General features: G+C 64.9%; 64 protein-coding genes and 1 riboswitch (2 of these 65 cut by a window edge). Of the genes, 34 read left to right on the top strand and 30 right to left on the bottom strand.

Features of this window, described 5'->3' with window-relative positions; genetic code table 11:
* Positions 1–378: the 3' portion of a GNAT family N-acetyltransferase gene (locus XH90_RS29480; RefSeq protein WP_194477770.1), read on the top strand. The gene continues 78 nt to the left of window position 1, outside the view; only the last 378 of its 456 coding nucleotides appear in the window; its start codon lies beyond the left edge, outside the window; it ends in the stop codon at positions 376–378.
* Between the two features lie 263 nt (positions 379–641).
* Positions 642–1583 (top strand): aldo/keto reductase, encoded by a 942-nt coding sequence (locus tag XH90_RS29485; RefSeq protein ID WP_194477771.1) that lies wholly within the window; start codon positions 642–644, stop codon positions 1581–1583.
* 16 nt (positions 1584–1599) lie between these two features.
* Here XH90_RS29485 and XH90_RS29490 read toward each other — a convergent pair whose 3' ends face one another.
* The 3 genes from XH90_RS29490 to XH90_RS29500 all read right to left on the bottom strand — a co-directional run bounded on the left by XH90_RS29490 (position 1600) and on the right by XH90_RS29500 (position 4786).
* Positions 1600–1923 (bottom strand): antibiotic biosynthesis monooxygenase, encoded by a 324-nt coding sequence (locus tag XH90_RS29490; RefSeq protein ID WP_194477772.1) that lies wholly within the window; start codon positions 1921–1923, stop codon positions 1600–1602.
* A gap of 86 nt (positions 1924–2009) precedes the next feature.
* Positions 2010–3227: a DUF1501 domain-containing protein gene (locus tag XH90_RS29495; protein WP_194477773.1), complete on the bottom strand. Its 1218-nt coding sequence runs from the start codon at positions 3225–3227 to the stop codon at positions 2010–2012.
* Between the two features lie 2 nt (positions 3228–3229).
* Complete coding sequence (locus XH90_RS29500) at positions 3230–4786, bottom strand: DUF1800 domain-containing protein (RefSeq protein ID WP_194477774.1); 1557 nt, start codon at positions 4784–4786, stop codon at positions 3230–3232.
* Positions 4787–4900: 114 nt separating this feature from the next.
* Between XH90_RS29500 and XH90_RS39150 the strand changes: the two genes are divergently transcribed.
* On the top strand, positions 4901–5107 hold the full coding sequence (locus XH90_RS39150) for a hypothetical protein (RefSeq protein WP_246755616.1): 207 nt from the start codon (positions 4901–4903) through the stop codon (positions 5105–5107).
* Here XH90_RS39150 and XH90_RS29505 read toward each other — a convergent pair.
* The 3 genes from XH90_RS29505 to XH90_RS29515 form a co-directional block, all read right to left on the bottom strand.
* On the bottom strand, positions 5104–5802 hold the full coding sequence (locus XH90_RS29505) for a glutathione S-transferase family protein (protein ID WP_194477775.1): 699 nt from the start codon (positions 5800–5802) through the stop codon (positions 5104–5106). The genes XH90_RS39150 and XH90_RS29505 overlap by 4 nt on opposite strands.
* A 113-nt stretch (positions 5803–5915) precedes the next feature.
* Positions 5916–6146 carry a hypothetical protein gene (locus XH90_RS29510; protein WP_194477776.1) on the bottom strand — a complete coding sequence of 77 codons (231 nt, stop codon included), beginning with the start codon at positions 6144–6146 and terminating at the stop codon, positions 5916–5918.
* Positions 6143–6922 (bottom strand): sulfite exporter TauE/SafE family protein, encoded by a 780-nt coding sequence (locus XH90_RS29515; RefSeq protein ID WP_194477777.1) that lies wholly within the window; start codon positions 6920–6922, stop codon positions 6143–6145. Before XH90_RS29515 ends, XH90_RS29510 begins: the two co-directional genes overlap by 4 nt.
* 195 nt (positions 6923–7117) lie before the next feature.
* On the opposite strand from XH90_RS29515, the gene XH90_RS29520 reads away from it, so the two are divergent.
* The 7 genes from XH90_RS29520 (at position 7118) to XH90_RS39160 (ending at position 13239) form a co-directional block, all read left to right on the top strand.
* Entirely contained in the window at positions 7118–8026 is a 909-nt protein-coding gene (locus XH90_RS29520; RefSeq protein WP_194477778.1) for a LysR substrate-binding domain-containing protein, read from the top strand.
* 107 nt (positions 8027–8133) lie between these two features.
* The gene (locus tag XH90_RS29525; protein ID WP_194477779.1) at positions 8134–8361 is read left to right on the top strand and encodes a hypothetical protein; all 228 of its coding nucleotides are present in this window, start codon (positions 8134–8136) and stop codon (positions 8359–8361) included.
* Between the two features lie 74 nt (positions 8362–8435).
* Entirely contained in the window at positions 8436–8666 is a 231-nt protein-coding gene (locus tag XH90_RS29530) for a hypothetical protein (protein ID WP_194477780.1), read from the top strand.
* Between the two features lie 91 nt (positions 8667–8757).
* Positions 8758–11727, top strand: a complete 2970-nt coding sequence (gene uvrB, locus XH90_RS29535; protein ID WP_194477781.1) for an excinuclease ABC subunit UvrB — start codon at positions 8758–8760, stop codon at positions 11725–11727.
* 42 nt (positions 11728–11769) lie between these two features.
* The gene (locus XH90_RS29540; RefSeq protein WP_194477782.1) at positions 11770–12537 is read left to right on the top strand and encodes a DpnI domain-containing protein; all 768 of its coding nucleotides are present in this window, start codon (positions 11770–11772) and stop codon (positions 12535–12537) included.
* A gap of 116 nt (positions 12538–12653) precedes the next feature.
* Positions 12654–12827 carry a hypothetical protein gene (locus XH90_RS39155; RefSeq protein WP_246755617.1) on the top strand — a complete coding sequence of 58 codons (174 nt, stop codon included), beginning with the start codon at positions 12654–12656 and terminating at the stop codon, positions 12825–12827.
* A gap of 265 nt (positions 12828–13092) precedes the next feature.
* A complete protein-coding gene (locus XH90_RS39160; protein ID WP_246755618.1) occupies positions 13093–13239 on the top strand; it encodes a hypothetical protein in 147 nt (48 codons plus the stop codon).
* A 228-nt stretch (positions 13240–13467) separates the two neighbouring features.
* On the opposite strand, the gene XH90_RS29555 is transcribed toward XH90_RS39160, so the two are convergent.
* A complete protein-coding gene (locus XH90_RS29555; RefSeq protein ID WP_194477783.1) occupies positions 13468–13701 on the bottom strand; it encodes a hypothetical protein in 234 nt (77 codons plus the stop codon).
* Between the two features lie 186 nt (positions 13702–13887).
* Between XH90_RS29555 and XH90_RS29560 the strand changes: the two genes are divergently transcribed.
* The 5 genes from XH90_RS29560 (at position 13888) to XH90_RS29580 (ending at position 17148) form a co-directional block, all read left to right on the top strand.
* Entirely contained in the window at positions 13888–14340 is a 453-nt protein-coding gene (locus XH90_RS29560; RefSeq protein WP_194477784.1) for a nuclear transport factor 2 family protein, read from the top strand.
* Between the two features lie 318 nt (positions 14341–14658).
* Positions 14659–15099, top strand: coding sequence for a nuclear transport factor 2 family protein (locus tag XH90_RS29565; RefSeq protein ID WP_194477785.1), 441 nt, complete (start codon positions 14659–14661; stop codon positions 15097–15099).
* 222 nt (positions 15100–15321) lie between these two features.
* Entirely contained in the window at positions 15322–16245 is a 924-nt protein-coding gene (locus XH90_RS29570) for a hypothetical protein (protein WP_194477786.1), read from the top strand.
* 172 nt (positions 16246–16417) lie between these two features.
* Positions 16418–16846 carry a hypothetical protein gene (locus XH90_RS29575; RefSeq protein WP_194477787.1) on the top strand — a complete coding sequence of 143 codons (429 nt, stop codon included), beginning with the start codon at positions 16418–16420 and terminating at the stop codon, positions 16844–16846.
* A gap of 164 nt (positions 16847–17010) precedes the next feature.
* Positions 17011–17148, top strand: coding sequence for a hypothetical protein (locus XH90_RS29580; protein ID WP_194477788.1), 138 nt, complete (start codon positions 17011–17013; stop codon positions 17146–17148).
* 64 nt (positions 17149–17212) lie between these two features.
* Here XH90_RS29580 and XH90_RS29585 read toward each other — a convergent pair whose 3' ends face one another.
* The 3 genes from XH90_RS29585 to XH90_RS29595 all read right to left on the bottom strand — a co-directional run bounded on the left by XH90_RS29585 (position 17213) and on the right by XH90_RS29595 (position 18494).
* Entirely contained in the window at positions 17213–17359 is a 147-nt protein-coding gene (locus tag XH90_RS29585; protein ID WP_194477789.1) for a hypothetical protein, read from the bottom strand.
* 203 nt (positions 17360–17562) lie between these two features.
* Positions 17563–18042, bottom strand: coding sequence for a MaoC family dehydratase (locus XH90_RS29590; RefSeq protein ID WP_194477790.1), 480 nt, complete (start codon positions 18040–18042; stop codon positions 17563–17565).
* Positions 18042–18494, bottom strand: a complete 453-nt coding sequence (locus XH90_RS29595) for a MaoC family dehydratase (protein ID WP_194477791.1) — start codon at positions 18492–18494, stop codon at positions 18042–18044. The genes XH90_RS29590 and XH90_RS29595 overlap by 1 nt, the downstream gene beginning before the upstream one ends.
* 160 nt (positions 18495–18654) lie before the next feature.
* On the opposite strand from XH90_RS29595, the gene XH90_RS29600 reads away from it, so the two are divergent.
* Positions 18655–18951 (top strand): DUF4282 domain-containing protein, encoded by a 297-nt coding sequence (locus XH90_RS29600; protein WP_194477792.1) that lies wholly within the window; start codon positions 18655–18657, stop codon positions 18949–18951.
* A 229-nt stretch (positions 18952–19180) separates the two neighbouring features.
* Complete coding sequence (locus XH90_RS39710) at positions 19181–19741, top strand: DapH/DapD/GlmU-related protein (protein ID WP_305853154.1); 561 nt, start codon at positions 19181–19183, stop codon at positions 19739–19741.
* A gap of 21 nt (positions 19742–19762) precedes the next feature.
* Here XH90_RS39710 and ychF read toward each other — a convergent pair whose 3' ends face one another.
* The 4 genes from ychF to XH90_RS29625 all read right to left on the bottom strand — a co-directional run bounded on the left by ychF (position 19763) and on the right by XH90_RS29625 (position 22706).
* The gene (gene ychF, locus XH90_RS29610) at positions 19763–20860 is read right to left on the bottom strand and encodes a redox-regulated ATPase YchF (RefSeq protein ID WP_194477794.1); all 1098 of its coding nucleotides are present in this window, start codon (positions 20858–20860) and stop codon (positions 19763–19765) included.
* Positions 20861–20864: 4 nt separating this feature from the next.
* The gene (gene pth / locus XH90_RS29615) at positions 20865–21470 is read right to left on the bottom strand and encodes an aminoacyl-tRNA hydrolase (protein ID WP_194477795.1); all 606 of its coding nucleotides are present in this window, start codon (positions 21468–21470) and stop codon (positions 20865–20867) included.
* Between the two features lie 61 nt (positions 21471–21531).
* Complete coding sequence (locus XH90_RS29620; protein ID WP_194477796.1) at positions 21532–22260, bottom strand: 50S ribosomal protein L25/general stress protein Ctc; 729 nt, start codon at positions 22258–22260, stop codon at positions 21532–21534.
* A gap of 194 nt (positions 22261–22454) precedes the next feature.
* Positions 22455–22706: an accessory factor UbiK family protein gene (locus XH90_RS29625; protein ID WP_027534243.1), complete on the bottom strand. Its 252-nt coding sequence runs from the start codon at positions 22704–22706 to the stop codon at positions 22455–22457.
* 161 nt (positions 22707–22867) lie between these two features.
* On the opposite strand from XH90_RS29625, the gene XH90_RS29630 reads away from it, so the two are divergent.
* The 8 genes from XH90_RS29630 (at position 22868) to XH90_RS29665 (ending at position 30600) form a co-directional block, all read left to right on the top strand.
* Positions 22868–23602: a dienelactone hydrolase family protein gene (locus XH90_RS29630; protein ID WP_194477797.1), complete on the top strand. Its 735-nt coding sequence runs from the start codon at positions 22868–22870 to the stop codon at positions 23600–23602.
* A gap of 8 nt (positions 23603–23610) precedes the next feature.
* The gene (gene lgt / locus XH90_RS29635; RefSeq protein WP_194477798.1) at positions 23611–24456 is read left to right on the top strand and encodes a prolipoprotein diacylglyceryl transferase; all 846 of its coding nucleotides are present in this window, start codon (positions 23611–23613) and stop codon (positions 24454–24456) included.
* Between the two features lie 20 nt (positions 24457–24476).
* Positions 24477–25595 (top strand): class I SAM-dependent methyltransferase, encoded by a 1119-nt coding sequence (locus XH90_RS29640; protein ID WP_194477799.1) that lies wholly within the window; start codon positions 24477–24479, stop codon positions 25593–25595.
* Positions 25595–26362: a peptidoglycan editing factor PgeF gene (gene pgeF, locus XH90_RS29645; RefSeq protein ID WP_194477800.1), complete on the top strand. Its 768-nt coding sequence runs from the start codon at positions 25595–25597 to the stop codon at positions 26360–26362. Before XH90_RS29640 ends, pgeF begins: the two co-directional genes overlap by 1 nt.
* Positions 26363–26525: 163 nt before the next feature.
* The gene (locus XH90_RS29650; protein WP_194477801.1) at positions 26526–27143 is read left to right on the top strand and encodes a hypothetical protein; all 618 of its coding nucleotides are present in this window, start codon (positions 26526–26528) and stop codon (positions 27141–27143) included.
* 194 nt (positions 27144–27337) lie between these two features.
* Positions 27338–28291, top strand: a complete 954-nt coding sequence (locus XH90_RS29655) for a ribose-phosphate pyrophosphokinase (RefSeq protein ID WP_165424827.1) — start codon at positions 27338–27340, stop codon at positions 28289–28291.
* Positions 28292–28540: 249 nt separating this feature from the next.
* Positions 28541–29569 (top strand): putative zinc-binding metallopeptidase, encoded by a 1029-nt coding sequence (locus tag XH90_RS29660; protein ID WP_194477802.1) that lies wholly within the window; start codon positions 28541–28543, stop codon positions 29567–29569.
* Positions 29566–30600 (top strand): ATP-grasp domain-containing protein, encoded by a 1035-nt coding sequence (locus XH90_RS29665; protein ID WP_194477803.1) that lies wholly within the window; start codon positions 29566–29568, stop codon positions 30598–30600. The genes XH90_RS29660 and XH90_RS29665 overlap by 4 nt, the downstream gene beginning before the upstream one ends.
* 13 nt (positions 30601–30613) lie before the next feature.
* Here the strand turns inward: XH90_RS29665 and XH90_RS29670 are convergent, their stop codons facing one another.
* The 9 genes from XH90_RS29670 to XH90_RS29710 all read right to left on the bottom strand — a co-directional run bounded on the left by XH90_RS29670 (position 30614) and on the right by XH90_RS29710 (position 39966).
* Positions 30614–31072 carry a carbon monoxide dehydrogenase subunit G gene (locus XH90_RS29670; protein WP_194477804.1) on the bottom strand — a complete coding sequence of 153 codons (459 nt, stop codon included), beginning with the start codon at positions 31070–31072 and terminating at the stop codon, positions 30614–30616.
* A 10-nt stretch (positions 31073–31082) separates the two neighbouring features.
* Positions 31083–31922, bottom strand: coding sequence for an XdhC family protein (locus tag XH90_RS29675; protein ID WP_194477805.1), 840 nt, complete (start codon positions 31920–31922; stop codon positions 31083–31085).
* An 11-nt stretch (positions 31923–31933) separates the two neighbouring features.
* Positions 31934–33142 carry a VWA domain-containing protein gene (locus XH90_RS29680; protein ID WP_194477806.1) on the bottom strand — a complete coding sequence of 403 codons (1209 nt, stop codon included), beginning with the start codon at positions 33140–33142 and terminating at the stop codon, positions 31934–31936.
* Complete coding sequence (locus tag XH90_RS29685) at positions 33139–34005, bottom strand: MoxR family ATPase (RefSeq protein WP_194477807.1); 867 nt, start codon at positions 34003–34005, stop codon at positions 33139–33141. Before XH90_RS29685 ends, XH90_RS29680 begins: the two co-directional genes overlap by 4 nt.
* Positions 34006–34105: 100 nt before the next feature.
* The gene (locus XH90_RS29690) at positions 34106–36526 is read right to left on the bottom strand and encodes an aerobic carbon-monoxide dehydrogenase large subunit (protein WP_194477808.1); all 2421 of its coding nucleotides are present in this window, start codon (positions 36524–36526) and stop codon (positions 34106–34108) included.
* Positions 36523–37023, bottom strand: a complete 501-nt coding sequence (locus XH90_RS29695) for a (2Fe-2S)-binding protein (RefSeq protein WP_194477809.1) — start codon at positions 37021–37023, stop codon at positions 36523–36525. Before XH90_RS29695 ends, XH90_RS29690 begins: the two co-directional genes overlap by 4 nt.
* A 13-nt stretch (positions 37024–37036) precedes the next feature.
* Complete coding sequence (locus tag XH90_RS29700) at positions 37037–37900, bottom strand: xanthine dehydrogenase family protein subunit M (RefSeq protein WP_194477810.1); 864 nt, start codon at positions 37898–37900, stop codon at positions 37037–37039.
* 220 nt (positions 37901–38120) lie between these two features.
* Positions 38121–39311, bottom strand: a complete 1191-nt coding sequence (locus XH90_RS29705; RefSeq protein ID WP_194482855.1) for an MHYT domain-containing protein — start codon at positions 39309–39311, stop codon at positions 38121–38123.
* 100 nt (positions 39312–39411) lie between these two features.
* Entirely contained in the window at positions 39412–39966 is a 555-nt protein-coding gene (locus tag XH90_RS29710) for a 6,7-dimethyl-8-ribityllumazine synthase (RefSeq protein WP_194477811.1), read from the bottom strand.
* Between the two features lie 74 nt (positions 39967–40040).
* A riboswitch (FMN riboswitch) is annotated at positions 40041–40199 on the bottom strand.
* Between the two features lie 430 nt (positions 40200–40629).
* Here XH90_RS29710 and XH90_RS29715 point away from each other — a divergent pair.
* Together XH90_RS29715 and proC are read left to right on the top strand one after the other, a co-directional pair.
* Positions 40630–41130 carry a YbjN domain-containing protein gene (locus tag XH90_RS29715; RefSeq protein ID WP_194477812.1) on the top strand — a complete coding sequence of 167 codons (501 nt, stop codon included), beginning with the start codon at positions 40630–40632 and terminating at the stop codon, positions 41128–41130.
* Between the two features lie 183 nt (positions 41131–41313).
* Positions 41314–42138 carry a pyrroline-5-carboxylate reductase gene (gene proC, locus XH90_RS29720; protein ID WP_194477813.1) on the top strand — a complete coding sequence of 275 codons (825 nt, stop codon included), beginning with the start codon at positions 41314–41316 and terminating at the stop codon, positions 42136–42138.
* Between the two features lie 3 nt (positions 42139–42141).
* Here the strand turns inward: proC and XH90_RS29725 are convergent, their stop codons facing one another.
* The 4 genes from XH90_RS29725 to XH90_RS29740 all read right to left on the bottom strand — a co-directional run bounded on the left by XH90_RS29725 (position 42142) and on the right by XH90_RS29740 (position 45640).
* Positions 42142–42534 (bottom strand): thioesterase family protein, encoded by a 393-nt coding sequence (locus tag XH90_RS29725; RefSeq protein ID WP_194477814.1) that lies wholly within the window; start codon positions 42532–42534, stop codon positions 42142–42144.
* A 90-nt stretch (positions 42535–42624) separates the two neighbouring features.
* Positions 42625–42828 (bottom strand): tautomerase family protein, encoded by a 204-nt coding sequence (locus XH90_RS29730; RefSeq protein WP_008144861.1) that lies wholly within the window; start codon positions 42826–42828, stop codon positions 42625–42627.
* A 126-nt stretch (positions 42829–42954) separates the two neighbouring features.
* Positions 42955–44475, bottom strand: a complete 1521-nt coding sequence (gene hisS / locus XH90_RS29735; RefSeq protein WP_194477815.1) for a histidine--tRNA ligase — start codon at positions 44473–44475, stop codon at positions 42955–42957.
* A gap of 82 nt (positions 44476–44557) precedes the next feature.
* The gene (locus XH90_RS29740) at positions 44558–45640 is read right to left on the bottom strand and encodes a branched-chain amino acid aminotransferase (protein WP_194477816.1); all 1083 of its coding nucleotides are present in this window, start codon (positions 45638–45640) and stop codon (positions 44558–44560) included.
* A gap of 338 nt (positions 45641–45978) precedes the next feature.
* On the opposite strand from XH90_RS29740, the gene XH90_RS29745 reads away from it, so the two are divergent.
* From XH90_RS29745 to XH90_RS29755, 3 genes are read left to right on the top strand one after another with little or no spacing between them, the layout of a single operon-like run.
* Positions 45979–46518, top strand: coding sequence for a MarR family winged helix-turn-helix transcriptional regulator (locus XH90_RS29745; RefSeq protein ID WP_194477817.1), 540 nt, complete (start codon positions 45979–45981; stop codon positions 46516–46518).
* The gene (locus XH90_RS29750; protein WP_194477818.1) at positions 46515–47246 is read left to right on the top strand and encodes a response regulator; all 732 of its coding nucleotides are present in this window, start codon (positions 46515–46517) and stop codon (positions 47244–47246) included. Before XH90_RS29745 ends, XH90_RS29750 begins: the two co-directional genes overlap by 4 nt.
* Positions 47247–47266: 20 nt before the next feature.
* On the top strand, positions 47267–48655 hold the full coding sequence (locus XH90_RS29755; RefSeq protein WP_194477819.1) for an ATP-binding protein: 1389 nt from the start codon (positions 47267–47269) through the stop codon (positions 48653–48655).
* 41 nt (positions 48656–48696) lie between these two features.
* Here the strand turns inward: XH90_RS29755 and XH90_RS29760 are convergent, their stop codons facing one another.
* Together XH90_RS29760 and XH90_RS29765 are read right to left on the bottom strand one after the other, a co-directional pair.
* On the bottom strand, positions 48697–49227 hold the full coding sequence (locus XH90_RS29760; RefSeq protein WP_194477820.1) for a DUF3617 family protein: 531 nt from the start codon (positions 49225–49227) through the stop codon (positions 48697–48699).
* Positions 49228–49284: 57 nt separating this feature from the next.
* Positions 49285–49578 carry a hypothetical protein gene (locus XH90_RS29765; protein WP_194477821.1) on the bottom strand — a complete coding sequence of 98 codons (294 nt, stop codon included), beginning with the start codon at positions 49576–49578 and terminating at the stop codon, positions 49285–49287.
* A gap of 182 nt (positions 49579–49760) precedes the next feature.
* On the opposite strand from XH90_RS29765, the gene XH90_RS29770 reads away from it, so the two are divergent.
* The 4 genes from XH90_RS29770 to XH90_RS29785 all read left to right on the top strand — a co-directional run bounded on the left by XH90_RS29770 (position 49761) and on the right by XH90_RS29785 (position 52473).
* Positions 49761–50225, top strand: a complete 465-nt coding sequence (locus XH90_RS29770) for a hypothetical protein (protein WP_194477822.1) — start codon at positions 49761–49763, stop codon at positions 50223–50225.
* Between the two features lie 115 nt (positions 50226–50340).
* A complete protein-coding gene (locus tag XH90_RS29775; RefSeq protein WP_194477823.1) occupies positions 50341–51054 on the top strand; it encodes a ribonuclease T2 in 714 nt (237 codons plus the stop codon).
* A gap of 91 nt (positions 51055–51145) precedes the next feature.
* Positions 51146–52006, top strand: a complete 861-nt coding sequence (locus XH90_RS29780) for a 23S rRNA (adenine(2030)-N(6))-methyltransferase RlmJ (protein ID WP_194477824.1) — start codon at positions 51146–51148, stop codon at positions 52004–52006.
* A 251-nt stretch (positions 52007–52257) separates the two neighbouring features.
* Positions 52258–52473, top strand: coding sequence for a cold-shock protein (locus XH90_RS29785; RefSeq protein WP_027534220.1), 216 nt, complete (start codon positions 52258–52260; stop codon positions 52471–52473).
* Between the two features lie 86 nt (positions 52474–52559).
* Here the strand turns inward: XH90_RS29785 and XH90_RS29790 are convergent, their stop codons facing one another.
* Positions 52560–52946 carry the 3' portion of an outer membrane protein gene (locus XH90_RS29790; protein ID WP_194477825.1) on the bottom strand. The gene runs 237 nt beyond the window's last position, so the window shows 387 of its 624 coding nt (coding positions 238–624); the start codon falls outside the window, past its right edge; the stop codon is at positions 52560–52562.

Genomic DNA, 52946 nt, shown 5'->3' on the forward strand with positions numbered 1-52946 from the left:
TACGGCCGCTCCGGTCCGACCGCGCTCGCGCCCGAGATCACCAAGACGACCTGGCAGCGCTTCTTCGATGCCTATGAGCCGGTGCATGCGCTGGTCGCCGAGAGCGAAGGCAAGCTGCTCGGGCTCACGCACTATCTGTTCCATCGCAGCACAACCGCGATCGAGCCGTCCTGCTATCTGCAGGACCTGTTCACGAACGAGGCCGCGCGCGGCAGGGGCGTCGGCTCGGCGCTGATCCATGGCGTGTACGAGCGCGCCAAAATCGCGGGCTCGCCTCGGGTCTACTGGCAGACTCACGAGACCAACACCACGGCTCAGAGCCTGTACGACAAGGTCGCGGAACGCTCAGGCTTCATCGTCTACCGCAAGATCTTCTGACGGCCACCGGGCGGCGAGCCTGTGGATAACTCCTGATGTCACCGGCGCGTTACACACCGCGACTACCTTGCAGTCGCGTCTGATCAGGCCCCCCGTCACCGATCAAGCGCCCCAAGCGGTCCCCGTCAGTCGCCGCGTCTGACAGGGGCCGCATTTTTTTGCCCGGCCTCTCGTGCCGGCATGGCAGCAACGCAGGCGACCGCTTGCCGGTGCAGCGCACCGCGGTCACAATGGGCGCCTGCTTCGTTCTCACAGGATCTCCCATGGAAATTCGTAATCTCGGCGGCTCCGGCCTGCGCGTGTCCGCGGTCGGGCTCGGCTGCAACAATTTCGGCCAGCGTATCGACCTCGAAGCCTCGCGCAAGGTGATCCACCGCGCGCTCGATCTCGGCATCACGCTGTTCGACACCGCCGACATTTATTCGAACAGGGGCGGCTCGGAAAACGTGCTCGGCGCCGTGCTCGGCGACCGCCGCAAGGACATCGTGCTGGCGACGAAATACTCCAAGCCGATGACCGAGGACGGCACAAAGCAGGGCGCCTCGCGCCGCTACATCATGGACGCGGTCGAAGCGAGCCTGAAGCGGCTGAAGACCGACTACATCGATCTCTATCAGCAGCACGACTATGACCCGCTGACGCCGATCGAGGAGAGTCTGCGCGCGCTGGACGATCTCGTCCGGCAGGGCAAGGTGCGCTACATCGGCAATTCGAATTTTCCGGCCTGGCGGATCGCCGAAGCGGAATACGTCGCGCGCGCGATGAATGTCTCCAGGTTCGTCTCCTGCCAGGACGAATACTCGCTCGTCGTGCGCGACATCGAGAAGGATCTGCTGCCGGTCGCGCAGGAATACAAGCTCGGCCTGTTGCCGTTCTTCCCGCTCGCAAGCGGACTTTTGACCGGCAAGTACAAGCGCGGCGTGGCCGCGCCCGACAATACCCGCTTCGGCCAGACACCGCGGCTGCGCGACCGCTACGTCACGCCGCGCAACGAAGACATCGTCGAGAAGCTCCAGGCCTTTGCGACGGCGCGCGGGCACTCGATGCTCGAGCTCGCCTTCTCCTGGCTCGCCGCCCGTCCGCAGGTGTCGAGCGTGATCGCCGGCGCCACCCGGGCCGAACAGGTCGAGCAGAACGTCAAGGCGATCGCCTGGCAGCTCAGCGCCGAGGAGATGGCGGAGATCGACAGGATCACGCTGGGCTAACGTTGAGGATGCGGCGCTACTTGGCGCCGCGTCCCACGGTCTGCTTGACCTCGAAACCTTCGAACTGGGGATGGCCCTGATAGAGCGGCTTGTTGTCCCCGGCGCGGGCATGCGCTGCGCGGAACGCCTCCGACCTGGTCCAGGCCTCGAACGCGGCATGGTTCGCCCACACTGTGTGCGAGGCGTACAGCGTATGGTCCTCGAGCTCCGGCCCCTTCAGCAGATGGAATTCGACGAAGCCCGGCACCTTGTCCAGATGCGTGTCGCGCGACGCCCAGACCTGCTCGAAGGCAGCCTCTGAGCCTTTGGTGACTCGGAAGCGGTTCATGGCGATGTACATGACTTGTCTCTCCTGATGCTCACGCAATCATGTCGTTATTCCGCGACGCGCCGCAAGCCGCGAGCGCGCAATGACGGCGACGGTGGCTAAGCCACCAACCCCTTCATCGGCCTTGCGCTTGCGCTGTCCGGGAACACCGTCTGGGCCAGCACCTGATCCGACAGGCCGAACTGGCCTTGCAGCACGCCCTTGATCACGGAGCGCAGATCGGTGGTCGGCTTGAGGTCGCGGCCTTCATAGAGATTGGCGGGCTTGAGCCCCGGCCAGTCCGAGATGACGCGGCCGCCTTTCACGGCGCCGCCGGCGAGCAGCGCGATGGTGCCGGTGCCGTGGTCGGTGCCGTCGGTGCCGTTGATGCGCGCGGTACGGCCGAACTCGGTGGCGACGACGACGACGGTGTCGCGCCAGCGATCGCCGAGGCCGCTTTCGAATTCGGCGAGCGCGCCGTCGAGACCGCCGAGCAGGAAGGCGAGCCGCCCGACCGGACCGCCCTCATTGGCATGCGTATCCCAGCCGTCGAAGGCGAGTGCGGCGATGCGCGGGCCGTCATCGGCGGCCATCAGCTTGGCCGCGCCGCGTGCGACCTGACGCATCTGGGCGACCTGGTTGCCGGGCTTCGGCTTCATGTCGTCGCCACTCGCGGCCTTCTCCAGTTGGAGGCCCTGCGACAGCGCCGACGCAAGCGCCGGATCACGATGACGGTAGAGATCGACGAGGCGCATCGCGGTGTCGTCGTCGGCCTGCGGCAGCGCGACCGGCGCCCAGCCGACCGTCGGCGCACTGCCGCGCAGCACCAACGGCGTGGTCGGGCCGACCGCGAGTCCGCTCGACACGCGCTCGCCGCGCGGCAGCGCCTCGAGCGCGCGGTTGAGCCAGCCGGACTGCACGCGGCCCGGACCGCCATAGCCGCTTTCGAGCACGTCCTGGCCGTCGAAATGCGAGCGGTCGCGGTAAGGCGTCGAGACGGCGTGGATCACCGCCGCATGCTGCGCGCGATACATCCGCGCGAATTCCGGCATGGACGGATGCAGACCGAAGAAGGAATCGAGCATCAGCGCGGGATGTGCGCCATTGGACGCGAGCGCGATCGAGCCGTGCAGGCCGGCATAATCGGGGTCGCCGATCGGAGCCACGGTCGCGAGCCCGTCGAGCGCGCCGCGCAGGATCACCACGACCAGACGCGGATCGTGCCCGTCGGCCGCGCGCGCGAATTTCGGCAAATAAGCCCAGGCGGCGAAGGAAGCGCCGCCGAGCAGCAGACCACGGCGCGAGGTGAGGAGCCGGTTTTCGACGCAGTCGATCATCTTCATCTCCTCTGCAATTCCGGCGACATCAGCAGCAGCGCCAGTGCCTGCTGGCGCGATTCCGCGCGCTCGATGGTTTTGCGCGTTTCGGCCGACGCCGCATCGGCGGCGGCGAATTCCAAGAGATCGAGCGGATCGATGTTGGGCCCGAGCCGCGCGCCCATCTGCGAGGCGATGTCGAGCCGCAGCTTGATGCCTTCGGGCGCCGCCCAGGCCGCAGCGGTGTCGGGGAAACCGTTGGGGCCGGCCGGGGTCCACAGCGGCTGGCCGAGCAGGTTCAGACTGTTGAGGTAGAAACCGGGATCCTCCGGCACCCGCGCGAGCAGCCGGCCGCTCGCGACCAGGAAATCGTAAGGCGAGCGCATCTTGGTCAGCGGCGCTTTCCACGCCTCATCGGAATCGACCAAAGCTGTCGCAAGCGCCTTGAGATCGCCGTCGGTCCTGACGAAGACATCGCGCAACCGCGCCACCAGCGCCGGTGGCGGATCGTCGGCGACGAAGTGGCGGGCGAACTTGGTGGCGATGAAATTCGCGGTCGACGGATGACGGGCGATGTCGGCGAGCGCGGCTTCGCCCTGTGCCAGCCCGGTCGGCTCATAGGTCTTGCCGAGCAGCATTTGCGGCCCGGGCTGGTGCGCATTGGCGTTGAACGCGAACGAGCCGGGTACGCCGAGTTGTCCCTTGCGGCCGGCAAAGGTCCAGCCGGTGATGATGCGCGCGAGCGAGGTGACGTCCCCCTGCGTATAGCCGCCACCGACGCCGAGCGTATGCAGCTCCATGATCTCGCGCGCGAGGTTTTCGTTCAGTCCACGCTTGCGGTTCTGGCCCGCGCGCGAGTCCGGTCCGAGCGATTGCTGGTTGTCGAGGAAGAACAGCATCGCCGGATGCTGCTCGACCGCCTTCAGCATGTCGGCGAAGCAGCCGAGCACATGCGAGCGGATCGCCTCGCGCTCGAACGCGCCGGCCCACATCCGCGCCAGTTCGCCCTTGCTCGCGGAGATGCAGAAATGGTTGGACCAGAACACGACCAGGCGCTCGGTGAAGCCGCAATCGACCAGCATCGCGCGCTGCAGCCGCGCCAGCGCCTCGGTGCGAAAGGTCTTCTGGATCACGTTGAGCGGCTGTGCCGGCTTTGCAGCGGCCGGCGCGGCGGCGCCGGGCTGCATGGTGCCAGGCTTCATCGCGTTGTCGGCCGGCTTCGCTTCGGCCATCTGGCCTGCGATCTCGGTCACGACCGTGTTGAGCGAGAGATTGCGCCGCAACTGGTTGTCGGGCTTCTGTTCGGCAGGCGGTTGCGGCGCTTCTGTCGGCGCAGCGGCCTTCGCGGCCTCACGCGCCTGCTTGACCTGGTCCTGATAGGCAAACGCCGCCTGCCCGAGTTGCGGCGTCGATTGCAGACCCGGCGCCTCCAGCAGCACGCCAAAGGGGCGCGCCAGCTCCGCCTTCACGAAACCGCGGGGATCGGAGGCCGCATTGATGAGATCGCCCGAGGCGCCGCCGCGGGCACCGAAGCCGAAGCGGTTCAGCGCGACGAGGGCGGCTTGCGAATCGCGGGCCATCGATTTGTCCTCCGCGCGTTGCCAACCGCTTTCCTGGTCCGTGCGCGGCGCCTAATATACCGCAGCGACGGATGAACCCGACATGAAAATGACGCCAAAGCTTTTGCGTAAATCATGACAAATCCGAAAGAAATCGCGTTCACGTCACCGGCCCCGCGGCGCCTCGTTTGTTCCCGATGCGGCACCGAGTTCGGCTGCGACTTGTCGGGCAATTGCTGGTGCGCGGAGGAAAGCGCCAAGCTGCCGATGCCGGTCAAGGGCGAGGATTGTCTGTGCCGGGAATGTTTGCGCAAGGCGGCGGCGGAGGCCGCGCAAGCCTAGACCGCGAACCCCGGCGATGTCCGCGCCATGCCGTCGAACGCATCGAGCAGCCTTTCGCGCCAGGCATAGACGGGATCATCCGCCTCGAGCAGCTTGAACGGGCTCACCACGCGCGCCCATTGAAAGCCGCCGAACACGATGTAGTCGGCATAGTTCGGCGCAGCGCCGCCGAGATAGGCCTGCGTCTTGAACGTCTGCCGCATGATCTCCAGCGATTTGCGAAACGCGACGACCGTGCTGTCGCGACTCGCCATGATCTCCTCCAGCTTCTTGCCGCCGAAGCGCGCCTCGCGCGATGAGCGGAAATAGTCGGCGTCGATTTCGGCGAGGTTTTTCGGGATGTCGGCGATGATGAGCGGAAAGATGCCACCGACGATGGCGATGTCGCCCCATGCGTTGATCATGCGCGCCATGGCGCGACCGCCCTCGCCGCCGAACAGCGACGGACGATCGGGAAAATTGTCTTCGAGATAATTCGCGATCGCCCAGGAATCGACAACCGGCTTGTCGTGATGCAGCAGCACCGGAACCTTCTCCGAGCCGTGCGGCGCGATCGTGCTCTTCTCGGTGAAGCGCCAGGGCAGCGATTCCGCCGTCAGCCCCTTGTGCGCCAGCGCCATCCGCGTGCGCCAGCAGAACGGACTGAACGGGCGCGAGGTGTCGGTGCCGACGAGTTCGTAGAGTTTGAGCGACATCGTGGGGCTCCGTCATTGCGAGCGCAGCGAAGCAATCCAGTCTGCTTCCGCGGAGACATTCTGGATTGCTTCGCTTGCGCTCGCAATGACGTTGTTGAGGCAGATGTGCGCGTCTACCGCCCGTTGGTTCGCAGCAGCCTCTCGCCGTCTTCCGTCACCGCTATGACCAGGCCGAGGCCGGGCAGCGTCTGGCGCGCGACGAAGCCGCGATCGGCGGCGTCCTCCCAGATGGTGAGGCGGGGACACGAGGTTTTCCAGGTCGAGATCACCTCGGCATAGGCGCGCGGCTCGCGCGCGATCCATTCGACGAAGTCCAGCACCAGCGGGTCGGCTTTACAGCTCATTGCAGGACTCCCTTGTCGAAGGCGGCCAGCACCGGCACACGCAGCAGGAGCCAGCCGCCATAGGCGATATAGTAGCAGGCGATGGTGGTGATCAGCTTGTTCGACCAGGTCATGAATTGCTGGTCGGTCATGGCTTCGAGAATGCGCCGCGCCAGCGAGGTGCCGAGCATCGAGGCTGCGATGGCGATACCGGCGAGCACGGGATCGAGCGTGGCGGCCTGGTCGATGATGCCGCCGAAATAGATCAGCTTGGTGAAATGGCTGACCAGCTGGCACATCGCCTTGGTCGCCACCTTGTCGCGCCGGCCGAAATCGCCACCGAGAAAGAAAGTGTCGAGCAGCGGGCCGGAGACGCCGGTCATCAGCATCAAGCCCATGCAGATCGTGCCATAGACGGTGCCCTGCCAGAGGCTGTCAGGGTTGGGCTTGATGTTGGTCGGCAGCAGCCGCGCCATGAACGGCGTGGCGCCCAGCATCAAGAGCGCCATCGGCTTGTCGGGCACGTAGCGCGTGAGCGACCAGGCCGCCAGCGCGATGGCCGCGCCGACCAGGTAGTTCGCGACGGGACGCCAGCGGATGTGCTTGCGCCACAGCAGGGCGCGCCAGCCGTTCGAGGCCATCTGCGTGATCGCATGCAGCACCATCGCCGTCGGCAGCGGCATCAAGGCCAGCAGCACGCCGATCAGGATCAGCCCGCCCGCCATGCCGAACAGCCCCGACAGGAACGCGGTGGCGACCATCAGCAATCCGAGGGCAGCGATCATGATGGGCGTCACGTGGGGATTCTCCTGTAGGCGAGTTAGGGACGCAGGCTGCTTCACTCCCTCTGCCCGCTTGCGGGGCGAAGCGAAGGGGGCCGCCTCAGCTTCGACAAATCAGCATGAATTACGCTGATGTTTGTGCCTCGCTTGCCGTGTCGGCGCAAACTGAGTTATCTTGGCCTGGCATCAGCTTTCCTGAGGGTTATCGATTTGCGGCGGCTGCTCTTTCTCAACGGCATCAAGGCATTCGAGGCGGCGGCGCGAACCGGCAGCTTTGCTGCGGCCGGAATCGAGCTGAGCGTGTCGGCGGCCGCCGTCAGCCGCATGGTGCATCTGCTCGAAGAGCGGCTCGGCGTCGCGCTGTTCGAGCGCAAGGCCAACAAGCTGGTGCTGACGCAGGCGGGCCGCGCCTATCAGGGCGGGCTGACGCCGATCTTCGACGCACTCGCCAGCCTCACCGCGCAGGTGACGGCGCCATCAAGCGTACGCGTGCTCACCATCGGCGTCGGCCACACCTTTGCGATGCGCTGGCTGATCCCGCGGCTGTCGGAGTTTCGCAGCGAGGAGCCCGACATCGAGGTGCGCTTCACCACCGGCGGCGCGTCGGTGCCGTTCGGCGAGGACTGGAGTTGCGGCATCAAGCTCGGCACCGGCGACTGGCCGGGGCTCGTCGCCGAACCCTTGTTCGCCGGCGACCTGACGCCGGTCTGCGTGCCCCGCCTCGCCGCCAGCCTGAAACGGCCGGCCGACCTCAAGGGGCCGAGCCTGATCCGCGTCGAACATTCGCCCGAGGACTGGCCGCTCTGGCTGAAGGCCGCGAATCTGCCCCGCATCACTCCGCGCGGGCCGGAGTTCCAGTTCTACGGCCAGGCGCTGCAGGCCGCCGCCGACGGGCTTGGCATCGCCATGGGCATCCGGCCCTATATCGACGACGACCTCGCCGCTGGACGCCTGGTCGCGCCGTTCGACCTCTCGGTGCCCAAGGGCATGCGCTGGTACCTGCTGTACCGCAGCTTTCAGACCGAACAGCGCGATTTCGCCGCGTTCCGCCGCTGGATCATGCGGGCAGCGGCGGAACCCGCAACGCGGCCGCGACGGCGGACTGCCGGGCGGGCCTGAGCTCGGAACCAGCTGAAAAAGCCGGCCCCTTGTGAACGGCTTCACATATCGAAATCCGCAAACGTGGTCCTCTAACCCTCCGACATCCGAGCATTTGGGGACTACCAATGACGACCCTTTACGACGGCTTTGACATCGAATCCTTCGAAGCTGGCAAGGGACTGTGGCACGCCCGCATCCGGCGTGCCGATTTCAGCCCGGTTGCCATCGACGGCGTGCTGTTTCCGACCATGGAAGTCGGCTTCGCCTGGCCCGATCCCGACGCTGCGATCGCCGACGCCAAGCATCACATCGACCGCTTCCGCCGGCACACCGACGACAGCGACGACGAATAGGCATGACAAATAGGCTTGGCGAGACGACAGCAGGACCGAGCGACAGCGCGGCATAGCAGGGGGAACACCGGTTCATGTCAGTGATCGAATACGACGACGAACCGCGGCCGAGAATCTATTCGCGCAAGGTGATCACAATCTGCCCGGAATGCGACGGCGATCTCGCGGTGCTCCGTGTGATCGGCGGACGCGCCGGGTGCGAGTACTGGACCATGCGCTGCACGGATTGCGGCGGGATCCATCTCGACATCCTCGAACCGCGCCTGACGGTCGTGGACGGCGACGGGCCGCTGCCGGCGGCGTAGTTCGAGCCTGCTGCCAACCTGCTGTCAGCAGCCTGCGGAGGGACGGGCTTTCGCCCTTTTCTAAGGGGCGGACTCGTCCCATATTCGCCCCATGGCGAAGAAACCTGCTCCCCCAAAATCCCCCAAAACCAGGACACCGAATTCGAAGGCACATCGGCCTGACGTGCAGCCGATCGGACCGGCGCTGGCCGAATTGCTGAATCCCGCGATCAATCGCGGCGATGCCGGGCTGGGATCGGGCACCGGGTTGCAGCCGCCGCCGGACAATTCGCGCGACCGCCGCGCCGGCGGCGAGGCCGCCGCGCATCGAGCGCGCGCATCGACGCCCAAAGACCTTCAAAAGCAGTTTCCGCAGGATACGACGCGGCCGATGCCGCTGCGGCCCAATCCACAGCCGGTAGGGGCACGCAGCTCGGCCGAAGGTTTCGACGAGGCCCCGCAGGCCAACTACGGCACCGCCGCCACGATCCCGACGCTCGATCCGGAACTGGCGCGGCAGCTCGGCCTGCCCACCGAGGAGGACGACGCCGAGGCGCTGGCGCGTCCGCCGCGCTCCAAGATGGAGGCGCTCGGCGTCAAGGCCACGGCCGACGCGCTGGAATCGCTGATCCGCGAGGGGCGGCCCGAGTTCCGCAAGGACGACGGCTCCATGAAGGTATGGACGCCGCACCGCCCGCCCCGCCCGGAAAAGTCCGAAGGCGGCGTGCGCTTCGAGATCAAGTCGGAATACCAGCCGCGCGGCGACCAGCCGACCGCGATCAAGGAGCTGGTCGAGGGCATCGACCGCAACGATCGCTCACAGGTGCTGCTCGGCGTCACCGGCTCCGGCAAGACCTACACCATGGCCAAGGTGATCGAGGCGACGCAGCGCCCCGCGCTGATCCTGGCGCCGAACAAGACGCTGGCCGCCCAGCTCTATGGCGAATTCAAGAACTTCTTTCCGGACAATGCCGTCGAGTACTTCGTCTCGTACTACGACTACTACCAGCCGGAAGCCTACGTCCCGCGCACCGACACCTACATCGAAAAGGATTCCTCGATCAACGAGCAGATCGACCGCATGCGCCACTCGGCGACGCGCGCGCTGCTCGAACGCGACGACGTCATCATCGTCGCCTCGGTGTCCTGCATCTACGGTATCGGCTCGGTCGAGACCTACACCGCGATGACCTTTGCCCTGAAGAAGGGCGAGCGCATCGACCAGCGCCAGCTGATCGCCGACCTCGTCGCGCTCCAGTACAAGCGCACCCAGGCCGATTTCACCCGCGGCACCTTCCGTGTCCGTGGCGACGTCATCGACATCTTCCCGGCGCACTATGAGGATCGCGCCTGGCGCGTGAATTTGTTCGGCGACACCATCGAGAACATCGAGGAGTTCGATCCGCTCACCGGCCACAAGCAGGACGAGCTCGAATTCATCAAAATGTACGCCAATTCGCACTATGTGACGCCGCGCCCGACGCTGGTGCAGGCGATCAAGTCGATCAAATCGGAATTGAAGCAGCGGCTCGACCAGCTCAACAACCAGGGCCGCCTGCTCGAAGCGCAGCGGCTGGAGCAGCGCACCACCTTCGACCTCGAGATGATGGAGGCGACGGGAAGCTGCGCCGGCATCGAGAACTATTCGCGCTACCTCACCGGCCGCCGGCCCGGCGAGCCGCCGCCGACGCTGTTCGAATACGTCCCCGACAACGCGCTGATCTTCGCCGACGAAAGCCACGTCACCATCCCGCAGATCGGCGCCATGTTCCGCGGCGATTTTCGACGCAAGGCGACCCTCGCGGAATATGGCTTCCGTCTGCCGTCCTGCATGGACAACCGCCCGCTGCGGTTCGAGGAGTGGGACATGATGCGGCCGCAGACCGTCGCGGTGTCGGCGACGCCGAGCGGCTGGGAGCTGAACGAAAGCGGCGGCGTGTTCGTCGAGCAGGTCATCAGGCCGACAGGGCTGATCGATCCGCCCGTCGATATCAGGCCGGCCCGCACCCAGGTCGACGATCTCGTCGGCGAGGTCCGCGCCACCGCGCAGGCTGGTTATCGCTCGTTGATCACTGTTCTGACCAAGCGCATGGCCGAGGACCTCACCGAATATCTGCATGAGCAGGGTATCCGCGTCCGCTACATGCACTCCGACATCGACACCATCGAGCGCATCGAGATCATCCGCGACTTGCGCCTCGGCGCCTTCGACGCGCTGGTCGGCATCAACCTTTTGCGCGAGGGGCTCGATATTCCCGAATGCGCGCTCGTCGCAATTCTGGACGCCGACAAGGAAGGCTTCCTGCGCAGCGAGACCTCGCTGATCCAGACCATCGGCCGCGCCGCGCGCAACGTCGACGGCAAGGTGATCCTCTATGCCGACCAGATGACCGGCTCGATGGAGCGCGCCATCGCCGAAACTAACCGGCGCCGCGAGAAGCAGGTCGAGTACAACACCGCCAACGGCATCACGCCGGCGAGCGTGAAGAAGAACATCGGCGACATCCTCAACTCCGTCTACGAGCGCGACCACGTGCTGGTCGAGGTCGGCGGTCACGACATGACCGATGACGTCATCTCGATCGGCCACAATTTCGAAGCCGTGCTCGCCGATCTGGAAACGCGGATGCGCGAGGCCGCAGCGGACCTGAACTTCGAGGAAGCCGCGCGCCTGCGCGACGAGGTCAAGCGCCTGCGCGCCACCGAGCTTGCCGTGGTCGACGACCCCACCGCCAAGCAGCGCACCGTCGCGGGCAAGGCCGGCGCCTATGCCGGCACCAGGAAATACGGCGACGCCGCCAACCTGCCGGTCAGCGCCATGAAGAAGAAGACCGTGAGCTCCGCGCTGAAGGCCAGCGGCGGCGGCAACGGCTCGAAGGTTCACAAGCCGCATCTCGACGAGATGCACGGGCCGGAATCCCTGCCCTATCGCGAGAGCCCTAGCCTGCCCTCAAAGCCGTTCGGCAGCACGAGCCGGATCATCCAGCCGACGGATTCAAGGCAGTCAGGCCAGGAGTTCGGGCCCGCGCAGAAGTCGACCGGTGGGATGCCGGGACGGCGGGGCGGGTGGAAGAAGAGGTAGGTTGTCGCTGGCAATTCGAGCGGGTTTCTTTACGCTGGGCTCATGAAACTTGGCTTTGAAGAGTCCCAACTTTCCTACACCAGCGGCTCACAAAGTGCCCGCGCGTGGACCGAGGCTTGGGTCAAGGCGTGGGCGTACTGTCCGCATTGCGGCAACGCTAAAATGTCACAGTTTCCGAACAACAGCCCGGTTGCCGATTTCCTTTGTGCTACCTGCAAAGAGGAGTTCGAGCTCAAAAGCCAAAAGGGGAAATTCGGAGCGAAAGTCTCGGATGGCGCCTACAAGACGAAGTGCGAACGACTTGCTGCGAGCAACAACCCTAATCTCCTCTTGATGAACTACGACCGAACCTCGCTTGCGGTCGTGAATCTTTTTATCGTACCGAAGCACTTTTTCGTTCCTGAGATTATCGAGAAGCGTAAGCCCCTAGCAATGACGGCGCGGCGCGCCGGCTGGATCGGCTCCAACATCCTGCTCAGCAAGGTGCCGGAGTCCGGCAAGATCCATGTAGTGCAGAGCGGCGTGGTTCGACCGAAAGAACAGGTACTTGAAGAATGGCAGAAGACGCTTTTTCTGCGCAGCAAGTCTTTGGAGGCGCGGGGCTGGTTGCTCGATGTACTGAAATGCGTGGAATCATTGGGCAAGCGTGAGTTCACGCTAGAAGAAGCCTATGCTTTCGATCGGCATCTCGGCGATCTCTATCCCGACAACCAGAATATCAGACCAAAGATACGTCAGCAGCTTCAGTATCTGCGAGATCGAGGATTTATCGAGTTCGTTTCTCGCGGCAGTTACCGTTTGAAATCGTGAGGTTCGATCTGGCCTGGTTCCTGAATTTCTACCGATGCGGCCGGTGCAGGAAGATATGGACCGACGAATGGTCATGCACCTGCGACGACGAGTGCCCGCACTGCGGGTTCAGCGACATGACGCCGTTCAACAGCGAAGATTTGACTGAGCTCATTGTGGAGGAAAACAAAAAATTCGTTGTATTGCGCTCGTCCGAAAATGCGGAGGACGACCCGGACTACGAGGAGCTTGGCCGCTTCGCGACGCGTGATGCGGCGAAGGAATTCCTGCGCTCACACCAGCCGAATTGACATTCGACTATCTAATCCTTCTTGCCTTAGTGGTTATGGATTCCGGGCTCGCCGCTTTGCGGCGCCCCGGAATGACGATGGAGAGATTTCCTCCGCCCCTCACCCCATGCTCGCCGTCACCACGGCCATCACCGACAGCATCAGCACGATCGCAACCAGCTGCAGCGAGGCGGCCGGATGAGTGCGCCATTCCATGATCTTGTCTTGGAGCGACCGTGTGCCGTCGAAAAAGGTTGGTTCGTGGAGCGTATTGTAGAGCGCCGGGATGCTCGACCCGATCGTGACCGCAATGGTCGCGTGGATCAGCGAGGCGAAGACGACGAAGATGGCGACGCCAGGGTCGCCGACGAGATCGTGGTTGCCGCAGAGCTTAAGCAGCAGCGCGGCGGCGGCGAAGGTCGGAAAACTCTAGAGGGTCATGGTCAGCGCAAAGCCTTCGAGCGCGTTGCGTGGGCGAGACTTTTTTCGCGGCGGCGGTGACGGCCATGGCACGCCTCCCTGATGACACGCGGATGATGGTATCCGCGGTATCAAAGGGGAGATGTGAGATGGCTCACGCGCCTTAATCGGCCACCGGAACTGCGGTGCAATGGATTCCGGGCTCGCGCCAAGTGGCGCGCCCCGGAATGACGGGAGACGCCTACAGCTTGCCCTGACCGTTCACCTGGCTCTGTTGCTGCTGCTTTTCCTGCTCTTTGGCGTGATGGCGGCCGTAGAGGCAGCCGGCGGCGGCGCCGAGCATGCCGTGGTGGCCGGCGTAACGGCCGGCGACGCCGCCGACGATGGCGCCCTTGATGCAGCCCTTGGCATTGGCGGCGGAGGTCGCGCCCAGCATGAGCAGCGCGGCGGCGACGGCGAGAAGCGGGGATTTCATGGGTTGATGTCTCCTGCGGTGTCGGCGTTTCAACGAGCGAGGAGCGGGCCGGGTTCCCCGCTTGTGTGAACCGCCGTCCGTCGAAGTGCGACCAAGCGCTGAAGTCCCCTGTGTTTTTGCGGATTGATGCACCCGCGCGCCGCGCGATAGCGTTCGCGGTCCACGGCCAACGCGGGCGGGAGCAGCATGACGGTTGAATCGTTGAACAAGCAACGCGTACTGCACCTGCTCGACGCGTTCGCGCGCGGCGACATCGAGGCGGCGCTGTCGTGCTGCACGGACGACGTCGACTTCCTCACCCACGCCCCGATCGACGTGCTGCCGCATATGGGCCCGCGTCACGGCAAGGCCGAGCTGCGCGAGCTCTGGCAGACGGTGTGGTCGCGCTATCAGGACATCCGCTACAAGGCGCCGCAAATCGTCGCCGACGGCGACGACGTCGCGACCTATCTGCACGGCTATTTCACCAAGCGCAGCAGCGGCCGCATCGTGCAGTTCGACATGGCCGTGTTCTACACCTTCCGGAACGGGCAGGTCGCGCAGATCCGCGAGATCATCGATTCCTACGATCTGGTGCAGCAGGTGCTGGAGCGGGAGATCGGGCCGCTGATCGCGGGGGCGGGCGTCGACGAAGGGTAGACCCTGTCGTCCTGACGAAAGCCGGCGAAAGCCGGGACGACATCGAGTACTGGCGCGCCCCGGCTTGTCTCGCCTCTCCCCACACCCATCCGTGGGGCGCCCCACGTGGAACCGGCCCCCGGCCGGGACCGGTAAATTACGGGGTTCTATTGCAAATCTCACACTTTGCGCTCACTTGTGCATTGCAAAAACGTGAATTGCGTTTTGGCCGAAATGCCGTATTTGTTCGTACACAAATGAGTTGACCGGCCCCGGGGCACCCTACGGTGCATGGGGTTGTTTTCCGTTTTTCTGCAAGCCAGCGTCAGGACGGCCCAAATGACAGAGCACAGCCTCTGGCGTTTCTCGCGCGCGTTGCACCGCGCGATCAACGACCGGCATTTCGAGGACATCGAGGCCCTGATCGACGAGGACGTCGAGTGGGCGATCTACGGCCCGATCGACATGTTTCCGTTCCTGGGCGCGCGCCAGGGCAAGGCGGCCGTGCTCCAGGTCATCCGCCAGCTCGCCGACAATTTCCGCGTCCGCCGCTTCGACCGCGAGAGCATCATGCTGGGCGTCGATTCCGCCTCCTCGATGCTGCGCTATTCGCTGACGGCGCTGGATTCCGACAAGCCGATCAGCCTGCGCGTCGCGCAGTTCGCCCAGTTCAGGGCTGACAGGCTGATCAGCATGCGCGTGCTCGTCGACACGTTCGATCTGGTCGAGCAGGCACTCGGCCGCGCCATTCATCTGCCAAAGATGACCAGCGTCGGCTGAGGGGGACACCAACGGGCTCCGCAATGCGGGACCGACGATTGATGCTCCCGCGACGCGTACTGGCCTCCAGCCCCGCCGGACACTGTCGTGGAGATGCTCGTCGTCGGGGCGCGCGCGATCTGCGCGCGGCCCGTTGGTTCGTCATTCCGGGTGTGGGCAGCGCCACAATTTCGCAACGATAGCGCCGCATCCTCCGCGCGATCTGGGCTTGCGGGCAAGGCAATGGAATTCACGACAGGTTTCGGCTGGAGCAGGCTGCCGTTGGCGGCCGCGTTCATTTTCGGCTCGGTGCTGACGGCCCAGGCGCAGATCATTCCGCCCTTCTCCCCGCCTCCCGGCGCGACCGCGCCCGACGACGAGGAAGCCGAGGTCGCCGAGACGACCCCCGATGCCAACGACGCCGACGTGCTCAAAGGCATCGACGTCGACAAGCTCGACTGGAGCCAGCTCGCCATCGACGCCGGCACGCTCAACGACATCATCACCGCCAAGAAGCGGGCGCAGGCCGCCGCCAACAACGGCATGAACTGGTCGTCCAACGCCAACATCAACGGCTCCTCGGCCGTGACGGTGAAGCAGTCGGTGTCCTCGTTCTGGGACACCCGCGTCGGCGCCGACATGACGGTGACGAAGGAGCCGACCACGATGTCGGAGCTGCTGGCGCTGAAGGCCGAGAATGGCGGCAGCCTGCCGCAATCCTCCGGCAGCGCCTGGGCCGCCGCCACCGCGCCGGGCGCGGGCGCGATCTGGGACAAGACCGCGGTGGAAGCCCGCGTCGATCCCGGCAGTGAGCAGAGCAAGCTCGGCGCGTTGCTGACCAAGTCGGTGCCGCTGTCGAGCGATTATTCGCTGACGCTCCAGAACGGCTACAGCGTCAACCAGCAAGGCACCACGGCGCTGCCCGGCGTCGGCGGCCACATCACCCGCAACTACGAGACCGACCAGTCCGCCAAGGTCACGATCACCGATACCGGCACCAGCATCATCGCCGGCCAGACCATGTCGACCAGCGACGACAGGTGGCTGCGCAAGGTCGGCGCCGAGCAGAAGCTGTTCGACAACGTCACCGTCTCCGGCTCGGTCGGCGAAACCTCGCAAGGCGCGGTCAACAAGAGCGTGACGGCCGGCTTCAAGAAGACCTGGTGAGCCGTCTTCAGACTTCCCTAACCATACGCCACGGCAAGGCCCCCGAATGGTCCGCCCTTGCCGCATCTCGGCCCTGTTGCGGTCAAAATCGGACGCCCAGATGCACCGGCCTGACACACATCGTCGTGCGGGGGACACTCGCGCCGCGCTCAACGCGAACAGGGGAATAACGATGAACGCCATCCGTCCGGAAAAGGTTGAAGCAACCGAGACCGAAACCGTCGACAGCAATCTCGCCGCCGTGACGGAAGTCGAAGCCGGCATCCGCGATTTCGTCCGCAACGACATCGCCTATCTGCGCCGGCCGGCCGCCGCCACGACCGCCACCGACGCGCCGCCGCTCGATCCGAGCGCGGAAGCCACCGTCACCAACGTCAACTCGCTGATCCAGCGCGTCGCCGGCACCTCGCTCGCCGAGATCGAGAATCTGATCTCCGAGCTCGAGAGCCTGCGCGACCTGCTCCATGCCGAAGGCCAGCGCGTCCAGCGCGAGATCTCGGGCTACGCCCAGCTCAGCCAGGCCGCGATGAAGTCGACCCGCATGATCGCCGACAACGTCGCCCAGTGGAAGCGCGCCGCCGACGGCCTGCGCAACAGCTGATCGAGCGAACCAGGCATCACCACCAGCCGCCGCGTTCCGAAAGGGGCGCGGCGGTTTTTGATTCCGGGGTGGAGATCGGGCTCAATCTTGAACCCTCCGCCCATCCCCGGCGACCAATGCCTGGCGCCCGTGCCACTGACGGCTGGGCCTGGGGACTCTTTCAAATGGAAAGCATTCGGCCCGACAACACGGACCCGATACCGCTGCGGCCCGCGCCGAACCAGTTCGGGACCATCATGATGCGTTTTGTCGGGCTGCTGGCGGTTGCGATCGCGATCCTGGCGCTCGTCTATAGCCGCTGAGGGTGGGTGCCGCGTCGCGGCCCCGTGCGGAGGCCACTTCGTGGCCCCGCGGAGTTAACGAGCCTTAACGGCTCGCCTCGACCGTCGAGGCTTCCAGGGTGTAGGCGCCGTCGGCGTAGCCCTTCACCACCATGCCGGCAACCAGCATCACGGCCAGCGTCGCGGTAGCGAAGATAAATCCGACCAATTTCAGTGCGCCGCGGTCTGCCATAGTGCTCGTCCCCTGTACTCTGCCCAGTTCGTTCAAATAGACAGCGACAGGTTCATAATTGGTTAGCAACTCGATGGTTCCGGCAGCCTGCTTCGCGAGGCGCCAGCCATCTTGCGGAGGCTTATGGCAGCCACCCCGAATCGCGTCCATAGCGCGCGGGCAACACTTGCGCGCTCATTTCAGCCGTTCATTTTGGAACCGGTCTAACTGCCATTCCGCATCGGCACGAAGGCGCTGGCGGTGATGGAATAAACCTCCTCGCCGCGCTGGTTGGTGCCGGTGGTGCGCGCGGTCAGGATGCCCCAGCCCGGACGCGAGGCGGAGCTGCGCTTGTCGATGACGACGTTGGAATAGCTGATGATGTCGCCGGCGAGCACCGGCTTGATCCAGCGCAGGTCGCGAAAGCCCGGTGACGGCCCCCACACCGCGATCTCCTCGCCGCGCGCGGTGGCTTCACGCGCCAGGCGCTGGCCATCGGCGACAAGCAGGCTCATGCAGGCCGAGCCGACATGCCAGCCGGAGGCAGCCAACCCGCCGAACAGGGAGTTCTTGCCCTCCTCCTCGTCGAGGTGAAAACGCTGCGGATCGAACTTCGCCGCAAAAGTCCTGATGGACTCCGCGGTGAACGCATAGGTGCCGATGTCGCGGCGATGGCCAACCTCGATCTCCTCGAAGAACCGCATCAGACCGCTCCCGCCCGCCGCTCGATCAGGATCGGCGAGGTCATCTCGCAGAGCGCTTCGCCCCTGGCGTTGCGCACGGTGCACTTGAACTTGACGATGCCGAGGTTCGGCCTGCTCTTCGAGGTGCGCGCTTCGATCACATCGACATCGAGCATCAGATCGTCGCCCGGCCGTAGCGGTGACAGCCAGCGCACCTCGTCGACCCCGGGCGATCCCAGCGAGGCGGCGCGGGTAATGAAACCGTCGGCCATCATCCGCATCATCAGCGAGCAGAGGTGCCAGCCTGAGCCGGACAGGCCGCGCAGCATGCTCCTGGAGGCGGCCTCCTCGTCCAGATGCATCGGCTGCGGATCGAACTCGGCGGCGAAGGCCAGGATCTCGTCGCGGGTCACATGGCGCGGGCCGAACGTTCCGTAGCGGCCGGTCGGGAAATCTTCGAAGGTCAGGGTCATCTTTAGGAAAAGCTTTGCGGGAAGGACAGATTGTGGCCGCACTTTGCGGCAATCTCAACCCGCCGGTCCGCATGGCTCGTGCTACATTCGACGAGTCGGGCCGGACCTGCCTCATTGTTCTGATGGCGCGGCCGGGGCGCGATCTGCCCGGGGGAGAGAGATGTTTTCATTCAGCGATCTGTTTCAGTGGGACCGCTTCATCACGCCGACGATCATCAAGACCTTCTACTGGCTGGTGATCGGCGTGATCTGCCTGTTCGGCCTCTCCGGAATTTTCGCCGGCCTCACCGCGATGGCGATCAGCCCGTTCGCCGGCTTCCTCGTCGTGCTGGAATCGATCGCGGGCGTCGTCGTCGGCGTGGTGTTCTCGCGCATCGCCGCGGAATTGATCCTGATCGTGTTCCGCATCAACGAGCATCTCGGCGCCATCAGGGATCAGGGTGGCGGGATGCAGTGACGGCACGCACAGGTGCCGTCGACGCCTCTTCCACATTAAACCGGAATGCATCACGTCGCCCGCCGGCGACGCCATGTTCCTTGCCTTCGAGGCGCAGCTCGCCGGCATGGCGGCCTGCCACCGAGATAGGCGTATCAGGCGCGACGTCGTTCTTCACCGCGTATTTACGCACGAATGCGAGGCTCGGCAGCAGAGGCGCGGGGCGCCGCGAGGGTCAGGAGCGAATGTGGTGCGCAAGATCGAGAATCCGGTGCTGCGGGCCGGTGCGCGCCTGTTCTTCGCCTGTCGGCGCGCCTGGCTGACGCTGCGGTACGGGCGCCGGCTCCAGCTCGGACCCGGGATCGTGTTCAAGGGTCGGCTGGTGCTCGGTCCCGGGGTCCGGGTGTCGATCGGTGAGAGCTGCCGGATCGGCAAGCGCGTGCTGATCACCGGGCGTGGCCAGGTGACGGTCGGCAATGACACCTTGCTCAACGGCTGCTGGATCGGCTGCGAGCAGAAGGTCGACATCGGATCGTTCTGCCTGATCAGCGACTGCGACATCGTCGACACGGACTTTCACAACCTTCCCCCGCGGCTTCGGCACGAGCCTGCGGTTGCTCGGGCCGTCGCGCCGGTGCACATCGGGGACAACGTGTGGGTGGGCGCACGCTCGATCGTGCTCAAGGGAGTGACGATCGGCGACCACTCGGTCGTGGGCGCCGGAGCGGTCGTGCGTGAGGACGTCGCCCCGCGCGTGGTCGTCGCCGGGAATCCGGCGGCTGTCGTCAAGCAGTTCGGCGACGACGAATAGGCAGGCGCCGTCGTTGCGGCCTTACGTATTGAAGCGGAAATGCATGACGTCGCCGTCGGCGACGACGTATTCCTTGCCTTCGAGCCGCAGCTTGCCGGCATCACGCGCGCCGGCTTCGCCGTTGAACGCGACGTAGTCCTGATAGGCAATCGTCTCGGCGCGGATGAAACCCTTCTCGAAATCGGTGTGGATCACGCCGGCCGCGCCCGGCGCCTTGGTGCCGCGATGGATGGTCCAGGCGCGCGCTTCCTTCGGGCCCACCGTGAAATAGGTGATGAGGTCGAGCAGCGTGTAGCCGGCGCGGATCAGGCGATCGAGGCCGGCCTCTTCCAGACCCAGCGTCTCCAGGAAGTCGGCCCGCTCCTCGCGCGAGATCGTCGCAATCTCGGATTCGATCTTGGCGGAGATCACGACGGCGACCGCGCCTTCCTTGGCGGCCTGTTCCTGCACGGCCTTCGAAAACGCATTGCCCGTGGCGGCGGAGCCCTCCTCGACGTTGCAAACGTAGAGCACGGGCTTGGACGACAGCAGGCCGAGCATGCCGAAGGCGCGCTCTTCTTCGGCCTTGCGCTCGACGAGGCGCGCGGGCTTGCCCTCGCGCAGCAGCACCAGCGTGCGGTTGACGAGGTCGAGCTGCTCCTTGGCGTCCTTGTCGTTGCCCTTGGCCTTCTTGGTGAGGTTGTCGACGCGCTTTTCGAGGCTGTCGAGATCGGCGAGCATCAGCTCGGTCTCGATGGTCTCGATGTCGGCGAGCGGAGCGATCTTGCCCTCGACATGGGTGATGTCGGAATCCTCGAAGCAGCGCACGACATGCGCGATGGCGTCGACCTCGCGGATGTTGGCGAGGAACTGGTTGCCGAGACCTTCACCCTTGGAGGCGCCGCGCACGAGGCCGGCGATGTCGACGAAGGTCAGCCGGGTCGGGATGATCTGCGCTGATTTGGCGATCGCCGCGAGCTTGTCGAGCCGCGGATCGGGCACGGCGACTTCGCCGACGTTCGGCTCGATGGTGCAGAACGGATAGTTCGCAGCCTGCGCCGCGGCCGTCTCGGTCAGCGCGTTGAACAAGGTCGACTTGCCGACATTGGGCAATCCGACGATTCCGCATTTGAATCCCACGAGCCTATTCCTTGCCGTTCTCGTCCTTGGTCAAAAATCCCTTCGCCTGCATCGCAAGATGCACCCTGTTGGCGAAGGTCGCGTCAGTGCCCTTGGCGATCAGTGCGGCGTGCTCGGCCACCGCGTCGCAGAGCGTCGTCACCCACTCGTTGTCGGCCTTGGCGAAGTCCGACAGGACATGGCCGTGCACCATCTCCTTGACGCCGGGATGACCGATGCCGAGCCTGACACGGCGATACTCGTTGCCGATATGCGCCGATATCGAGCGCAGACCGTTATGGCCGGCGATGCCGCCGCCGATCTTCACCCGCACCTTGCCCGGCGGCAGCTCGAGCTCGTCGTGAAACACCGTGGTATCGCCCGGCGCGATCTTGAAGAAGGCCGCCGCCTCCTGAACGCTGCGGCCGGAGTCGTTCATGTAGGTCGTGGGCTTGAGCAGGATTATACGCTCGGTGCCTAGCGTGCCTTCCGAGGTCTCGCCCTGAAAGCGACGGCGCCATGGTGCGAAACCATGACGCCGTGCGATCTCGTCCACGGCCATGAAGCCGATATTGTGCCGGTTACGTGCGTATTTCGCGCCGGGATTGCCGAGCCCAACAAAGAGTCGCATGACGCGGCGCGCCCCTCAGCCGGCACGCGATCCGGGGACCGCGCGCCGGCTTCTCGAGAGATTACTTCTTCTTGTCGCCGCCGGCCGGAGCCTTGGCAGCCGCCGCAGGCGCAGCAGCGCCCGCAGCCGGAGCCGCAGCACCCGCAGCCGGAGCAGCGGCACCCGCCGCCGGAGCGGCGCCGCCGGCAGCAGCCGCAGCCGCGGCCTTCTGCTCTTCGGCGTAGCCGGACGGCGGCACGATGGTGACGAGGGTCGCGTCGGCGCGGGTCAGCGCCTTCACGCCGTTCGGCAGCTTGACGTCAGACAGATGCAGCGAATGACCGATTTCCAGCGAGCCGACGTCGGCCTCGATGTACTGCGGAATGTTCTCGACACCGCATTCGAGCTCGATCGCGTGGGCCACGATGTTGACCGTCCCGCCGCGCTTCACGCCGGGCGAGCCTTCCGCCTTCACGACATGCAGCGGAACGCTGATGCGGATGGTGGCGCCTTCGCCGAGACGCATGAAGTCGACGTGGATCGGGAAATCCTTGACCGGATCGAGGTGATAGTCGCGCGGAATCACGCGGTGCTTCTTGCCATCGAGGTCGATGTCGACCAGCGTGGTCAGGAACCGGCCGGCGAGGATGCGCTGGCGCAGTTCACGATCTGCAATCGAGATCGTCAGCGGGGGCTGGTTGTTACCATAGATCACTCCGGGCACTCTGCCGGCGCGACGCTCAGCCCGGGCGGCCCCCTTGCCGCTCTTCGGACGTGCGGTCGCCTTCAATTCCTTGACGGTCGTCGCCATAGTCTAAGTCCTTGTTTTTGCAAAAGTTAATGGGCCGCAAGGCGGCCCATGGCGTACGCCGCAGCAAGCCTCCAGGGGTGCGGGGGCCGCGGACGTGGCGGGCTTGTACCCGGAAGATGCGGAAATGACAAGGAGAATGGGCTGGCCGGCAGATTACCGGGGAGCCCCCTGGTATCCCGGATGGAGCGGACTAACTACCCGCCGAGCTTGGCCTCCAGCGCCGCGATGCGCGCCTTGAGGGCCTCGTTCTCCTCGCGGGCGAGGCGGGCCATGTCCTTGACCGCCTCGAACTCCTCGCGCTTGACCAGGTCCATGTCGCGCAGGAACTTCTCGGCCTGCGTCCGCATCACCGTGTCGAACTCGCGCTTGACGCCCTGGGCCGCGCCGGCGGCGTCGTTCATCATGCGGCCGATCTCGTCGAAAAACCGGTTGGTGGTCTGGGTCATGTCGGCCTCCGATAAACTTTGCGCGAACGCGCAAAAAGACAATGGCAATCCGCGAAGGCGGGTTCAAGGCCCGCGCGGCGGTATCCTTGTCATGCCCCGGTTTCCTTGCAATCGTATTCAACGTCCCTGCATAACAAGAATCACAAGGCGGAACGCAAGACATGATCGAGCAGCAGATCGCTATTCCCACCAAGGACGGCCACACCGCCACCTTCATCGTCCATCCCGAGCGCGGCGGACCGTTCCCGGTCATCCTGTTCTACATGGACGCGCCGGCGATCCGCGAAGAGCTGCGCGACATGGCGCGCCGGCTCGCGACCTCGGGCTATTACGTGATGCTGCCGAACCTTTACTATCGCTCCGGCGTCATGGAGCTCGGCGCGCTGCCGGCCGATCCAAACGCACCGGAGCGCAAGCGCATGTTCGCGCTGATGGGCTCGCTCACCATTCCCATGATCATGGACGACACAAGCGCGCTGCTCACCTATGCCGAGGGCCAGACCGCCGCGAACACCAAAATCGTCGGCACCGTCGGCTATTGCATGAGCGGCCGCTACGCCGTGAATGCCGCCACGCATTTCCCCGACAGCGTCAAGGCTGCCGCCTCGGTCTACGGCACGCAGCTCGCGACCGACCAGGCCGACAGCCCGCATCTCGCAGCCAGCAAGACCAAAGCCGAGCTCTATTTCGCCTGCGCCGAGACCGACATCTATGCGCCGACCGAGATCATCGAGAAGGTCAAGCAGGGCATGAACGGCGCGAAAGCCGAGGTCGAGATCTATCCCGGCACCCATCACGGCTTCGCCTTCCCCAAGCGCCCGGTCTATGATCGCGACGCCGCCGAGCGGCATTGGGAGCGCTTGCTGGCGCTCTATCGCCGCAATCTCCATCAATAGCAGGCGCGATGCCCCTTCTGCTCATCGACTTCCCGTCCTTCAACCCGATCGCGGTCGCGATCGGGCCGTTCGCGGTCCGCTGGTACGCGCTGGCCTATATCGGCGGCATCGTCATCGGCTGGCTCTATGCGCGCTCGCTGCTGAAGAACGAGCGCCTGTGGGGCGGCCCCGCACCGATGTCGCTGGTGCAGGTGGACGACTTCATCCTCTGGGTCACGCTCGGCATCATCCTCGGCGGCCGCACCGGCTACGTGCTGTTCTACAATCTCCCCTTCTTCATCGATCATCCCGCAGCGATTCTCCGGCTGTGGGAAGGCGGCATGTCCTTCCACGGCGGCTTCCTCGGCTGCGTCGTCGCGGTGATGTGGTTTGCCAATCGCAACGGCATCTCGATCCTGTCGCTCGGCGACATCACGACCGCGGTCGCTCCAATCGGGCTGCTGCTGGGGCGTATCGCCAATTTCATCAACGGCGAATTATGGGGCCGCGCCACCGATGCGAGCCTGCCCTGGGCCATGATCTTCCCCAACGATCCGACACACCTGCCGCGTCATCCGAGCCAGCTCTATGAAGCCGGCATGGAGGGCATCCTGCTGTTCACGGTGCTCGCGATCATGATCCGCCTCGGCGCCCTGAAGCGCCCCGGCATGATCCTCGGCGCCTTCATCCTGATGTATGGCCTGACCCGCATCGCCGGCGAGCATTTCCGCGAGCCGGACGTTCAGCTCGGCTTCCTCTGGGGGGGATTGACCATGGGCATGCTGCTGTCGATCCCGATGCTACTCGTCGGCGGTGCGCTTATTGTATGGGCTGTCAGGCGCGGTGCGCGGAAGCCCACCGAGGCCGTCAGTTAATTCGTTTCGAGAAGACAATTGTGACCGACCAACCACTGCTCAACGAGATCAAGGCGCTGATCAAATCCTCGGGCCCCATGCCGGTCTGGCGATACATGGAAACGTGCCTGATGCATCCGCGCTACGGCTACTACGTCTCGCGCGATCCGCTCGGGCGCGAGGGCGACTTCACGACCTCGCCCGAGGTCAGCCAGATGTTCGGCGAGCTGCTCGGCCTGTGGACCGCCTCGGTGTGGAAGCAGATGGGCTCGCCGCAATTCCTGCGGCTGATCGAGATCGGCCCCGGCCGCGGCACCATGATGGCGGACGCGCTGCGCGCACTGCGCGTGCTGCCGCCGCTCTATCAGGGGCTCAGCATTCACCTGGTCGAGGTCAACCCGGTGCTGCGCGAACGGCAGCAGGCGACATTGTCGGGCGTGCGCAACAACATCGCCTGGCACGACAGCATCGACGACGTGCCTGATGGTCCCAGCGTCATCCTCGCCAACGAGTATTTCGACGTGTTGCCGATCCACCAGATGGTGAAGCGCGAGGGCGGCTGGCACGAGCGCGTGATCGAGATCGATCCCAACGGCAAGCTCCAGTTTGGCGCAGCGGCCGAGCCGATGCCGCGCTTCGACGTGCTGCTGCCGCCTTTGGTGCGCGCGGCGCCTGTCGGTGCCGTGTTCGAATGGCGCCCCGATACCGAGATCATGAAGCTCGCCACCCGCGTGCGCGACCAGGACGGTGCGGCTCTGATCATCGACTACGGCCATCTGCGCAGCGATGCCGGCGACACCTTTCAGGCCATCGCACGCCACACCTTCACCGATCCCCTGAAGGCGCCGGGCCAGGCCGACGTGACCGCCCATGTCGATTTCCAGGCGCTCGCGCGCGCGGCCGAGGATGTCGGCGCCCGCGTCCACGGGCCGGTGACGCAAGGCGATTTCCTCAAGCGCGTCGGCATCGACACCCGTGCGGCTGCGCTGATGCAGAAGGCGACGCCGGAGGTGGCCACCGACATTTCCGTGGCCCTGAAGCGGCTGACCGACACCGGGCGCAGCGGCATGGGTTCGATGTTCAAGGTGCTCGGAATCTCCGAGCCACGGCTGACGGGCATTGCCGGCCTCAGCGATCTCGAACAGACCGAGGACGATTGATGACTCTCGCTTCATCGTTGCTGGCGGCGGTACCGGGCCTGCGCCATTCCTTCTTCACTCGCGAAGGCGGTGTCTCCAGCGGCATCTATTCCGCGCTGAATGGCGGGCTCGGGTCCCACGACGATCAGGCCCTTGTTGCGGAGAACCGCCGCCGCATGGCCGAACACGTCGGCGTCGCGGCCGACCGTTTCCTCAGCCTGCATCAGGTCCACTCGCCCGACGTGCTCGTCACCGACGCCCCCTGGCCGAGCGGTCCACGGCCGAAGGGCGATGCGCTGGTGACCAAGACGCCCGGCATCGCGCTCGGCGTATCCACCGCCGATTGCGGCCCGGTGCTGTTCGTCGATCCCGACGCGCGCGTGATCGGCGGCGCCCATGCCGGCTGGAAAGGCGCGCTGACGGGCGTGCTGGAATCCACTGTTGCGGCGATGGAAAAGCTCGGTGCGACACGCAGCGGCATCATTGCCGCGATCGGCCCGTTGATCCGCCAGGACAGCTACGAGGTCGGCAACGAGTTCGTCACACGCTTCATCGAAGCCAATGCAGACAACGCCGTGTTCTTCATCCCGTCGGTGCGCGAGGGCCACGCGATGTTCGATCTCGCGGGCTTCATCCGCAAGCGGCTGGAAGCCGCCGGCATTCTGATGATCGACGATCTGGGTCTCGACACTTACGCCGACGAACGCTTCTTCAGCTATCGCCGTTCGGTGCATCGCAAGGAGCCGGACTACGGCCGCCACGTCCACGCGATCGCGCTGGAGGGGTGAACACACAGGCAACATTAACGATCGTCATTCCGGGGCTCGCGAAGCGAGAGCCCGGAATCTCAAGATTCCGGGGTTCGATGCTTGCGCATCGCCCCGGAATGACCGTGTGCTGTGTCCCCCCTGCCCTAGACCTTAATCGATTTTAACGATATCGCTGCCCTCAATGAGGGAAGCGTCATCCATCTTGCGCCGTGCGGGCTCGCGCGTGCTGGCGGTCGTTTTGCTGGCGGCAGCGACTGCGCTTGGCGGCTGCGCCGGAGGCGGCGGCAATGCCGCCAATTCCTACGCGATGGCGCCGGGCGCCGGCTCCGGGGCAACGGTCGCGTTCGAATCCATCGACGGGCCGCCGCCGCAGGTGTTCGACCGCATGGTTGGCGTGCTCGACAGCGAATCCAAGCTGCGCAGCCTTTCGATCGTCTCCCGCGAGGGGACGGCTGCCTATCGCGTGCGCAGCTATCTCTCCGCCCAGGTCGTGCGCGGCAAGACCGTGATCGCCTGGGTCTGGGACGTCTACGACGCCAACCAGCAGCGGGCGCTGCGCCTCTCGGGCGAGGAACCGACCGCGGCCAAGGGCGGCCGAGATCCCTGGCAGGCTGCCGACGACCTCGTGCTGCGGAAGATCGCCCAGGCCGGATTCAGCGGACTTTCCAATATGATCAACGGAACGCCTGATGCGCCGGGCTCGGTTCCGGGTCTGCGCGGACCCGCAGTGGCAAGCGCGGCACCGGAGGCCCCAGTGGCTGAGATGCCGGCTACCGCGCTCGGCTATGCCCAGCAATAACCACCGCTAAACCACGGGCTCAGTTACCAGCCAAGCCGTTGGCCCGACTCAGGATTTTCGGAGGGAAAACGTAGCATCCCGGGTTGCCATTGCGGCCTCTCGCCTGATATTTCCTCGCCCGTCATAACCGTGCTGCCAGTGGGTATTCTCAGATGTTGAACGTCGTATCCAGCAAAGCGCGGGAGGAAGCGTCCATGTCGGCCAAGAACGGCTCCATCAAGCTCGTCGCCGGCAACTCCAATCCGGCTCTCGCCCAGGCCATCGCGCAGGGCCTCGACATGCCGCTGACCAAGGCGGTGGTGCGGCGCTTCGCCGACATGGAGATCTTCGTCGAGGTCCAGGAAAACATCCGCGGCTCGGATGCCTTCATCATCCAGTCGACCTCGTTTCCAGCGAACGACAATCTGATGGAGCTGCTGATCATCACCGACGCGCTGCGCCGCTCCTCGGCGCGCCGCATCACCGCCGTGATCCCCTATTTCGGCTACGCCCGGCAGGACCGCCGTTCCGGCTCGCGCACGCCGATCTCGGCCAAGCTCGTCGCCAACCTGATCACCCATGCCGGCGTCGACCGCGTCATGACGCTCGACCTGCATGCCGGCCAGATCCAGGGCTTCTTCGATATCCCGACCGACAACCTCTTCGCTGCGCCGTTGATGGTGCGCGACATCCGCGAACGTTTCGACCTCGGCAAGGTGATGGTGGTCTCGCCCGACGTCGGCGGCGTGGCCCGTGCCCGCGGCCTTGCCAAGCGCATCAACACCCCCCTCGCGATCGTCGACAAGCGCCGCGAGCGTCCGGGTGAATCCGAAGTCATGAACGTGATCGGCGACGTCTCCGGCTACAGCTGCATCCTGGTCGACGACATCGTCGATTCCGGCGGCACGCTGGTGAACGCAGCCGATGCGCTGATCGCCAAGGGCGCCAAGGATGTCTACGCCTACATCACCCACGGCGTGCTCTCCGGCGGCGCAGCGGCCCGCATCGCCGGCTCGAAGCTGAAGGAACTCGTCATCACCGACTCGATCCTGCCGACGGAAGCGGTGACCAAGGCGCCCAACATCCGCACGCTGCCGATCGCCAGCCTGATCTCGGACGCAATCGCGCGCACCGCGGCTGAGGAGTCGGTGTCGAGCCTGTTCGACTAGCTTGCACGCCGTCCTTCCGGGGCGGCGCGCACGCGCCGAACCGGGAATCTCGGGATTCCGGGCTCTCACTTCGCGAGCCCCGGAATGACGTTTTCAAATTGACTCGTGGGGTGTGGGCAAAGGCGAGAGGCGTCGTGCCTACTCTTTCCCTCACGACGCGCCGCAGCACGCCTCCCTGCTCCTCGGGTTGTTGCCGGCCGCACCCCATGACATCATCGTGACACCGAGTCATCTCTGCCTGGATAGCTGATGCCGCGCCGGAAATTCCCTTGGGAAAAGCTGTCGGACGACGAGTTGCTCGAGCAGCGCCTCTCCAGCCTGAGGGTGACGGTCGAAGGCACATGGCTCGAGGACTGCGTCGCCACGCTCCACGAGGAGATGGAAGAGCGCGGCATCCGGCTGCGGCCGCACACGTGGATTTCGAGCGAATGGTTCAGCCCGGGAGACGTGCCCGGCATCGCTATCCCCTTCTATCTCGCCCATCCTCGGCTGATGAAGCTCGAGAAGAAGATGATGTTCGACGTCGAGGGCGGAACCTGGCGCGAGTGCATGGCCATCCTCCGTCACGAGGCAGGCCATGCCGTGCAGCACGGCTATCAGTTGCAGCGCCGCCGCCGCTGGCAACAGCTGTTCGGCCCGTCGTCGAAACACTACCCGCGCTACTACCGGCCCAACCCGGCGAGCCGGCGTTACGTCCAGCACCTTCGGCTCTGGTACGCACAGAGCCACCCCGACGAAGACTTCGCCGAGACGTTTGCGGTGTGGCTGCGGCCGCGCTCGAACTGGCGGACGCGATATGAGGGCTGGCCGGCGCTGAAGAAGCTCGAATATGTCGACGAGCTGATGGGCGAGATCGCGGGAAAGCGCCCGCTGATCACGACGCGCGAGCGTGTCGATCCACTGAGCAGGCTGAGCCAGACGCTCGAAGACCACTACAAGAAGAAGCAGGCTTTCTACGCCTTCACGCCACCGAAGACCTACGACCGCGACCTCTCGCGGCTGTTTTCAGCCGATCCACGGCATCATCGCTCACAGCCCGCCTCCAGCCTGATCAGGCGACACCGCGCCCAGATCAGGCAACTGGTCGCGCGGTGGACGGGCGAGAACCAGCTCACGCTCGATGCCGTGCTCGACGACATGATCTCCCGCTGCCGCGAGCTCGATCTGCGCGCGGTGGGTTCCGAACAGAAGCTCGTTCTCGATTTCACCGTCCTCGTGACCGCCAAGACGATGCACGCGCTGTTTGGCCCGTCTCGGCGCAAATGGATCGCGCTATGAGACGACTCCGTATTCTCGTGCTGATGCATCCGGACTTCCTGCCGCCGGACTCGACCGACGGATACACGCCACAGGAAATCAACACCTGGAAAACGGAATACGACGTCGTCAGCACCCTGCGCGCGGCCGGCCATGAGGTCCGCCCGCTCGGCGCGCAGGAGGAGATCAGGCCGATCCGCGAGGCGATCGAGGAGTTCAAGCCGCACGTGGTGTTCACGCTGCTGGAGGAATTCCACTACAACGTCGCCTACGACCAGCACATCGCCAGCTATCTCGAGCTGATGAAGGTCCCCTATACCGGCTGCAACCCGCGCGGCCTGATCCTGGCGCGCGGCAAGGACCTGTCCAAGACGCTGGTGCATCATCGGCGCATCGCGGCACCGGCTTTTGCGGTCTTCCCGATGCGCCGCAAGGTGAAACGGCCGAAACATCTTGCGCTGCCGCTGATCGTCAAGGCGCTCAACATGGATGGCTCCTTCGGCATCTCGCAGGCGTCCATCGTCGATACCGACGAGAAGCTGGCCGAACGCGTTGCGTTCATCCACGAGCGGGTAGAGACCGCCGCCATCGCCGAGCAGTTCATCGAGGGGCGCGAGCTCTATGTCGGCGTGCTCGGCAACAACCGGCTGCGCGTCCTGCCGGTGTGGGAATTGAAGTTCGGCAGCATGGGCGGGCGCAGTTCGCGCCACATCGCGACCGAAAAAGCCAAGCACGACACCGACTATCAGGAGAAGCTCGGCATCGTCGACGGGCCGGCGAAAGACCTCGCGCCCGAAGTCACCGCACGCATCCAGCGCGCCGCGAAACGCATCTACCGGGCGCTGGGCCTCGACGGCTACGCGCGCATCGATTTCCGCCTCGCCGCCGACGGCACACCGTATTTCATCGAGGCCAACCCCAACCCGGAAATCGCCAAGAGCCAGGAGTTCGCCACCGCGGCGCAACACGACGGGCTGAAGTACAAGGATCTGCTCCATCGCATCCTGACGCTTGGGATCAGCCGGGCCAAGGCGGGCGTGTCGTTGGGCTGAGCGTAAGGTGAAGTCAGCGCGCTTCGGCCTTCGCGCTCACCACGTCTGCAAACGACTTGAAGAATTCCGCGGCAAGCTTCGTCGCGGTCGAGTTGATCAGCCGCGCACCGAGCTGGGCGAGCTTGCCGCCGATCTGCGCGTCGACCTCGTAGTACAGCACCGTCACGTCAGCGCTCTCGGAGTCCAGTCGCACGACCGCGCCGCCCTTGGCGAAGCCCGCGACACCGCCAGAGCCTTCGCCGGAGATACGATAGGAGTTGGGCGGATCGAGATCGGACAGCGTCACCTTGCCGCTGAAGGTCGCCTTCACCGGACCAACCTTGAAGACGACAGTTGCGGTCATCTCGTTCGGCGCGGTCACGTCGAGCGACTGGCAGCCGGGGATGCACTGCTTCAGCACAGCGGGATCGTTCAGCGCCGCCCACACCTGCTCGCGTGACGCCGGAATGCGCTGGCTGTCGTTCATCTGCATGGTGGGTGTCTCATTCTCGGTTGGCTGATTGATAGGCGGCGCGTTGGCCGCGCCGGCGTTCCCTGGTGATCTCGGCGAGGATCGACATCGCGATCTCCTCCGGCGTGATGGCGCCGAGATCGAGTCCGGCCGGGGCCTTGAAATCATCGATCGCAGCGGCGTTCGCGCCCTCCGCAAGCAGCTTGACGCGCAGCGAGGCCATCTTGCGGCGGCTACCGACGAAGGCGTGATAGCAGGCCTTGGTCGCGAGCGCGGCACGCAAGGCGGCTTCGTCGCCCTTGCCCTGTGTCGAGACCACGACGAAACGTCTGGCGTCGTTGAGCTCGCCGAGCTGGTAGCCATCGATGACCATATCGGCATCCGGCTGCCCGGTGAGTTCGGCGGCGGGCGCCGCGAGCGTGACGTGATAACCGAGCACGCGCGCCTGCACCGCAAGCGACAGGGCCACCGGGCTCGCACCAAGAACGACGAGCGAGGGATGCGGCAGCACCGGCTCGACGAAAATATCCATCGTGCCCTTGCTCGGACACATGTTGCTGGCGAAGCGGATGCCGTCGCGGCTTTCTCCGGCGCTCACCCCGAGCTCAGCGAGCAGGTTTTCCGGCTGCACCGACACCATGCGCGGTTCGCCGTCGGCGAGCGCCTCGCGCGCCGCCTTCAACACCGCGCCTTTGGCGCAGCCGCCGCCGATCCAGCCGGCAACGATGGTGCCGTCGGCCGCGATGATCGCCTTGGCGCCGGCTTTCGCCGCGGTCACCGACACCGTCCGCACCACCGTCGCGAGCACGAAGGCGCGCTCGGCGGCCTTCATCTGCGCCACGAGTTCCAGCACTTCGACATGAGCGGTCATCGCAACATCCCTCAGAGCCTAGCCAGATAGGGTTCGAGCGCGCGCAGGCTTTGCAGCGAATTCGCGGGCGCATAGAGATCGACATGCGGCAGCGCCGCCTTGATGCCCCGTGCCTCCGGCGTATAACCCTGCCACGCCATCATCGGATTGAGCCAGACGATGCGGCGGCAGCGCCGGTGCAGCGCAGCCATCTCGCGGCCGAGCAGCGCGGCGTCACCGGTCTCGTAGCCGTCGGACACGATCATGACGCAGCTGCGCGAATGGATGACGCGCGCGGCGTGCCAGCGGTTGAAGGTCTGCAGGCTTTCGCCGATCTTCGTACCGCCACCCGCGCCCTGCGCCATGATCGAGAGCCGGTCGAGCGCGCGGCCGGCGTCCTTCTCCTTCATCGCATCGGAGACATAAGCGAGACGCGTGTGGAACAGTAATGCCTCGGCCTCGCGGAACTGGTCGAGCACGCCGTGGATGAAGCGCAGGAACACTGATGTGTACATGCTCATCGAGCCGGAGGCATCGAGCAGCACGACCAGCCGCAGCGGCTTGTCCTTGCGCCTCCGCTTGACGAGGCTGATCGGCACGCCGCCATGGCTGATGTTGCGATGAATGGTGCGCCGGAGATCGAGCCGGTAGCCGCGCCGGCGCGCGAGATCACGGCGCGTCAGCCTCGTGCGCATGGCTTTCGCAAGCTGCGCGGCGGCCTCATGGGCCTGCGCGACCTGGGCCGGATCGCCGAGCTTCCTGAAATCCACGTCGGCAAGATTATCCGCGCGCGAGGCGCCTTCCATGCGGCCTTCGCCGGAGCGTCCTTCCGGCGCGTCGTCGGAGGACGGAAGCTGGTCGGTGACGGAATGGCTGCCGCCCTGCTCGGCCGATCTGTCCTGCAGGCTTTTCAGTGACGGATTGCCGGCGCCCGGCGTCGAGCCCGACGTGCGGGAACGCGAGCGTACGCGCTTGCCCAGCCAGAACGCATCGAACAGGCCATCGAACCTGTCCCAGTCGGATTTGCGCGCCGAGAACAGATGCTTGAACGCCGCGCGCAGGAGACCCGGCTTCGCCACGTACCCCGCCGACATCAGCGTTGCGGCATCCTGCCCCTCCGCAAGCCCGACGCGGAAGCCTGCATCGCGCAAGGTTCGCAGGAACCCCGCGAGCTTCGCGGACACAAGCTTGGAGACCTCGTCGAGATCGTCGTATTCGGGACTGGAGCCGCAGCAGCTCATGCGACCTTCCCCAGCAGGCGTTGCGTCACCTCGGGCGTGACGCGGGCGCGGTCTTCATGGGTCTTCAGCAGGCAAATCAGCGTCTCATGCACCGTCTCGGGAGCGTCGTGGAGATCGCGGACGTCCAGACCGATCAGCGCCGCCGCCCAGTCCAGTGTCTCGGCGACACCAGGCACCTTTCGCAACTCCTCCTTGCGCACGCCTTCGACCATGCGCGCGATCTGGAGCGACAGAGAAGGGCTTGCGCCTGTGACGCGCGCCAGGATGATGCGGGTCTCGCGATCGACGTCGGGATAATCGACATAGTGATAAAGACAGCGCCGGCGCAGCGCGTCGGACAGCTCGCGCGTGCCGTTCGAGGTCAGCACGACATGGGGGATGGTGACGGCGGGAATTGTGCCCAGTTCGGGGATCGACACCTGGAAGTCCGATAGCAGCTCCAGCAGGAACGCCTCGAACTCATCGTCGGCACGGTCGATCTCGTCGATCAGCAGCACTGGTGCCTGCGGCCGTCGGATCGCGGCGAGCAAGGGTCGCTCCAGCAGATATTTTTCGGAGAACACCTGGTCCTCGATACTATCGCTACCTCGGTGGGCCTGGATCGCCAGCAACTGGCGCTGGTAGTTCCACTCGTAGAGCGCGGAGGACTGATCGAGCCCCTCGTAGCATTGCAGCCGGATCAACTCGGCCGCATGCACCTTTGCCAACGCCTTCGCCACCTCGGTCTTGCCGACGCCCGCCTCGCCTTCGAGCAGCAGCGGACGCCGCAAGAGTTGCATCAGCGAAATCGCGGTCGCGAGATCCGCATCGGCGATGTAGCCCGATGCGGCCAAGGCTTGCGCAATCTCGTCTCGGCCCTTCATGCTTCCTCCGTCATTCCGGGGCGATGCAAGGCATCGAACCAGGAACCTCGAGATTCCGGGTTCGGTCCTGCGGACCGCCCCGGAATGACGAACCGATCCACTACGCAACCGCCCCCAATTCCTTCGCCGCCTTCCAGTTGCGCCAGAAGTCGTGCGGCATCTGGATATGCGTCGCGCCCAGGAACGAGAACGCATCGTTGACGGCGTTGGAGAAGGCCGGCACGCCGCCGACATTCGGGCTTTCGCCGACGCCCTTGGCGCCGATCGGGTGATGCGGCGACGGAGTGACGGTGAAGTCGGTTTCCCAATGCGGCGTCTCCACCGCGGTCGGCATGAAGAAGTCCATGAACGAGCCGGTGACGACGTTTCCGACCTCGTCGTAACGAATCTCCTGGCCCATCGCGATGGCGAAGGCCTCGGTGAGGCCGCCATGCACCTGCCCCTCGATGATCATCGGGTTGATGCGGGTGCCGCAATCATCGAGCGCGTAGAAGCGTCGGACCTTGTACACGCCGGTATCGACGTCGATGTCCATCACGCAGAGATAGGCGCCGAACGGATAGGTCATGTTGGGCGGATCGTAATAGCTCACCGCCTCCAGCCCCGGCTCCATGCCCGGAGGCACCGAATTGTAGGCCGCCCAGCAGATATCCTTCATCGACATGAACTTCTCCGGCAAGCCCTTCACCCGGAAACCGTCGATGTCGAATTCGAGATCGTCCTCGTGAACCTCGAGCTTGTAGGCCGCGATCATCTGCGCCTTGGCTTTGATCTTGCGCGCGGCCATGGCGATCGCGGCGCCCGCCACCGGCGTCGAGCGCGAACCGTAGGTGCCGAGCCCGTAGGGCGCGGTGTCGGTGTTGCCCTCTTCCACCATGATGTTGTCGGCGGGAATGCCGATCTCGGTCGCGATGATCTGGGCCCAGGTGGTCTCGTGGCCCTGGCCCTGGCTCTTGGTGCCCATGCGTGCGATGCCGGCACCGGTCGGGTGCATGCGGATCTCGCAGGAATCGAACATCGCGATGCCCAGGATGTCGCAATTCTTCGACGGGCCCGCGCCGACGATCTCGGTGAAGAAGGAGACGCCGAGCCCCATGATTTCGCGGGTTTCGCCGCGCGCGAACGCAGCACGCTTCTCCGCTTGTTCTTTCCGGAGCGCGGCGTAGCCGGTCGTCTCCATCATCTTGCGCATGGCGGTGTGGTAGTCGCCGGAATCGTACTCCCACCCCAGCGCCGAATGATACGGGAATTGCTCCGGCTTGATGAAGTTCTTCAAGCGCAGCTCAGCGGGGTCCATGTTGAGCTTCTGCGCCAGAATATCCATGGCGCGCTCGATGCAGTAGGCCGCCTCGGTGACGCGGAACGAGCAACGGTAGGCAACGCCGCCCGGCGCCTTGTTGGTGTAGACGCCGTCGACGGAAAGGTGCGCGGTCGGGAAGTCGTACGACCCCGTGACGATATTGAAGAAGCCGGCCGGCCATTTCGACGGGTCCGCGCAGGCGTCGAACGCGCCGTGATCGGCGAGGACGTGGACACGGAGACCGGTGACCTTTCCGTCCCTGGTCGCAGCGATCTCGGTGGTCATGTGGTAGTCGCGGGCGAACGAGGTCGCGGTCAGGTTCTCGATGCGATCCTCGACCCATTTCACCGGTTTTCCGGTGACGATGGAGGCCACGGCCGCGCAGATATAGCCGGGATAGGCACCGACCTTGTTGCCAAAGCCGCCGCCGATGTCGGGCGCGATGACGTGGATCTTCTGCTCCGGCAGCTTTGCGATCAGCGACACCACGGTCCGGATCACGTGCGGGGCCTGGAAGGTGCCGTAGATGGTCAGCTCACCCTTGATCTTGTCGAAGGAACAGACGCACTGGCAGGTCTCCAGCGGCGAGGGATGGGTGCGGTGATAGGAAATCATCTCCTTGATCGTCACCTCCGCCTTCTTGAAGGCCGCATCGGTGAGGTCCTTGTCGCCGACGGTCCACTCGAAGATGTGGTTGTCGTGCTTGCGCGGGCCGTGCGCGCCCGACATCTTGCCGACGAGATCCTCGCGCAGCACCGGCGCATCCTTGTCCATCGACTTGAAGGGATCGACCAGCGGAGCGAGGGGCTCGTACTCGACGATCACCTTGTTGATGCCGTCATCGGCCGCGTAGCGATCAGTGGCGACGACGAAGGCCACCTCCTGGTTCTGAAACAGCACCTTGCCGTCGGCCAAGACCATCTGCACGTCGCCGGCAAGCGTCGGCATCCAGGCGAGGTTGACGGTCTTCAGCGTCTCGGCGGTGATGACCGCGAGCACGCCGGGCACCTTCAGCGCCTCGCTGTCGTCGATCTTCTTGACGCGCGCATGCGGATGCGGCGAGCGGACGAAGTCGCCGTGCAGCATGCCCGGCAGCTTGACGTCGTCGACGTAATTGCCCTTGCCTTGCGTGAAGCGGATGTCCTCGACGCGCTTGCGCTTGCAGCCCATGCCTTCGAGTGCGGCTTCGCGTTGTTCCCGCGTGGGAGTCATGTCGTTCATTCTGCGGCCTCCCGGAATTCCACGCCGTTGATCTTCGCGGCGGCGTATTGAATGGCTTTGACGATGTTCTGGTAGCCGGTGCACCGGCAGATGTTGCCGGAGATACCCATCCGGATTTCCTGCTCGCTCGGCGAAGGGTTTTCCTTCAACAGCCGATGCGCGCGCATGATCATGCCAGGCGTGCAGAAGCCACATTGCAGGCCGTGCATCATGCGGAAGCCCTCCTGCAGCGCGGACAGCGTGCCGTCGGCATTGGCCATGCCCTCGACCGTCGTGATGTCGCTGCCTTGCGCCTGCACCGCGAACATCGTGCAGGACTTCACGGACATGCCGTCGATATCGACGGTGCAGGCGCCGCAATGCGTGGTTTCGCAGCCGATATGGGTGCCGGTCATCTGCAGATTTTCGCGGATGAAATGCACCAGCAGCGTGCGCGGCTCGACGAGGCCTTCAACCTCGGCGCCGTTCACCTTCATGGTGACGTGTGTTTTGGCCATCGGTCCCTCTCCCTTACTTCGCCTTGGCAGCGGCGCGCTGGAGCGCCCGCGTCACCATGATGCCGCCAACGTGTTTTCGATATTCGACGGGGCCGCGCGCATCCGCGGCCGGCGCCATGATCGCTTCGGCTGCCGCGGCGGCCTTCTTGAGTGTCGCCGCATCGAGACTGGTCCCGATCACCGCTTTCGCTGCATCATTGGCGAGCAGCGGTGTCTCGTGGACATTGGTGAGACCGATCGAGCAGGTCGCGACCTTGCCGCCGGACATCGTCAGGACGACAGCGGCAGCGGCGGTTGCGTAGTCGCCGACCTTGCGCTTGAGCTTTTCGTAGGCGTAGCCGTGGCCGGCCGCCGGCACGGGGACCGACACCGAGGTCAGGATCTCGCCGGGCTCGAGCGCGGTGAAATATGCGCCCTGATAGAAGTCGGCCGCCGCGACGTCGCGCGCCCCGCCGGGACCTTCGAGCCGATAGGTGGCCCCCAGCGTCATCATCAGCGCCGGCATGTCGTTGCCGGGATCGCCGTTGGCGACATTGCCGCCGATCGTGCCGCGGTAGCGCACCTGGGGGTCGGCGATCAGCAGCGCCGCCTCGTGCAGGATCGGCATGGACTTGGCGATTTCGTCGGAGGCCAGCAGCTCATGCTGGGTGATCATCGCGCCGATGACGAGATTGTTGCCGCTTCGGCTGATGCCCTTCAGGGCGGCGATGCCGTGCAAATCGACCAGATGGGCTGGAGTGGCGAGCCGAAGCTTCATCATCGGCACCAGACTGTGCCCGCCGGCCAGTGGCCGCGCATCCTCACCAAGGTCGGATAACAGTTTGACGGCATCGGCGACACTCGCCGGCCGGTGATAACTGAATGAGCCCGGGATCATCATCTCCTCCTCGTCGTCCTTTGCGCGTGACGGCGCGGACGTTGGAAGGGACGGTCACTCCCGCAGGAGCGGCCCGCAATCATTCGGGCACAAAGGCGAGCTTTTTGCACGAATTGCCGGTTGGAACGCACGAATTGCGTCAGCTTAGGCGACTTATGGAGCAGCTCTTCGCCTCTCCCCGCCTGCGGGGCGAGGGAGCCAGAGAGCCTGCTTCGTGGCTCTACGCCTGCCGCCGGTTTGCCAACCCCAACCGCGCCTTCACTTCGGCGATCTTGGCCCGGCTCACCGGGACCCGGTGCGGCGACGGGCCGTCCAGTTCGAGCACGGCGCCGTCGCCCTCTTTCCGGACCAGCGCGACATGAGGAATGGCGACGATATGGCTGCGGTGGACCCTGAGGAACAACGAGGGATCGAGCTGCGCCTCGGCTTCCGAGATCGACCAGGGGCACATCCGCTCGCGGGTACCATCATGGACGCGGGTGTAGTGCGCGTCGGCCCGGACGCTGCGGACATTGGCGGTATCGATGAAGTGCGTGCCGTCGGCGCTCTCAACCGGCAGCCGGGGAACCGGCGCCCTCGGCGGCTGCCCGAGGCCGCCAAGGGGCGTCACCGGGCGCGGAGGTGCGGCAACCGGTTCGACCGCGAGCGGCGCAACCGGCGGAGCAACGGAATCGGCGGCCGTGGCGGGTGAAGCCTGCCGGCGTTGATCGGGAACGAGCGACAACAGAAAGCCGGCCGCGATGACGAAGCACAGCACCGCAACGACGATCGACAGGATTTGTTGCGACGCGGCGAGACCGCCGCCGTGGTGATGCGCCGCGCCGGTGAGCGGCTCGAAATGCATGCCCAGCATCGCCGTATAATGCATGCCGGACACCGCGACGCCGAACACGATCGAGCTGACGATCAGGCGCACACCCTCCTGCTGCGCCAGAAAGGCGCGCAGTCCGCCATAGGCGGTGACGATGGCGACCAGGATCGACAGCAGCACCATCGAGGGGTCATGCACGATGCCGAAGGAGCCGGCCAATCCATGGATGCCGACATAATGCATGCTGGCGATGCCGACGCCGAGCAAGACGGCCGACGACGCCACGCGCCTCAACGTGGGCTCACCGATCGAGACAAAGAAAAGGGAAATTCCGACCACCAGCGCGCAGATCAGGAATGAGATGATGGTGGGAAGAACGAGATAGACCGTATCCGGCGGCAGCGGCGCGGCCAGCATGCCGACGAAATGCATGGTCCAGATGCCGACGGCCAGAAACGCAGCCGCCCCCGCGAGCAGAACGCGGTTACTGACGCCGGGCGTGTTGCGGATGCGAGCAGCAAGCGCAAAGCCGGTATAGCCACCCAGACTCGCGACCGCCACGGAGAGCGCGACGAGATAGGGATCGTGTCCTTCGAACATGATCTTGTCGGCCGTCCGTCTCCACGGCACGGCCTCCTCCCGCCGCCGACTTTATAGGGACGGCGGCGGGATTGACAATCAGCGGCGTGTGAAGAGCGCGCTACACGATTCCCGCCGCGACCTGGCCGCGCAGCCGCTCGAGGCCGTGCAACGTCTCTGCACAGGCTGCTGCGACCTCGATGCCCTTGATCGTGAAGTGCCTGCGGAAGAAATCGTAGTGCACTTCGGTCTCGTGGAATTGCTGCGGCGTCAGCACGGCGGAGAACACCGGCACCTCGGTGCGGAGCTGCACGTCCATCAACGCCTTGATCACGGTGTCGGCGACGAATTCGTGGCGATAGATGCCACCGTCAACGACAAGGCCCGCTGCGACGATCGCGGTATAGCGCCGCGTCTTGGCGAGGACCTGCGCGTGCAGCGGGATCTCGAACGAGCCCGGCACCTCGAACACGTCGACATGGGTGAGGTGGCGCGCCTCGGCTTCCTTGATGAAGGCGATGCGGGCTTCCTCGACCACGTCGCGGTGCCAGCAGGCCTGCACGAAGGCCACCCGCTGCGGCTTGGCAAAGCGTGGATGCTCTTTCACCGGGTCGTGGGGAACCGGCGGTTGAGTCTGTGACGTCTTGGTTTGGGGATCTTGCAACATCTGATTCATGGCTTTCCTTCAAAGGACCAGAATCAGGGCACACGGAACGACAAACAGCCGCATCTTGCGATGCGTCTGCCACCGACCGTTCTCTTTCATCCGGACTTTAACCGTCGGCTTCGGAGTTGCACCGAATCTGCTGACCCTTCCCCCAGCAAAGACCATGGGGGAAGGCGCTCGCGGGCTTAGGCCTTTCGGCCCTTACCGCCGGTGGGGACTTTCACCCCGCCCTGAGAACATCGGCCGCTCGGGATTGAGCGACCTGCCTGGAAATATGCCGCCGGTCCGGGGCAGCAAGCAAGCCTGTTCCGTAGCCAAAAACCGCATGGTCCCATGCCGCTGGGGCGGTGCGGCCCTCGCGCGGCGGAATTAGCGATTGGCGGTTTCCCGGAATCCGATTCCGGTTTGTTCTCATCCAATTCGGTTCTGACTCCCCGCGTTAACTATTGTGGCCGAGAGATGAACTGTGGACGAACGAGTCCTGGCTTGTGGACGGACTCGGGACCCAGTTGCGCAGATTCCGCAAATCACATCAGTTGATCCGCGACAGGCCGCGCCGATCCCCGGGAGATCGCGAAAGCGACTCCCGGGATCGACGACGTTTAGGGAGCGCGCGCCGGACCCAACCGCGTGCGTATCAAAGACAACAAGAAGGCAAGAGGTCGAGACGGCATGTCCCTGCTCGAAGGCAATATCGATTCCCGAAGTCACCCGCTCGCGGTGGTCGAGGATATCGCCGCCAGCAACAACTGGCCGTTCGAACGCTCCGGCGAGGACGAGCTGACCATTGTCTCGAAGGGACAGTGGACCGACTACCAGATCTCCTTCACCTGGATGGGAGAAATCGAAGCGCTGCACCTTGCTTGCGCTTTCGACATGAAGATTCCGCTCGCGCGCCGGGGCGAGGTGCAGAAGCTCGTCGCCGCGGTCAACGAGCAATTGTGGATTGGCCATTTCGACCTCTGGACCAACACCGGCATGATCATGCACCGTCAGGCGCTGGTGCTGCCGGGTGGCCTCACCGCCTCGACCGCGCAATGCGAAGCGATGCTCGCCGGCGCCATCCACGCCTGCGAGCGTTACTTTCCGGCGTTCCAGTTCGTGGTGTGGGCAGGCAAGACCACCGCACAAGCGATGGATGCGGCGATGTTCGATACGGCTGGCGAGGCGTAAGGCGCCCAACAATACGATGAGGGACGGACGAGTCTTTCCTTATCGTCGTCCTGGCGAAAGCCAGGATCCATACCGCGTGATTTCTCCGTGTTGCGCGACGCTTGTTGCTCTGCCCTCCATCCACTAGAACCCCTTGGGGCAATGGGTCCTGGCTTCGCCAGGACGACGGATTTGGCAACAGCGATGGCAAACAACACTCTCCAGAACATCACCGGCACCATCCTGCTCGCCGGTGCCGGCAAGATGGGCGGCGCGATGCTGACCGGGTGGCTGGCGGGCGGGCTCGATCCGCGCCGCGTCGCGGTGGTCGATCCTTTTATCTCGCCTGAGATCACCGCGCTGGCCGCCAAGGGCGTCGCGCTCAATCCCGACGCGAAGGCGGCAGGCTTTGTCGAGACGATGGTCGTCGCAGTGAAGCCGCAGATGTTCCGCGAAGCCGGCACCAAGCTGAAATCATTCGTGTCGGAAGAAACCTCCGTGGTCTCGATCATGGCGGGAACCACGATCGCCTCCCTGGAGGACGTCTGCGGCGGCGCCGTGGTCCGCGCGATGCCAAACACGCCGGCGGCGATCGGCCGCGGCATCACGGTGGCGGTCGCGGCGACGAATGTCAGCGCAGCGCAGCGCGCGGTGGCCGACGCACTGCTGCGGGCCACCGGCTCGGTCGAATGGGTCGAGGATGAAGGCCTGATGGATGCGGTGACGGCCGTGTCCGGCTCGGGGCCGGCCTATGTGTTCCTGCTCGCCGAAGAGCTCGCACGCGCCGGCGTGGAAGCCGGATTGCCCGAGGCGCTGGCGACAAAGCTCGCGCGCGAGACGGTCGCTGGCTCCGGCGAATTGCTGCATCGGTCGGAGCTTCCGTCCGCCACGCTGCGCCAGAATGTCACCTCGCCCGGCGGCACGACGGCTGCGGCGCTCGGTGTGCTGATGGGCGAACCGGGCTTGCGCGAGCTGATGATCCGCGCGATCGCGGCCGCGACGAAGCGATCGAAGGAATTGGCGAAGTAGCGGCTACGCCCCAAGCCGCTTGTTGAACATCTCGACATTGACAAGCCCGCGCGCGTGGCGGCCTTCGCCGAGCTTGCGCGTGCCCTCGAAGGCCTCGACCTCGAAGCGGATGATGCGGCGCTCGACCGCGATCACTTTTGCGGTGGTCCGCACCGTCGCGCCGACGAGAGCGGCGGCAAGATGGCGGATGTCGACCTCGGTCCCGACGGTGACCCAGCCCGGCTGGAGCGCGGCGCGGATCGCATCGCCCGACGTCATCTCCATTTCCAGGATCATCATCGGGGTCGCATAGACCATCGGCATGCCCGGCACGAAATGCCCGACCGTGCGCTCGACCGGGACGACCAGCGTGCGCTCGGCGCTCATGCCGATCTTGATGAAATCGCGTGCGTCCATGGTGCCTCAAACTCCGCTGTCGTCCCGGACAAGCGAGCCTAGCGAGCGTTGATCCGGGACGACGGTTGTGTTTGCTGCAACAGCGGTTTCTTACTTCTTCGCAGCCGCCGCGCGCTCCACGAACGTCTTGCCGCCCTTCATCTTGTGGCGGAGCGGGGCTTCGTTGATCTGGATGACGACGGCATCGGCGTCGACGCCGAGATTCTTCACCAGCGCCTGCGTGATGTCGCGCATCATGCCGGCCTTCTGCTCGTCGGTGCGGCCTTCGGCCATGCTGACGGTGATCTCAGGCATTGTCTTCTCCCTGCTGCCCTGCTGCTGTCGTCATGGCCGGGCTTGTCCCGGCCATCCACGTTCTCTTCCATCAAACAGGACTGACATGCCCGGGACAAGCCCGGGCATGTCGGCCTTAGCGAATGGCTAGCCCCAGCTCACGTCATGGCGCGCGAGGACCTCGCGCACTTTTAAAATGAGATCGGCCTCGCTGCACGAGAACTGTGCCGGACGCGTCTCGCGCCATTCCTGGTTGGAGGCGATTGCGGCGGCCGCCTTGGCGCCCTCGATCAGATCCTTGATCTGCAGCTCGCCGCGCGCCTTTTCATCCGAGCCCTGGATGATCACGCAAGGCGAGTTGCGGCGGTCGGCATATTTGAGCTGGTTGCCCATGTTCTTGGGATTGCCGAGATAGAGCTCGGCGCGGATGCCGGCGGTGCGAAGGCTCGCAACCATCTTCTGGTAGTCGGCGACGCGGTCGCGGTCGAACACGGTGACGACGACGGGGCCGACTTCGGGCCGCGTGTCCAGCTTGCCGAGCAGTGTCAGCGCTGCCTGCAGCCGCGACACGCCGATCGAGAAGCCGGTCGCGGGCACCGGCTCGCCGCGGAAGCGCGAGACGAGGCCATCATAACGACCGCCGCCGCCGACCGAGCCGAAGCGCACGGGACGGCCCTTCTCGTCCTTGGTGTCGAGCAGCAGTTCGACCTCGTAGACGGGGCCGGTGTAATATTCGAGGCCGCGCACGACGGAGGGGTCGATCTTGATGCGGTCTGCGCCGTAGCCCGACGCCGCGACCAGTTTTGCAATTTCTTCCAGCTCGCTCACGCCGGCCTGACCGACTTCGCTCTTGGCGAGATAAGTTTCCGCCGCAGCGATGGCCTCTTTCCAATCCTCGCGCGGTCTGGTGATGGCGAGAACGACATCGGCCTCCGCGGCACTGAGGTTGGCGCCCTTGGTGAAGTCGCCCTTGCCTTCCTCGCCGCCATCCCATCGTCCGGGACCCAAAAGCTTGCGGACTTCGTCGGCGGAAAACTTGTCGAGCTTGTCGATCGCGCGCAGCACGGTCAGCCTGCGGGCCGCGTTCTCCTCACCCGCGAGCCCGATGGCTTCGAGAACGCCGTCGAGCACCTTGCGATTGTTGACCTTCACGACGTACTGGCCGCGCGCAACGCCGAGCGCCTCCATCGTGTCCGCCGCCATCATGCAGATCTCGGCATCCGCCGCCGGCGTTGCCGAGCCGACCGTGTCGGCGTCGAATTGCATAAACTGGCGGAAGCGGCCGGGGCCGGGCTTTTCGTTGCGGAAGACGTAGCCGACACGGTAGCTGCGATAGGGCAGGACCAGACCGTCGGTGCCGTAGCGCTCGCCGACATAGCGCGCGAGCGGCGCGGTCAGGTCGTAACGCAAGCTGATCCACTGCTCGTCGTCGTCCTGGAACGAGAACACACCCTCGTTCGGACGGTCCTGGTCGGGCAGGAACTTGCCGAGCGCGTCGGTGTATTCCATCGCCGGCGTCTCCACCGGCTCGAAGCCGTAGAGCTCGTAGACGGCGCGGATCTTCTCGACCATCTCGCGCGTCGCCCGGATCGCCGAGGGATCTCGATCCTCGAGCCCGCGCGGAAGTCGCGCCTTCAGTTTCTGGGGTTTTTTGGGTTTTTCGGCCATGCGGGCGTTTACCAGCCGACGCGCGGTGCGGCAACCGGCCTGTTCTCCCTCTCCCGCAAGCAAGCGGGAGAGGGAGATGACCTCAAAACACCTTGCGGATCCAGTTGTGCGGATCGTTGGTGCGGCCGTACTGGATGTCGACGAGCTGCTTGCGCAGGCCCATGGCGACGGGACCCGCGGCGCCGCCGCTGATCTCGAAATCGCCGCTGACCGAGCGCACTTTGCCGATCGGCGAGATCACCGCGGCAGTACCGCAGGCGAACGCTTCCTTCAGCCTGCCCGAGGCCGCATCCTTGCGCCACTGGTCGAGCGAATACGGCTCCTCGCGCACCGTCTTGCCGGCATCGCGCGCGAGCGTGATGATGGAGTCGCGGGTGATGCCGGGCAGGATGGTGCCGAGCGGCGGGGTCGAGAGCGAACCGTCGTCGAACACGAAGAACACGTTCATGCCGCCGAGTTCCTCGATGTAGCGGCGCTCGACCGCATCGAGGAAGACGACCTGATCGCAGCCGTGCTGGATCGCCTCGGCCTGCGCACGCAGGCTCGCCGCATAATTGCCGCCGCACTTCACCGCGCCGGTGCCACCGACAGCTGCGCGCGTGTAATTCTCGGAGACCCAGATCGAGACCGGCGCGGGGCCGCCCTTGAAGTAGGAACCAACAGGCGAAGCGATCACCGCAAAGATGTATTCCGACGACGGCTTCACGCCGAGGAAGGTCTCGCTCGCGATCATGAAGGGGCGCAGGTAAAGGCTGCCCTCGCCGCCCGGCATCCAGGCGCGGTCGATGCGCACGACCTGCTCGACCGCCTCGATGAAGACGTCCTCCGGGATCTGCGCCATCGCCATGCGATCGGCGGAGTCCTTGAAGCGGCGTGCATTGGCGTCGGGGCGAAACAGGTTCACCCCGCCGTCGTCGCGCTTGTAGGCCTTGAGGCCCTCGAAGATTTCCTGGGCGTAGTGCAGGACGGCGCCGGCCGGATCCATCTGGAAGTTGGCGCGCGCCTCGATCTTCGCCTCGTACCAGCCGCCCTTGGCCTGGTTGTAGCGGACCACAGCCATGTGATCGGTGAAGACGCGTCCGAAGCCGGGGTCGACCAGCTTGGCGACCCGGTCCTTCTCGGGCGTCGGATTGGATGCGGGCTGGATGTCGAATTTCATGCTCATGTCCTTGCCTCCCGCTGCCGATGGCGGCGCTGTTCTGGCGCCCGCCTGCCCGTTTCGGGCCCCGGCTGGCTTGATTAGATTGCTGGCTGAACCACCGCCAGCCTTGTTACGGCCGGTTTCCGTGACCAGCATGTCGCCGAGGACATGCTTTTGCGGAAGGCGGAAGTCCAGTATGTTTTGCCGAAATGCCGCTCGACAATCGCACGGTAGATCTGACCCGGCCGTTGCCGCCTGTCCGGCTCTCTCCGGCCGCTCTTAGAAATACCACCCGACGCGAAACGATCTAAAATTTCGTGCGGGTTGATCGTTTTGTAACATTGAACCCAAGATACGTCAATATGCCTGACATAAATTTCGCGACTCCCCCTCAAGACGCTGCCGAGCCACGCCCGGCGGCAGGCGATGGAGGCAATTTGCGCTGGGATATCATCGAGCTGCTGTTCTTCGCCTATCGCGATTTCGTAGGTGACCCCGACCAGGAGCTGGAGGCTTTCGGCTTCGGCCGTGCCCATCACCGGGTCATGCACTTCGTCTACCGCTACCCCGGGCTGAAGGTCGCCGACCTGCTCGACGTCCTGCGCATCACAAAACAGTCGCTCGGCCGGGTGCTCAAGCAACTCCTGGACGAGGGCTATATCGTGCAGAAGACCGGCGACAACGACCGTCGCCAGCGCCTGCTTTATGCGACGCCGAAGGGCGAGGCGCTGGTGCAGAAGCTCGCCGGCCTCCAGACCACGCGCATCACCAAGGCGCTCGCCGCGATGGCGCCTGACGATGCCGAGACCGTCAAGCGCTTCCTGCGCGCGATGATCGACCGCGACGATCCGGACAAGGTGCTGGAGACGATCTTCGCCACCAATCCAGACTCGAAGGAGTGACCGTGCCGCTCGCTGCCACGCTCGCCCGCCCGCCGGCCCAACCGGCCGACGACGCCCCGCATCTTCTGCTGGTCGACGACGACCGCCGCATCCGCGATCTGCTCTCACGCTTCCTCGCGGCCGAAGGCTATCGCGTCACCACCGCCGCCAGCGCCGGCGATGCCCGCGCGAAACTGCTCGGGCTGCATTTCGACCTGCTGATCCTCGACGTGATGATGCCCGGCGAGACCGGCTTCGATCTCGCCCGCTTCATCCGCACATCCTCCTCGGTGCCGATCGTGATGCTGACGGCGCGGCATGAGGCCGAGGCCCGCATCGAGGGCTTGCAGATCGGCGCGGACGACTACGTCGCAAAACCGTTCGAGCCGCGGGAGCTGGCGCTGCGCATCAACAACATCCTCAAGCGCGCCGCGCCGCCGGTGCAGGCTGCGATAGTCGAGAAGATCGCGTTCGGTCCCTACGTCTATCATCTGGATCGCGGCGAGTTGCGTCAGGGCGAGGAAGTCATCCACCTCACCGATCGCGAGCGGGAGATGCTGCGCATTCTCTCGGAAACGCCGGGCGAGACCGTGCCGCGCAGCGCGCTGACCGGCAACGGCAGCGTCAACGAGCGCGCCGTCGACGTGCAGATCAATCGCCTCAGGCGCAAGATCGAGACCGATCCCGCCAATCCGCTCTTCCTCCAGGCGGTGCGCGGCATCGGCTATCGCCTGGTTGCCTCGCCGTAGACCATAGTGAAGCACGAGCGATGAGCACGATCGATACCGGCCTGACGCTTTTGAAGAGCGCGGCCGGCCGCGTTTCGGCCGCCAATGGCTGGATGGGCAATGCGTTCAAGGGCTGGATGCCGACCGGCCTCTATGCCCGCGCGCTGCTCATCATGATCGTGCCGATGGTGATCCTGCAATCGGTCGTCGCCTTCGTGTTCATGGAGCGGCACTGGAACACGGTGACGCGCCGCCTGTCGGCCGCGGTGGTGCAGGACATCGCGGCGCTGATCGACGTCTACAAGGGCTATCCGCAGGACAAGGACCGCGACCAGATCCGTCGCATCGCCCAGCAGCGCCTCGGCCTCGTCGTCGATTTCCTGCCCGCCGGTGACATGCCTCCGCCGGGACCGAAGCCGTTCTTCTCGCTGCTGGACCAGACGCTGTCGGTGCAGCTCGGCCGCCAGATCGGGCGCTCGTTCTGGATCGATACGGTCGGCCGTTCCAACCTCGTCGAGATCCGCATCCAGCTCGATGATGCCGTGATGCGCGTGTTCGCGCAGCGCAGCGCGGCCTATGCCTCGAACTCGGAAATCTTCCTGTTCTGGATGGTCGGGACGTCCTCGATCCTGCTGATCGTGTCGGTGCTGTTCCTGCGCAACCAGATCAAGCCGATCCTGCGGCTCGCGGACGCCGCCGAAAGTTTCGGCAAGGGCCGCGAGGCACCGAACTTCAGGCCACGTGGCGCGCGCGAGGTGCGGCGCGCAGCGGGCGCCTTCATCGAGATGAAGTCGCGCATCGAACGCGCTATGGAGCAGCGCACCGCGATGCTCGCCGGCGTCAGCCACGATCTGCGCACCATCCTCACCCGCTTCAAGCTCGAGCTGGCGCTGATCGGCGACAATCCCGAGCTCGAAGGCATGCGCAAGGACGTCGACGAGATGTCGATGATGCTGGAGGATTACCTCGCCTTCGCCCGCGGCGATTCCGGCGAGCAGTCGCAGCCGACCGACATGGCGCAGGCGCTCGAGGAATTGCGCAGCGACGCCGAGCGCCACGGCCATACCGCGACCGTGACATTCAGCGGCCTGCCGGTGGTGACGGTAAAGCCGGCCTCGTTCAAGCGGTGCCTGGCCAACCTCGTCACCAATGCGGCGCGCTACGGCCAGGCCATCGCCATCTCAGGCCAGCGCGATCATCGCTACCTGACCGTCACGGTCGACGACGACGGCCCTGGCATTCCCGCGCATTTGCGCGAGGAAGTGTTCAAGCCGTTCCTGCGGCTCGACAATGCCCGCAACCAGGACGAGGGCGGCACCGGCCTGGGGCTCGCGATCGCCCGCGACATCGCCCGCTCGCATGGCGGCGACATCACGCTCGGCGACAGCCCGATGGGCGGATTGAGGGCAAGCGTGAGGATTCCGGTTTAGCTGATGAGGCCAAGCGCAATCCGGGCTGCGATCTCACCACCTCACTTCGGCAGCAGTGCCTTCAGCTTGTCGACGTCGCGCACGTTCATCTTGAAGCCGCCGGGCATCACGATGTCGCCGGGCTTCTGGTCCGGCTTGCAGGCGCCGAGCCATTTCGCCTCCAGCGTCATGGTGGTGTCGCGCCCCGCGGTACCCGCGGCCCCGCCTTGCGCGTGCGAGGAGGTCTTCACCGTATAGGCCGAATTGAAATCGCCCGTGATCTCGGCGTGCGAGGTGGTGTTGATGCCGGCGATGCTGCACTCGGAATCGCTGACATAGCCGGTCGACGTCTTCTTGATGTCCTGCCTGGAGCAGACCCGCTTGGCCATCGGGGAGATGTTGTTGCTCATCTCCTTGTCGACGCTCTCGTCGGTGCAGTGCTGCATGGTCATCTCCGGCATCGCCGAGCCGGACCTGACCATCTTCATTTCCCAGAGCCCCGCCTTGCGCACCGGCAAATCGTCGGCGAAAGCGCTGCCCGCCGACAACAGAAGACAAACGGCCGAACCGAGCAAAGCAAGCTTGCGCGTCATAGGAGAGACTCCCGGCTGAGACGTCGTGGCGTGATCTTGTTGGCGCTCCGATACGCCTCAGTAGAGCGTGCGGATCGGCCGGTCGGCGGCGCCGTAGGGCACCCAGCGGCAGGAAAACGAGATGTAGCCGCCCTCGTAGGCCTGCACAGCGAGGAATTTCACCACCTTGCCGTAGCGCGCGCAGTGATCGACCGCGACCTGGCGCGCATCGGTCTGCGTCGCCATCGAATAGGCGATGATGCCGCCGGTGTCGTTGCCCTTGAAGGGCGGCACCGGAAGGAGGTCGGCGCGCGCCGATTGGCTCGCCATCATACCCAGGGCAAGAAGGCCAGCGGCCGCAATGATTCGCATTCCCGTCACTCCGATTGGTTGGGACCAGTTTACGGTGCCGACGCGGCGGTGAAAAGAACGGAAGGCCTGTCCACTGCGACGTTTTGATCAACTCCTGGCCAAGTGTTGCCGCGCTGCACTTGACCTCCCCCGCCCTTCGCGGCACCGTCCGACCTTCACAGATCATGCTGTCTGGATTGCCCATGCGCGCCTCGACCTCCCTGAAATCGCTTCGATTCGTCGCCGTTCTCGGCCTCATGTTCGGAGCGCTGTCGCTCACGGAGGCCAAGGCAGCCAATCCGCTGGAGCTGAACTTCTGGCTGAGCGGCCCGCGTTACGACGGCAATGTCGCCGAATGCGACAAGGCGCTGCCGACGATCTCGACCCAGTTCTGGGAGAAGGAAAGCTCGTTCTGGAATTCGCCGCTGCGGATCACGGGCTTCTCGAACGTTCACGAGACCGCCTTCCGCCCCTGGGCGTCCGACAACATTCCGCGCCGCTACTGCACCGGCGAGGCCATGCTCACCGACGGCAAGGTGCGCCGGGTGCACTTCTCGATCATCGAGGATGGCGGCTTTGCCAGCTTCGGCCAAGGGGTCGAATGGTGCGTGGTCGGGCTCGACCGTAACTGGGCCTACAATCCGTCCTGCCGCGCCGCCAAGCCTTGAGCTGACGGGCCCTATCGGCCAACCAAGCGGCCGGCCCTCGATCACTTGAATTTTGTTCTTGAAATGTTCCGGATGGCTGCTAGGCTGATTGCACAGTCTGGTTGAGGGTGTCGCCATGTTTCATTTTAGATTGCAATCGTTCCCGCGTCTCGTGATCTCATTGACACTCCCGCTGATTCTTGCCGCCGGACTGGTCTCGCTGGCGGGCGGTGCGAGGGCCCAGGACAAGCGGCAGAACGCACCCGGCGAATTCGACTTCTATGTGCTGTCACTGTCCTGGTCGCCATCCTTCTGCGAGGAGGCGGCCGAGCGCGGCCGTGGCGGCGGGCGCCCAAACATCCAGTGCGAGGGACGGCCTTATTCCTTCGTGGTGCACGGGCTGTGGCCGCAATACGAGAACGGCTTTCCGGAATATTGCCAGCGGCCCTCGCCGCGACTGAATCGCAACATCGTCTCCTCGATGCTCGATTTGATGCCGGCGCCGGGCCTGATCTTCAACGAGTGGGACAAGCACGGCACCTGCTCCGGGCTCGACGGCCGCAACTATTTCGAGACGATCCGCAAGGCGCGCGCCGTGATCAAGATTCCGGCTGAATATCTCGACCTGTCGCAGGCCAAGACCGTGGCACCTAGCGAGGTGGAAGAAGCCTTCATCAAGGCCAATCCCGGCCTGAGCGACGCAGCCGTCTCGGTCACCTGCAACCGGACCCGGCTGTCCGAGGTTCGCATCTGCCTCAGCAAGGACCTGCAATTCCGCGCCTGCGAGGAGATCGAACGCCGCGCCTGCCGCCGCGACCAGGTGACGATGCCGCCGATCAGGGGTGGATAGTTGGATCAACACCATCATTCCGGGACAAGCGGAGCGTGAGCCCGGAATGACGGGAGTTACTTTCATCGCGTGATGTCGTAACTCTGCTGCCATGAACTACCGCCACGCCTTTCACGCCGGCAACTTCGCCGATGTCATCAAGCACATCGTGCTGGCTCGCATCCTCACTTACTTGCAGGACAAGCCGGCCGCCTTCCGCGTCATCGACACCCATGCGGGTGCCGGCCTCTATGATCTCGACAGCGACGAAGCACGCCGCGGCGGCGAGTGGCTGACGGGGATCGCGCGGCTGATGCAGGCGCGCCTCTCCAACGAGAGCGTCGCCCTGACCAAGCCGTACATGGACATCGTCCGCGCCTTCAACCCGAAGGGTGAGCTCAAGGTCTACCCGGGCTCGCCACTGATCGCGCGTGGCCTGATGCGACCGCAGGACCGGCTGGTCGCCTGCGAGCTCGAGCCGAAGGCGCGCAAGGCACTGATCGACGTGCTGCGGCGCGACGAACAGGCGCGCGTCGTCGATCTCGACGGCTGGATGGCGCTGCCCGCGTTCGTGCCGCCAAAGGAGCGGCGCGGCCTCGTGCTGATCGACCCGCCGTTCGAGGTGAAGGACGAGTTCGAACGGCTGGGCGAGGCCTTCTCCACCGCCTTCGCCAAATGGCCGACCGGTATCTATGTAATCTGGTATCCCGCCAAAAGCCGCCGTGCCACCGAGACGCTGGCCCAACTCGTGGCCCGGCTCGCAGCCGCAGCAAAGCCCCAGGGAAAATGCCTGCGTCTCGAATTCAGCGTCGCGCCGCAGACCGACGGCGGAGCCCTCACCTCGGCCGGGCTATTGATCGTCAATCCGCCATACACGCTGCAGAGCGAGCTCAAGACGATCCTGCCTGAGCTCGAAATGCCGCTCGGCCAAGGCGGCGCTGCCAGATTCCGTTTGGAAGTACCGAAGCCCTAAGCCGCCGCCATTCTTGGGAAAAATATGCAGTAGCGGTAGTCAATCTGCAAAGAACCGTATTATGCTGTTTCCGTGACTGGCTTTACGTTCCGCTTCCGCGAATGGTTGCGGCGGAGTGAAGGCCTAGAAAGATCCGGACGGACCGTTGGGTCTGCCCAAGGATGGCCAGCTCTCCCGGGCTTCGTAACGCCCGGTCATGTCGCGACGCGCGTCTGCGTTGCGACGGAGGAGCAATGAGGGGGAGTTTCCCGATGGCCAATACGGGAACGGTTAAGTTCTTCAACGGCGAGCGCGGCTACGGCTTTATCAAGCCGGATGACGGCGGTCGCGATGTCTTCGTTCACATCACCGCTGTTGAGCGGGCGGGACTGAAGGATCTTGCCGAAGGACAGCGTATCACATTCGAAGTCGAACCGGACAAGAAGGGGAAGGGGCCGAAGGCGGTCAATTTAGTGATCCTTTCGTAGCGGACCCGACCTGAAAACCTGGTGCAAAAAAAGTCCCGGCCGCGAGCGGCCGGGAGGCTGTTGTCCGGTATTTTCTTATTTGGCTATCAGAAGTGATAGTTCACGCCTGCGCGCACCACGCTGGCGCTATAGCCGTTTGACACGCCTGTAATGGCGAACTGGCTCGACGACAGATCGACGTAGAGATATTCGAGCTTGGCGCTCCAGTTCGGCGCGAAACCGACTTCTGCGCCGACACCGGCGGTCCAGCCCGCGCTGGTATGCGACTCCGTCCAACCGAATGTCTGTCCGCGCAGCTCGCCGAAGGCGAGGCCGGCGGTGCCATAGACCAGGATGTTGCTGAAGGCATAGCCGGCTCGCCCGCGCAGCGTGCCGAACCAGGGGTTGGAGAACTTCCACGGCGCGAACGTATCGTCGGCGCCAGCGGCCTGGATATCGCCCTCGACACCGAACACCCACGGACCGTTCTGGAA

Origin of the sequence: Bradyrhizobium sp. CCBAU 53338 (genome assembly GCF_015291665.1) — a bacterium.
In the GTDB taxonomy this organism is placed as follows: Bacteria; Pseudomonadota; Alphaproteobacteria; order Rhizobiales; family Xanthobacteraceae; genus Bradyrhizobium.

What these genes read in the sequence shown, in the direction of transcription:
- pth (WP_194477795.1), bottom strand. Translation starts at nt 21,470, where the DNA reads ATGCGACTCTTTGTTGGGCTCGGCAATCCCGGCGCGAAATACGCACGT.
- XH90_RS29655 (WP_165424827.1), top strand. Translation starts at nt 27,338, where the DNA reads ATGTCGGCCAAGAACGGCTCCATCAAGCTCGTCGCCGGCAACTCCAAT.
- pgeF (WP_194477800.1), top strand. Translation starts at nt 25,595, where the DNA reads ATGACTCTCGCTTCATCGTTGCTGGCGGCGGTACCGGGCCTGCGCCAT.
- XH90_RS29715 (WP_194477812.1), top strand. Translation starts at nt 40,630, where the DNA reads ATGTCCCTGCTCGAAGGCAATATCGATTCCCGAAGTCACCCGCTCGCG.
- XH90_RS29650 (WP_194477801.1), top strand. Translation starts at nt 26,526, where the DNA reads ATGAGGGAAGCGTCATCCATCTTGCGCCGTGCGGGCTCGCGCGTGCTG.
- XH90_RS29780 (WP_194477824.1), top strand. Translation starts at nt 51,146, where the DNA reads ATGAACTACCGCCACGCCTTTCACGCCGGCAACTTCGCCGATGTCATC.
- XH90_RS29760 (WP_194477820.1), bottom strand. Translation starts at nt 49,227, where the DNA reads ATGACGCGCAAGCTTGCTTTGCTCGGTTCGGCCGTTTGTCTTCTGTTG.
- XH90_RS29775 (WP_194477823.1), top strand. Translation starts at nt 50,341, where the DNA reads ATGTTTCATTTTAGATTGCAATCGTTCCCGCGTCTCGTGATCTCATTG.
- XH90_RS39160 (WP_246755618.1), top strand. Translation starts at nt 13,093, where the DNA reads ATGCTCGACCCGATCGTGACCGCAATGGTCGCGTGGATCAGCGAGGCG.
- XH90_RS29495 (WP_194477773.1), bottom strand. Translation starts at nt 3,227, where the DNA reads ATGATCGACTGCGTCGAAAACCGGCTCCTCACCTCGCGCCGTGGTCTG.
- XH90_RS29740 (WP_194477816.1), bottom strand. Translation starts at nt 45,640, where the DNA reads ATGAGCATGAAATTCGACATCCAGCCCGCATCCAATCCGACGCCCGAG.
- lgt (WP_194477798.1), top strand. Translation starts at nt 23,611, where the DNA reads ATGCCCCTTCTGCTCATCGACTTCCCGTCCTTCAACCCGATCGCGGTC.
- XH90_RS29725 (WP_194477814.1), bottom strand. Translation starts at nt 42,534, where the DNA reads ATGGACGCACGCGATTTCATCAAGATCGGCATGAGCGCCGAGCGCACG.
- XH90_RS29730 (WP_008144861.1), bottom strand. Translation starts at nt 42,828, where the DNA reads ATGCCTGAGATCACCGTCAGCATGGCCGAAGGCCGCACCGACGAGCAG.
- XH90_RS29660 (WP_194477802.1), top strand. Translation starts at nt 28,541, where the DNA reads ATGCCGCGCCGGAAATTCCCTTGGGAAAAGCTGTCGGACGACGAGTTG.
- XH90_RS39155 (WP_246755617.1), top strand. Translation starts at nt 12,654, where the DNA reads ATGACGCCGTTCAACAGCGAAGATTTGACTGAGCTCATTGTGGAGGAA.
- XH90_RS29490 (WP_194477772.1), bottom strand. Translation starts at nt 1,923, where the DNA reads ATGTACATCGCCATGAACCGCTTCCGAGTCACCAAAGGCTCAGAGGCT.
- XH90_RS29565 (WP_194477785.1), top strand. Translation starts at nt 14,659, where the DNA reads ATGACAGAGCACAGCCTCTGGCGTTTCTCGCGCGCGTTGCACCGCGCG.
- XH90_RS29560 (WP_194477784.1), top strand. Translation starts at nt 13,888, where the DNA reads ATGACGGTTGAATCGTTGAACAAGCAACGCGTACTGCACCTGCTCGAC.
- XH90_RS29630 (WP_194477797.1), top strand. Translation starts at nt 22,868, where the DNA reads ATGATCGAGCAGCAGATCGCTATTCCCACCAAGGACGGCCACACCGCC.
- XH90_RS29555 (WP_194477783.1), bottom strand. Translation starts at nt 13,701, where the DNA reads ATGAAATCCCCGCTTCTCGCCGTCGCCGCCGCGCTGCTCATGCTGGGC.
- XH90_RS29620 (WP_194477796.1), bottom strand. Translation starts at nt 22,260, where the DNA reads ATGGCGACGACCGTCAAGGAATTGAAGGCGACCGCACGTCCGAAGAGC.
- XH90_RS29485 (WP_194477771.1), top strand. Translation starts at nt 642, where the DNA reads ATGGAAATTCGTAATCTCGGCGGCTCCGGCCTGCGCGTGTCCGCGGTC.
- XH90_RS29670 (WP_194477804.1), bottom strand. Translation starts at nt 31,072, where the DNA reads ATGCAGATGAACGACAGCCAGCGCATTCCGGCGTCACGCGAGCAGGTG.
- XH90_RS29680 (WP_194477806.1), bottom strand. Translation starts at nt 33,142, where the DNA reads ATGAGCTGCTGCGGCTCCAGTCCCGAATACGACGATCTCGACGAGGTC.
- XH90_RS29595 (WP_194477791.1), bottom strand. Translation starts at nt 18,494, where the DNA reads ATGACCCTGACCTTCGAAGATTTCCCGACCGGCCGCTACGGAACGTTC.
- proC (WP_194477813.1), top strand. Translation starts at nt 41,314, where the DNA reads ATGGCAAACAACACTCTCCAGAACATCACCGGCACCATCCTGCTCGCC.
- XH90_RS29540 (WP_194477782.1), top strand. Translation starts at nt 11,770, where the DNA reads ATGAAACTTGGCTTTGAAGAGTCCCAACTTTCCTACACCAGCGGCTCA.
- XH90_RS29785 (WP_027534220.1), top strand. Translation starts at nt 52,258, where the DNA reads ATGGCCAATACGGGAACGGTTAAGTTCTTCAACGGCGAGCGCGGCTAC.
- XH90_RS29685 (WP_194477807.1), bottom strand. Translation starts at nt 34,005, where the DNA reads ATGAAGGGCCGAGACGAGATTGCGCAAGCCTTGGCCGCATCGGGCTAC.
- XH90_RS29705 (WP_194482855.1), bottom strand. Translation starts at nt 39,311, where the DNA reads ATGTTCGAAGGACACGATCCCTATCTCGTCGCGCTCTCCGTGGCGGTC.
- XH90_RS29585 (WP_194477789.1), bottom strand. Translation starts at nt 17,359, where the DNA reads ATGGCAGACCGCGGCGCACTGAAATTGGTCGGATTTATCTTCGCTACC.
- XH90_RS29675 (WP_194477805.1), bottom strand. Translation starts at nt 31,922, where the DNA reads ATGACCGCTCATGTCGAAGTGCTGGAACTCGTGGCGCAGATGAAGGCC.
- XH90_RS29505 (WP_194477775.1), bottom strand. Translation starts at nt 5,802, where the DNA reads ATGTCGCTCAAACTCTACGAACTCGTCGGCACCGACACCTCGCGCCCG.
- XH90_RS29580 (WP_194477788.1), top strand. Translation starts at nt 17,011, where the DNA reads ATGGAAAGCATTCGGCCCGACAACACGGACCCGATACCGCTGCGGCCC.
- XH90_RS29590 (WP_194477790.1), bottom strand. Translation starts at nt 18,042, where the DNA reads ATGCGGTTCTTCGAGGAGATCGAGGTTGGCCATCGCCGCGACATCGGC.
- XH90_RS29690 (WP_194477808.1), bottom strand. Translation starts at nt 36,526, where the DNA reads ATGAACGACATGACTCCCACGCGGGAACAACGCGAAGCCGCACTCGAA.
- XH90_RS29695 (WP_194477809.1), bottom strand. Translation starts at nt 37,023, where the DNA reads ATGGCCAAAACACACGTCACCATGAAGGTGAACGGCGCCGAGGTTGAA.
- XH90_RS29525 (WP_194477779.1), top strand. Translation starts at nt 8,134, where the DNA reads ATGACGACCCTTTACGACGGCTTTGACATCGAATCCTTCGAAGCTGGC.
- XH90_RS29745 (WP_194477817.1), top strand. Translation starts at nt 45,979, where the DNA reads ATGCCTGACATAAATTTCGCGACTCCCCCTCAAGACGCTGCCGAGCCA.
- XH90_RS29510 (WP_194477776.1), bottom strand. Translation starts at nt 6,146, where the DNA reads ATGAGCTGTAAAGCCGACCCGCTGGTGCTGGACTTCGTCGAATGGATC.
- XH90_RS29600 (WP_194477792.1), top strand. Translation starts at nt 18,655, where the DNA reads ATGTTTTCATTCAGCGATCTGTTTCAGTGGGACCGCTTCATCACGCCG.
- XH90_RS29755 (WP_194477819.1), top strand. Translation starts at nt 47,267, where the DNA reads ATGAGCACGATCGATACCGGCCTGACGCTTTTGAAGAGCGCGGCCGGC.
- XH90_RS29530 (WP_194477780.1), top strand. Translation starts at nt 8,436, where the DNA reads ATGTCAGTGATCGAATACGACGACGAACCGCGGCCGAGAATCTATTCG.
- XH90_RS29625 (WP_027534243.1), bottom strand. Translation starts at nt 22,706, where the DNA reads ATGACCCAGACCACCAACCGGTTTTTCGACGAGATCGGCCGCATGATG.
- XH90_RS29500 (WP_194477774.1), bottom strand. Translation starts at nt 4,786, where the DNA reads ATGGCCCGCGATTCGCAAGCCGCCCTCGTCGCGCTGAACCGCTTCGGC.
- XH90_RS29710 (WP_194477811.1), bottom strand. Translation starts at nt 39,966, where the DNA reads ATGAATCAGATGTTGCAAGATCCCCAAACCAAGACGTCACAGACTCAA.
- XH90_RS29570 (WP_194477786.1), top strand. Translation starts at nt 15,322, where the DNA reads ATGGAATTCACGACAGGTTTCGGCTGGAGCAGGCTGCCGTTGGCGGCC.
- XH90_RS29700 (WP_194477810.1), bottom strand. Translation starts at nt 37,900, where the DNA reads ATGATCCCGGGCTCATTCAGTTATCACCGGCCGGCGAGTGTCGCCGAT.
- XH90_RS29770 (WP_194477822.1), top strand. Translation starts at nt 49,761, where the DNA reads ATGCGCGCCTCGACCTCCCTGAAATCGCTTCGATTCGTCGCCGTTCTC.
- hisS (WP_194477815.1), bottom strand. Translation starts at nt 44,475, where the DNA reads ATGGCCGAAAAACCCAAAAAACCCCAGAAACTGAAGGCGCGACTTCCG.
- XH90_RS39150 (WP_246755616.1), top strand. Translation starts at nt 4,901, where the DNA reads ATGACAAATCCGAAAGAAATCGCGTTCACGTCACCGGCCCCGCGGCGC.
- uvrB (WP_194477781.1), top strand. Translation starts at nt 8,758, where the DNA reads ATGGCGAAGAAACCTGCTCCCCCAAAATCCCCCAAAACCAGGACACCG.
- XH90_RS29575 (WP_194477787.1), top strand. Translation starts at nt 16,418, where the DNA reads ATGAACGCCATCCGTCCGGAAAAGGTTGAAGCAACCGAGACCGAAACC.
- XH90_RS29665 (WP_194477803.1), top strand. Translation starts at nt 29,566, where the DNA reads ATGAGACGACTCCGTATTCTCGTGCTGATGCATCCGGACTTCCTGCCG.
- XH90_RS29765 (WP_194477821.1), bottom strand. Translation starts at nt 49,578, where the DNA reads ATGCGAATCATTGCGGCCGCTGGCCTTCTTGCCCTGGGTATGATGGCG.